Raw genomic sequence first — 57,671 nt, forward strand, 5'->3', positions numbered from 1 at the left:
ATATTAACGCAGGAATCAATATTAAAAATGAAGCCATAAGACTTCTAACCGTTGGAATGACGGGGATCGCCTAATCAAAAACCAACCGTTAGGTTGGTGTTCTTAGGAATCTCCCACTTCAAACAGACCGTAAGGCGGTTAAGTGGTGAGTAGTTCAATTCTTATTTAATAATATGCTCGTTCACGGACAGTACTGGCAGATCCAATGTGAGTCTAGACATAGCTTCCTCTTTCTCACGACTAGTAATATGCGTGTAAACCGTAGTAGTCTGAATGGAGGAATGTCCAAGTAGTTCCTGTACTGTACGCAAATCGGCCCCTTTACGAAGCAACATGGTTGCGAAAGAATGGCGTAACTTATGGCTAGAATACGGTATTCGATGCATTGGTAATACATCATTTTGAAAGCGATCAAACGTATCCGATGCCGCTTGTTGAATTGCCCGAATGGACAATCTTTTTCCTTTTTGCGAAATGAACATGGCCGTCTCTTTACTACGTTTGGGCTCAAGTCGTTCTTCTAGCGCTAATTCTAATAGGGGACAGACCGCTTCAGGAACCGGAACCGTTCGCCATTTGCGACCTTTCCCGAATACACTTAGCAAGCGCCGTTCCATGTTATAGTCTGCAATATCTAGTGTATGAACTTCCCCAACACGAAGGCCCATATAGGCCATTAATAAGAAAATCGCAAGATTACGATTACGGTACTTCCCCTCCACTGCACTGAAAAATTTCACCATCTCAGATTCATCAAGGTATACTGGCGCTCGATTCTTATCCGTCTTAGACTTTTTAATATCTAATGCTGGATTGACACCATGCAACTCTAAATCTATTAACGCTTTAAAAAAACAGGAGACTGAAGCATGCTTACGATTACGTGTTGCATCACTCACCCCTCGTTCACGAACAGATGATAAATAAGAGATAATATGAAACTTTTTTACACTCTCTAGCGACTTATCACCGAGTGAATTCAAAAACTCATGCACATCACTAAGGTATGATTTCTGTGTGTGCGCTGTGTACCCTGCATCTTTCATCCAGATTAGAAAGGCATCCAGCGCTTCTTCGTAGTCTTCGCTATAATTGTTCACGCCTTCGCCACCTCCACTTCTTTACAACAACCTATTCTACCATATAATAGCCGTGGAGGAAGTAGGCTTTTAATATAATAAGGGTATGATTTACATATATTCCATATTGTTTGATTCGCAACGTTATTAGATGGGTAAGTATTAAAGAGATTGAAATTGACTATGATATCAAAAAGGAGACGGTTATTTATGAATGAAACGAACAAGATTGTCCTTGAACCTGCTGCTCAGAAATTTGCTGATGATAATGCTAAGCCTCCATTCCTACCTGATCTTGGTCCTGAAAAAGGACGCGCTACCGTCATTGAAGTTCAATCTGGGGATATCAACAAACCAGATGCTGATATAGAAGATATTATGTTGCCCGATGGTCCAAACGGTGATATTTCAGTTCGTATTGTCCGTCCTAAAGATTCTTCGTCAATAACTTTACCGGTGATCATCTACATTCATGGTGCTGGTTGGGTATTTGGAAATGATCATACACATGACCGCTTAATCCGCGAACTGGCTACTGGTGCTCAAGCAGCAGTTGTCTTCACCAACTATAGCTTATCCCCTGAAGCTAAATATCCAACTGCTATCGAAGAAGTATACCAAGTACTGAAATGGGTTGCTGACAACGGAGAGGAGCACGGATTCGATCCGAGTCAACTAACCGTAGCTGGTGACAGCGTTGGTGGAAATATGACCGCAGCGATTACGCTGATGTGCAAGGAGCGCAGAGGTCCGAAGATTAGCAAACAATTACTCTTCTACCCTGTCACCGATGCATCCTTTGATACGGACTCCTATCATCAATTCGCTGAAGGTTACTTCCTTCAACGCGACGGTATGAAATGGTTCTGGGAGCAATACACGGGGGATCCTAACGATCGCGAACAGATTACAGCGTCTCCACTTCGAGCAACGATTGAACAGCTACGGGATCTCCCCGAAGCTCTGATTATTACAGGTGAAGCTGATGTGCTGCGCGATGAGGGCGAAGCATATGCCAATAAGCTACGTGAGGCAGGAGTCACCGTTACAGCAGTTCGCTTTCAGGGCATTATTCATGATTTCGTCATGTTGAATGCTCTCGCAGATACTAATGCCAAAAAAGCCGCAATTAAATTAGCGACAACGTGGATTAAAGAAGGATTCTAATTGTTTAAGTCCTAATCACAAACGGACACCAATACTTCATCGGTGTCCGTTTGTGATTAGTTTATAAATCCATCCAAAGCGATAGTAGGTTTCATATCTGCTTGCCAGGCTCCTTTACTGTAACCGCCGTTATAACTTGGAGTAGCCTGAGGTTCCCAATAGAATACACCTAGTCCCTTACCTCCAGAGATGTTCCGAATCTTCGTCTTGATATCAGTAATAAAGCTCTTGGCCGCAGTAGGTTGATTATAATCCATACCTATCTCCGTTATCATAATTGGCTTATTATATCTAGATATCATATTATTAGCATTACTTATCGTTTGTGTCACCTTAGTAGACCAGTCTGTACTCGATGGGTACAAAGACATTCCAATAATATCAAAATTGGCCCCATTACTAATCAGACCACCGATATTCCATACGAAAACGTCATTATCATAACCATTAGCAAGATGGACAATGGTCTGCGTGCTACTACTAATTGATTTCACTGCATTATGACCGGTATTGACAAGCCAAGCATAATTTTTCATGCTAAGAGATGCCTTCCCATCATTCCATAACATCCCATTGTTAGTTTCATTTCCAATCTGTACCCAGTCTGGAGTGACTCCTTTACTTTTCATTGTATTCATAACATCCCTTGTGTGGTTCCATACTGCATCCATTTGCTGTTGAAAAGTATAGTTGCTCCATGAAGCAGGTTTATTCTGCTTGCCAGGGTCTGCCCATGAATCACTGTAGTGTAAAGTCAACATCACACTAAGTCCAGCATTTTTAGCACGTAGAGCAAGATCCGCTGCCCTGTCCTTATTCATGTAACCATTGCCATAATCGTTAGAAGGATTAACGAATACTCTAATTCGAACAGAGTTCATTTGATAATCTTGCTTCAGAATTTGTAGAATATCCCGAGTAGCCCCCGTCTTATCTTTCCATTTGTAACCTTGAGCTTCCATCGCTGCCACCCAACTAATATCTGCCCCCTTAGCAAAAGATGGTGCCGCTTCGACTTTCTCAGGATTCAAGAAGTATGCCGAGACAACTACAGAAAAACTAAGTACGATCACGAGCGAGAAGCTAATCACTTTTTTAAACATCTCATTGACCTCCTTTTTTAATAGTAGTAAATGTAATCGGAAAGACACTGTAGGAAGTAAATAATTGTATGCGTTTTCATTATATATTTATTAATTGAGCACTTATAGGATATATTTGCAATATTTATGCAGTTTTTAAATCTATTACACTTACCAAGAACCCACTATCCTTATATAAAACGCCCCACAATTGAAACAGCGTATAATTTAAGTTATACGCTGTTTTTTATGAGCTTTTTTGTGCCTTTTTATGTGTTAATTCATATACTTCGTGACAAACTAAATGATATTGTTGATAATGATGTAGTGGCCATTTTCATAACACATATTCACACAAATTTGCACTTTACACAGGAGGTTTATTCTTTGACAGGATCCAAGGCTCAATCATCAGCTAGCGCATCTGCTTCAACGACGGTATACCCTATACTGTTCGCGATTAGTATCGTTCATTTATTAAATGACACGATGCAGTCAACGGTATCTGCTCTTTTTCCAATATTGAAAGATTCCATGGATCTCAGCTTTAGTCAGATTGGTCTGATCGCATTCGCCATGAATATTACAGCATCCTTATTGCAACCTTTAATTGGAATGTATGCAGATATTCGACCACGACCATACATATTGCCGTTTGGTGTCTGCTTTACTTTGTTTGGAATTATCATGCTAGCCATAGCGCCAAGTTTTGCTATAGTGTTGTTCGCTGTCATTTCCATGGGGATAGGGTCAGCCATATTTCACCCAGAATCCTCACGGGTTGCATACTTAGCTAGCGGGGGCAAACGGGGTTTCTCACAATCCTTATTCCAGGTTGGTGGGAACATAGGAAGTTCCCTTGGACCGATCATGACAGCACTGATTTTTGTAAAGATTGGCCAATTCGGTGTCATCTGGTTCACGATCGCCGCACTTACTGCCATTGCAATTCAGTTCAAAGTAGCCCAATGGTATGGTAAACAAATGTTGCATGTCACACCTGTTAAGAAAAAAATAGCTACCAACGTTCGTCGTACTGGGCTTAGTCGTAATCAGGTCATCGGAACGATCGTTATCTTAGTATTTCTTGTATTCTCCAAGAATGTGTATATGTCCAGTATCACTTCTTTCTATACATTCTTCTTGATGGAAACTCATGGGGTCACTATACAGCATGCACAATACTTTTTATTCGCTTTCCTCGGGGCGGCAGCCCTTGGTACATTTCTAGGTGGTCCCTTGTCTGACAGATATGGACGGAGAAATATTATCTGGCTCTCTATTCTAGGTACAGCCCCCTTCTCGATTCTAATGCCACATGTATCGTTGGCATGGGCAGCTGTCCTAAGTATATTTGCTGGTTTTATTCTTTCATCAGCATTCTCAATCATCGTCGTGTATGCGCAAGAATTAGTCCCTGGCAAGATTGGTCTCATATCGGGATTATTCTTCGGACTAGCTTTCGGTTTGGGCGGACTAGGCTCCGCGGTTATGGGGAATATTGCAGATCATACAAGCATCCCCTTCATCATGAATCTTTCCTCATATTTACCGTTACTCGGCATGTTGGCCATCTTGTTACCTAAAGATAAAGATATTGCCTCAGAGTATTGACACGATACAAAGAACCGGCTGTGACGTCCCTTACAAGGATGCGCAGCCGGTTTTTCTTGGTCCATTCTGCTTCATATACAAAGTGTTAGTTTACATAATATTAGTTATGTAAACTAATATTAATTTTAATCATATTTATTTAATTGCTTTCATTGGAATTCATCAATTTGTAAGGGCATATTTTCCCTTCACTGAAAGCTTTCAAGTGGTATTGTATACAAATTAATGACACTACCATCCTTTGCACTATATTCAAATAACTCAAGCGTAAGAGTTCCATTCAAAGGTAACTTTTCCTCAGGAATATGAATATCCAGTGCGAAAGCGGACCACTCTGGAGCACCCATGTCCAAGGTTAGAAAATCCTCCACTAAATAATAATGACCGTCTGAAACGGCATAATTCATCGTTGCTTCAAACACACGACCCTCACCGGTTATCGTATACTTACCCTTTAAGCCAGTAGCCTTAATATTTCGAAAAGCCTTATTTTCTACAGATCTTTCAGCAATCACTTCAATCTTCTCCGCTGTTCCTTGCATCGGAAATGATTCTGCCACAGGTCCATTAACCCAATATTGAACCTTTTGCCCTACCTTTAAGGTAGACGCTTGAGATGTTGTAAGCCATATGGCATTCCCTTGATAACTCCTGGAAATGTCATTCCACGATTTGTCGAAGTCCTCTGTGTTCACTTGATCCAATACCAATACGCTATGATCTGCCACTTCAAATATAAATCCTTCTTCCATTTGTGAAATCATGTCTTCCCCAATCGGTACAGATCCTTCAATCGGTTTAGTTTCTCCAGTAGAAGTACACCCAGTGACGACTACGACTAAGATTAACATCAACAATGATTTGAGTTGTTTCATGGTATAACCCCTTCTTTCTATAAATTCATACTGCTCATATCCTATGACGATAATGAACAGGGATATGTTTCAACCGATTACATCATTAGAATCATGCCGATAACAAACATGTAATTGAGAGTCTCAATAATTCCATTAAAGATATTTCCGCACAGTATTGATACAATACTAAAAACCGATCGTTACGTCCCTAATTAGGACGACGCAACCGGTTTTTCGAAAAATATAGATGATAACATATTTCGATAGCACTTCCTAGGAAGATTCAAAAAAATACTATACTAAGTTCTTTTGAGTGTATAGTATTTTTCCTGATTTTAATATTTCCTCCAAAAATCCACTCTGATCCTTATCTTCTTGTATCAAGATCGGTTCAATTCGATCATCAATATTTCTTCTTAACTTATAAAGTTTGGCACTAGTTGTTAAAAAGTCATTGTCAACGCTATCTACAATAACAGCGAAATGTATATCGCTAGTACTATTTGCCATTCCCGTGACTTGTGACCCATAAAGAACAACTTTCTTTGCATTCACGTGTGATAGTATTGATTGTTGTGTAAATTATAACATATGTTTGGCTTAGGACGATAAGGATCTATACATTGATTATCCACCATTTTCACTAAATATACTGAAGGTTAGGATTATATCCTTCCAAAAATTACAATTTCATGAACGCAATATACTCTAGACACTCCGCTGTCTTTTTGCCCAATTCTAAGTTAATCCATACACGACCTGCATCGCGGTTACAGGTTCCCCACACACAATAGTTCAACCTGCGTTTACTCAAGCCATTGGAACATGCAGAATCTAGTAGCGTAGGGTACGGAATTGTTCTGAAGAAGCGATAGCCTTCGCCTACAAGCTTTCCGCAGGAAAGCTACTTCGGAAGCATATGCTTTGCCATCGGATTTCTACCGCTATATGCGGTATATAATTAGGAAATCTGAGGGCACAGCGATCGTAAGTGCAATCCGTCACCGTAGCGGTTACCCTGCATAACGTTTTGTAAGTACCCATTGTAATATAAGCCTTTATTATACAACAAACCCAACGCCTATGTGGCATTGGGTTCTCTTTACAGAATTTTTTTTCGTTTTGCAGTGCTCTCTATTAAGGAGGTACTTTTAACCAAGAAAAAGTGATCTATAACTACTGTAATAACCATAATGCTGGCGTGTTAGTTGGCTCCCATCCTTCCAGAGAAGTATGGTTTTGTCTACAAGAGTATGTTGCTCCTCCGTAAGTTACCAATTGACCTGTTGTATAATTAGTATTAGCTACCCAAGGATTAGCACCGTTCTGATTGGTAGTCGTTGTTGATTGAATAGATGTACTACTAGATATATTGCCAGCGCCGTCTGTGGCACTAACTGTAAATGTATATGTTGTACCTGCAGATAGACCAGAGATTGTGGCCGTTGTACTTGTTACAGTCACACTATTCGATCCATTGCTTACTGTATAACCTGTAACTCCCACATTGTCCGTGGAAGCCGTCCAGCTTAGACTAACGCTAGAAGATGTGTTCCCTGTAACCTGTAAATTTGTTGGTACAGTAGGAGCGGTCGTATCCCCGCTGGAAATATCCGTAGTTATCGTTACCGAGTTGCTCGCTCCAGATTCGTTACCTGAGTTATCAATAGCTTTTACGGTAAACGTGTAAGACGTGTTTGCATTCAGCCCACTAACTGTTGCGCTTGTTCCCGTAACAGATGTAGATAGTGTTGACCCGCGGTACACATTATATCCTGTTACTCCAACATTATCTGTGGATGCTGACCATTTTAATGATACACTATTCGTTGTTTTACCTAAAGATGCTAAGTTTGTCGGAATTGAAGGGGCTTCTGTATCACCACCTACACAGTTCTCAATAAATCTCCATACACCCCAGTCGCCGCTTTGGTCAGGTTGATCACCTTGGGTCCACCATTGGGCCTCATAAACTTTTCCATTAAATGAAGCGCGTTGACCTATGCTATATACTGTTCCTGATTCCCATGCAGGAGCTGAACATGTGCTGATATTTCCATTTGTAGTTGCTTGGATACTAGTACCCGTAGATACATTGCCTGCTACATCTTTAGCCGTTACTGTAAACGTGTATGCAGTATTGGCGTTTAAACCTAGGATCGTTGCAGTTGTACCCGTGACATTCACACTATTAGAGCCTTGTGTTACTGTGTAGCCACTTACACCTACGTTATCGGTAGATGCTGTCCAACTCAGGTTTATGCTTGATGTTGTCTTCCCTGTAACTAGCAGATTTGTTGGAGCGCTTGGAGCGGAGGTATCGCCGGTAGATCCGGTTGTTGTAACCGTAAGAGCATTACTTGCACCCGATTGGTTTCCAGCTGCATCTCTAGCCTTTACGGTAAACGAATAGGCTGTGTTCGCAGCCAATCCGCTTATCGTAGTGGATGTTCCAGTTACGCTTACAGAAGTACCACCATATGAAACAATATATCCCGTCACACCCACATTATCTGAAGATGCACTCCATGATAGGTTTACACTATTTGAGGTTTTGGATGGCGTACTCAGATTACCAGGTACTGTTGGTGCTTGTGAGTCGTTGTTAATTGTGCCTTGTAAATCCGTTGCTAATTTATTTAATAATAGTTTATTGCGGTCTCCGCTGAACTCCCAGAACATAGCGCCAGCTAAGTTGTTAGATTTAATATAATAAATTTTGTGATCAAAGGATTCTACATCATCATAAGTGATGAAGTTCCCATTTGATGGATTAAATAAATAAGGTACCTTCGATACATTGTTCCAATGACGTGTATATCCATTTTTATTAATATAATTATTCTGGAGATCAGTAAAGTCAAAAACACCATTTTCCCATGTACCTAAATTTGAATTACTACAATTTTGATATTGACCATTGTTAGTATTAGTACACCCACTCCACCCGCGTCCATAAAATGGAGTTCCCATAACTATTTTGTTAGCAGGTACACCTGCATTAAGATGACCTTGTACCCCTCCATCAGCATGGAAGTTCTCCGCGCCGGGTACACCCGCCGCTATTGCTGCTGGATCCATGTAAAGTGGTGAATTGTGTCCACTTTTACTATTAAATCCACCGTTGAAGTCGTAAGTCATGATATTAATCCAATCAAGGATATTGGCGATATTAGCTAACTCATTGTTATCAACATAAGCAGGACTTGCACCTGATGCAATCGTTAGCAAGTATTGTTTACCATCAGCAATCTCAGCTGCATTAAGCTTATCCCGAACGGCCTGTAATAGCAGAACATGATTTTGTTTGTCTGCAGCGCGGTAGCTATTCCCCGTTAAGCCGTTTGCTACTGGGTATTCCCAGTCCAGATCAACGCCATCAAACTGATATTTACGGATAAAATCTACAGCGGAGTTCGCAAAGGCTTCACGTGTCGTTGCACTTGCTGCTACGTCAGAGAAGCGATTTGACCAAGACCATCCACCAATAGAAATAATAGTCTTCAGATGTGGATTGGCTTGTTTCAAATCAATTAATTGTCCCAAGTTTCCTTTAATGGGGTCATCCCAAGCATCTCCTGCTTGGCTCTTCTGTGCATCAATCCATGGATCACCTAGTACAATCGTTCCATTTGGAACATTAATAGTTCCAACCTCATCCTGGCAAGACCATGTTACTGGATTTGGACCCGTTGGATCAGGATTACCGTGTATACCGTTCCAGCATATGTCAGCAAATGCATAATTAATATGAGTCACTTTTGAAGCGTCGATATCACTAACCAAATAATTACGGGCATATGCCCCCCAAGCTGGATAGTAGCCTACTATTTTATACTCTTCTGCGGCTTGAACCTTTTCACTAGAATTCAATAATTGAAACATTGAAAAGAGTAATGTAAAAAATATAATCAAAACAACTGATTTTTGATATGATCTCTTATTCATTGTCATTTCTTAAATCCTCCTCTTAGTACAAGATTTGAAAACGCTTTCAAATCGGTAAATCAATTATTACACCATACCTCCTTTTTAAATGTTCTATTTCATTCTTGCATGACATGGAAATTTAAAGTAAACCCCCTTTCACGACAAGAAGAGAAATCAAATAGGGACGGGCATGTGAATGAATCTCATAAGAAAGGAAACTTAATAACGTTAGAGCTGAATTTGAACGAAGTGTGACTTACATCTTTATTGTCTATAAAACTACGACAAAGGAAAAGGGATAACATTTTATTATAGGGGATAAATTTCTCTAATATTTAACAGAAGTGTTATTTTCATTTCAATCATATGATGTATATATCTATCCTGATGGTTCAACAATATATCGAGAACACATTTAACTTGTATTATTAAATGGGAGGACCTATAGTTCCCAAGGACTCTATGAAATACATAACGTAATATATATTATGTTAACTAAATCGTAACAATCTGATCAATTCAGCCATTTTTATGATTTTAAATCATAAACTTTACACAGAATTTACACAGACTTTACATTTCTTCTCCGAGTTAATAGTAGAATGAAATAGTACAAACTAAAATTCAACAAGGTATGGTGGGAACATGATAAATTTAGAAGAAAAAACGACAATAAATCGTACACTGCCATCAGGATATCTAAACCGTGATTTGAGTTGGATTGAATTCAACCACCGTGTACTTCAAGAAGCACAAGATCCCAATAACCTTCTCCTTGAGAGAGCGCGCTTTCTTGCTATTGTGTCCAGCAATTTAGATGAATTCATGAGTGTTCGTGTAGCAGGTATTCAAGATCAGCTTAGAGCTGGATATTCTAAAAAGGATTTTACCGGTTACACTCCTTCTGGACTCTATAAACGGCTATTAAAAAAAGTAGCTAAAATCATTACTGATCAATATCGCACATTCCGTGATATTTCCAGGCAGTTAAATAAAGAGGGTATCTACTTCTCTAATTATGAAGATTTGAATATTGCACAGAGCCAAGCGATGGAACATTATTTTCAAGATATTATCTTCCCTGTTCTTACTCCTATGGCGGTAGATCAGAGCAGACCTTTCCCCTTAGTACATAGTCAATTTGTATATTTGTCTGTCGTCCTTACGAAAGAAGATGACATTGAAGAAGAGCCCTATTTTGCTATTTTACAAATTCCATCTAATCTTGCTCGTTGTATTCCGCTACCTCACCGTTCCAATAGCAAGAAACGCCAGTTCATATTTATTGAAGAGCTAATTAAACACCATATTCACACCTTGTTCAGCGGGTATATCCCTATCGCAGTTCATGAATTCCGCATTACTCGTAATTCTGATCTGAGCATCAACGAAGATGGTGCTGAAGATCTATTGGAAGAGATTGAGAAGGAATTACGTAAAAGAAGATGGGGCTCTCCAGTATGCTTAGAGGTTGAAAAAGGAATACACCCCTTCGCGCTAAGCCAGTTGCAAAATGAATTTGAAATTACAGATTCTATTTTTGAAATAGACGGACCTCTTGACCTTCATTTTCTGATGGATTTCGCAGGATCTTTGAAAGGTTATTCCCATTTGAGTCATCATCCCATTGAACCTGTATATCCGATGGAATTTGATGAGAATGATGATTTCTTCGAGGTGTTAAGAGAACGTGATGTCCTTGTATATCACCCTTATGAGTCTTTCGAGGCGGTTACTGATTTCATTACCCAAGCTGCTGAAGATGATCATGTGATGGCGATTAAGATGACATTATATCGCGTAAGTGGAAATTCTCCGCTGATACAAGCGTTAGCAACGGCTGCTGCATCAGGTAAACAGGTGACTGTTGTCGTGGAATTGAAGGCTAGATTTGATGAGGAACGTAATATCGCCTGGGCTCGCAAGCTTGAGAAAGCAGGATGTCATGTCGTATATGGATTAATTGGTCTAAAAACACATGCCAAAATCACCTTGATCGTCCGCCAAGAAGGTCTTGAGTTGCAGCGTTACGTTCACGTAGGAACAGGTAATTACAATGATAGCACTGCCAAAATATATACTGATTTAAGCCTATTTACATCCAATCACAATATTGGCTTAGACGCATCAGAGCTATTCAATCAAATGACCGGTTATTCAACGAACTATGATTGGGATGCCATTACAGTTGCACCAACCAATATGAGCAGCACCCTCTTCGACCTTATTCGTAGGGAAGCTGAACATGCTGCTGCCGGCAGACCCGCAAGAATCATCGCCAAAATGAATTCCTTATCCAATCAAGATATGATTGACGAGTTATACGCTGCTTCAACCGCAGGAGTTCAGATTGATCTCATCATAAGAGGTGTATGCTGTCTTCGTCCTGGTGTTCCAGGTCTAAGTGAGAATATCACCGTGCGTAGTATCGTTGACCGCTTTCTAGAGCATTCGCGCATCTATTATTTTGAAAATGGGGGTACTTCCGAAGTATGGATCTCTAGTGCAGATTGGATGACTCGTAATTTAACTAGACGCATTGAACTGATGTGTCCCGTGTATGACCCTCACATTCAAGATCTAGTGTACACAATATTGAATTTATCACTTGAGGATAATATTAAAGCTAGATTCCTGCAATCCAATGGTAATTATGAGTTTGCCAACGACAACAAGGCTCCATTTAGGAGCCAGGTTGAAGCTTTGATTGTTAAGAAGTGGAAGGGAAATCAACTTTTATTTTTAGATCCCATGCTCCATTAAATACCTTGATTGCATTATCCATCTCATCCTGTTCAACATAGGTTTCGACATCGCTATGAACGGTAAGATGTAGTATTCCATTTCGAATCACAGTGGAGATGTCCATAACAGCCTGTGTTTCACTTTGGTCAAGTGCGATACAAAGTTGTACAAGCGATCCTAACTTATGAATCCACTCTTCGTCGGAATGCAGCAAAATGTCCTTATGATCTGCGGACAATTTCTGCTTCCGGCTTTTTGTATTATAGGAGGATATTAAAGCACAAAGTATAATCTCTCGATGAGTAAGTCCACGAATAGTCGAATTCATGATCCAGTAACGTGTATGCTGATTGTATTGATAATAATTGATATGCCCACCAATACGGTATAACATGATAGAAGCATATAGTAGCTTCTTATGTTCCTTAGAATCCCCCTCCCCATGTAAGGATTCATACAAACGATTGGACAATTTAAGGAGATGTTCTAAATGAGCCGAAGAAATTTCAGTTTCAAAAGATAGCAGTCGATGAATGCTGAATTCCAATGTACTCGGTTTAACCGGATGAACGGGATCTAATAGTTCATGCAGCAGACCCTCACGGAGCCCTTCCCCACTAATAAGACATTGTGTAGACTGAATATAGTGATAGATCGTGTGAAAAATAATGAGCCCCGACACAATGATATCTGCACGACTTTTGGATAGTCCATTGACATGTTTACGTTTCTCCAAGGATAGATGAGGAAGTGTATCATATAATCGATTTACGGTGTCCGTTTCCAAGGCATAATGATGTGAAGTTGGCATCGAGTAATGACAGTGCTTCTGATCTATTTTACCAAGGGACCGTAGCGTTCCACCTAGACCAAACAGTGGCAAGTGTGGTCTTGACTGCAACCAATCATGTTCTTGAAGCTGATCCAGCACGTATGTACGAAGATTCTGTATCCGTTCTTCATTCCAATTCCCATGGTCTCCGAACATGACATTCGTGTTAACCGCACCGAAAGGTAAAGAGATGCTAGTCTGGTAACTACGGTTCTCAAACAGTGTAATCTCTGTACTTCCTCCGCCGATATCTATAACGAAACCATCCTTCGTGTCAAAAGAATTAATGACTCCTAGGAAACCGAAATACGCCTCTTCTTTTCCGGTAATAAGTTGAATATCTATAGCAGATTTCCGTGATAAGTATTCTATAATCTCGTCAGAGTTGCTAGCATTGCGAATTGCTGCCGTCGCACCCGCGCGGATTCTATCCACCCCGAATGTAGTGCATACTTGTTTGAATTGTTTGAGAATAGGGACAATCGTATTCATCTCTTTCTCTTCAATTCGCCCCTGCTCATTCAATTTCTCACTCAAGCGAGCAGATTGTTTACATTCTTTAATAACTTTGTACCCTCCATCGGTCGTTGTATCATAAATGACCAAACGGATGGAGTTAGAACCAATATCTACGATACCAATACGATTTCGATTATCTCTCATCTCTACACACCTCTGCTTGCTGATTGGACAACAAATGATTGATGTCTATGTTAATAATATACCCATAATAAGTGCTTGGCAAAAATTTGTGTGAAAAACCGCTGCGATGACGGATTGTCCTTATATTAAAAAACTTATTATAGTATCGTTTACAAATTCGTGTTTTTCCAATGTTAAAGCATGACCTGCACCATGCACAACACATGTCTGTATATTAGGAATTAATTGTTTCGCTTTAGATAACATCCTTTCGTAATCATAGATTACCTCCTGATCACCAACCAACAGTAAAACTTCCATAGAAAGACTTTGCAACTCGTGATCTTTAAATACAGATGGCATTACACGCATCTGAGGGACACAATTCATTCCGGATATTATAAACTGACGAATGAGCATTTCCGCCTGAACGTCTGGTTGATAGGTTCGGCTCAGGAACCACGATAATTCCTTACGAATACGAGATTCTTTAGGTAGTAAGATCGCAGGGTATACCTTCAACAAGAATTTGGGGGTGATTTTTTGAATACCAGCGGCCGGTGCTAATAAAATCATTTTCTGCACTTTCTCAGGGGAATGAAGGGCGAAATTTAATGTTAGCCAACCACCCATAGAGTGCCCCATAAATATCGCTGATTGAAGTTGAAGTTCCGTGAGCATATCTGAAACCCATTGTGCCGCATCTTCCCGTGTTTTTAGAACAGATGTCATCGTACTTTTCCCTAAGTCACCTATTGTATCAACGGCATACACCCTGAAATATTTAGATAAGATCTCAATATTCGGATACCACATTGTCGCACTGAACGTCATTCCGTGAAATAGAAACAAGGCAGGTGCCTCAATTGACCCTGTTGCAATGATGTGTGTCTCACCGAAACGTGTAGATAACATGAATTCCTCAAATGGGACAGTCCATAGACTCATTGTCTCATCGTATGCCTGATAGAACTGTTCTCTATTACCTTTTGTACGAAAAATAGAATAGCTTCGCTCCATATATCATTCACCTCTCATATTTATTCATTTCGAATAAAAGTATCTGATAGCCTTTCCTTATCGGAACAATCGAAACATAGTAAGGTTTTGTCTTCCAATACTATGCCGTTCAGAAATCCATCATTACAGTAAATTTTACCTGTACATTCTTTACAGTGGCCAACGAGTTCTTGCATACATATTGCCCCTCCCCAAGTTGTAATCGGTGTGTTACATGCCATTGAGAGACAAACATTTACTTCCTCTTTACGTAGTCACCTGATGGGAGAAGTCTTTCAGAATGTGTTGGACTTTGGTCTTATGGTCTTTCCCGGCAATGAACACGATATCTCCCGCTGTAGCTAATTCAAGGGCTCTAGTTATTGCTTGTTTCTGATCCACTATCAACCCGTCGATATTATTGTATTCAATGAATGAATGTTCCGTCGTTACGATAACAACATCACTGTGCTTAGTGGCAATATCATGCATCTGAGAAAGTGTAGTATCATCCCCCTCTTCTTCACAACTAAACACGGTGATTATTCTCTGATCGCCAAGCTCGAGTAAAGTAAACAGAGCATTCTCTAACGTATCAGGTGAATGAGCATAATCTACAATGACAAGAAAGTCCTGATCACCTTCCATAATCTCCATTCTCCCAGTAACATTAGTGAATTCAGACAATGCTTGTTGTATGACTTGAAGCGGGATTTGTTCAGCCAGGGCAGCTGCAATAGCGGCAAGAGCATTATAGACATTAAATGCGCCAACCATTCTACATTCGATAGTGGTCGTTCCCGCAAAAGAAACAAGTTTGAACGTAATTCCTGTTGTCGTTAATTGAATGTCCTCTGCCATCACGTCCGCTGGATGATGAATACCGTATGTAATGACTTGTGCTGAAGTTAGACTCTGAAATACTTCGGATGCTGGATCATCCGCGTTGAGAATAGCAAATTTGTGTTTGGCTGGCTCAGGTAAGAAAGAATTACCCATTCTCGCGAAAAGAGTCCCTTTTGCCATCAGATAGTTGTCCATCGTTCCATGATAATCAAGATGATCGCCAGTCAAATTCGTAAAGACAGCTGTTCGAAAATCACATCCCATCACACGACCCATATGTAATCCCTGAGAAGTTACCTCCATCACACAATAGTCTGTCAAACATTCCTTCATCTTTGATAAATTCGACTGTAGCTTGTGTGGATCTTGTGTATTGATGTTACTTTTACGGATTGTGTTGCCGATTTTCGTCCCAATATTGCCCATCAGTCCTGTCCGAAAATTAGCATGAGCCAAGATCGATTCAATCATGTGACTAGTCGTTGTCTTTCCATTGGTCCCTGTCACACCTATTAACTTCAGATGATGACTTGGATAACCGTAGAAATGTGTAGACAGCACTGCCAATGCAAATCGAGCATTCGGTACTTTTATAGTAGGGACACTGGCAAAGACATCCCTTTCAACAATTAGAGCTACTGCTCCCGCTTCAATGGCATCATCAATATATTGGTGACGATCCTCTTGAAGCCCCGGAATACCTGAGATACATACGAATAAATCACCCTGCCTCACTTCCCGTGAATTCATATTGATACCCGTTATTTCGACGTCCAACTCACCTTGAGTTGTAACAATAGTTAACTGCTTAACAAGTTCTTGTAGTTTCAAGCAAGTGACCTCCAATTTCTATATGAACTTCTTCTTATATATGTATTCTCTAAAAAGTTATATTCCCCCTGTATCCTCATATATTTAAACTCCGTTAGTTGAACAAGGAAATCAACCCAAGTCTCTAACGGAGTATCATTGTATAACTATTATATTGCTGTTAGTGCTTCATATTTGAGCATCATCGATTGTCGAATGGCACTTCTTCTCATCAGGTCACGTTGGACAGCAGCCGGCATATTATAGAATTCATCTACTTGAGCTAAGGCTAGCAATGTCATCTTCGTAGCATCCATCGCAAGATCCTCGTCTTGCAAAATATAATACGCCAATTGGTAACCATATGTCTCCAATCTTCTCAATGCTTCTATCGTTCTATTAAAGTAATCCGTTGATTGCATATTGATTACCTCACAATATATATTATGGCTTTGAATTCATCCTTTCATGGGATTAATAATTCCCACTATTCAGTAATCTTCATATATAACAATTGTACATCCCTCATATGCTCCTTACTTTCCGATGTTCCACTATCAAAGACAACTTCACCTTTGTATACAATGTCTCCATTCAGTGCTTCCACAACGGCAGTCACGGGAATATCGTTTTTGTAGAATAGAATATAAATTCTGTCATTCTTCAGTATTCCTTTTCCTATTTTATCAGCACCGAGTTGCTGGGCTGTTAAGGTGACACCTTCATTTGCTGCTTTGCCTGTCTCTAGGTTATAATTTGATGTTGTGATCATGTCGGGTTCATAACTCAGAATTGAAAGAATGCTGCCATTTAAACGATATGATACGTCAACAGCCATTCCTGCTGCCTTCAGTATATAAGACAGATCTGTTAGTACCCCTGTCTTATACGTATAGGAGTATAAATGCTCGCCTACAACTTCCCGATAACGTTCTCCCTCTATTGTTGTTCGTTTCTCCTCACTAACTTTAAATAAGGTATAATCACTGGAAGCAGAATAGGTAGCATTCGTAATTATATTATGATGCAGTTCAACATTATCTTTAGAAGTAATTCCAAAGTCCAGAATCTCCTTGTTGATTAATACTCCATTGTTCATATCCACAACATAATCATGATATTGTAGCTCATCAATAACCCCGTTCCCTTCCTCAAGCACTTTTGGACGCTGGTATGTCAATATATGAATCTGATCTCCAATCAACTGCACATCTGCCACATCGCTGTAAGAATAGCCCGTTTGTTCATCTACGATCGTTTCATAATGACTAACCTTATCCGTCGTCTGATTAAGAAGTTCTATACTTAGTACAATCCCCGACTTATCATCATCAGCGTTATCGACATTAGCTTCCGCATAAATAATCCATTCCTCATCCTTGTACAGGCTATCAGCGTACCATTTGCCACGCATAAAGGAACGATGATCTTTGGTGATCTGACGAATATCAGGCTCTTGAGTCATCACTGATCGTTCGGGATTCGAGAATTTTTTACGATAAATAGAGTGTCTGCTCTGATAATCGCTACCATCAGTTGTAACGTTTAAGACTCTAGATCCTCTTCCGCCTATTCTTCCGCCTATATAAGAGCCACTCAGCTGAATTTTTTCTCCCTCGGTAACATCACCCTCAATGGTCGAAAGCTTATACTCCGGTAGATGATCCGCAGCACCGAATACATAATACGTACTCATTCCAACAACGATAAACACACTTAATAGAATAGATAACCAATAACGTCTCATCATGCTCCCCCTTACACTGTTATCTTTTTAGATAGAAGTCGACTTGCAAGCCATATCGACATAGCTATTACCCCTAAACACGTGACTATCTCGATTATTAAAATTTCGTTGGGATACAGGTACCCATGCTCATTATGCAGTCCCATACCGATCAAAGGGAATAGAATAGCCCAACAACAAATGGCTAAATAAAGAATGGCGTACACAATGCCTACACGGCGATAACTTCTTTCGATTAGAATAGCTGTACAAATAGCCAGTACTGCTATCGTTCCCAATCCGTAAGTGATCAGAAACTGATCGAAGTTCCCAGGTATAAGCAGCGCCAGTGCTTTATTCGCATTAATAGTATCCAAGAAGTGGGAAGGCTCTCTCATATCCGATGGTACGATAAGATTGAATGCCAACTTTTCTATTGGGAGTAACGTGAGCTGAAAGGCAATAAGTCCAAATACGAACATAAGAATCGCCGTAATTTTTGCGAAATAAATGTGGAGTCTAGCTGTTGGTATCATCAGCAATCGATATATAAATGTATTTCTACCGAACCAATCGCGGTACCAAATAAGAAATATATAAATAGCTAGCACCGCAATACTGAGCAGTATCGGAATGGAAAAAAGCAATTGTGTACTAGAGATCATATCGGCAAAAGTATTGTTACCCAACATCAATGAACTCCCATACTGCTTAATCATTGCCTCTCTATGGGATAGTTCATTCAAACTCCACCAGATCACGGCTCCAAATTGGAATAATACGGTTAGCCCCATTAGTCCTGCCAGTATGAATTTGAAGCGATTGATCTCCATATTTACGAGCTTTAAATATCTGTTCATCGCTGATACACCTCCCTCATGACGTCAACGACGGACTTCCCTTCATCGCTACGCATTTGTTCACAATTGAAATCCCTAGCGATGACTCCATCCTCCATCAGTACAGCTTTATCGATCAAATGCTCCATCTCTCCGATCTCATGCGTAGTCAGAAGTACGCCTCGATCTTCGATCAAATGGCTAGAGAATACATCCACAATCAAACCGCGACTGAACATATCAATTCCAGAAAAAGGTTCATCCATTAACACGTATTCTGTATCCTGTGCAAGACCAAGCATGAGATTAAATTTAGCTGCTGTTCCCTTAGAAAGGTTACCAATTCTCTCTCTCCGATCCAAACCGAAAAACTTCATAAGCTCTTCAGCCCGTTCCGTATTCCAGGTCTCATAGAAGTCCTCCATGAACTGAAGCGCCTCAGCCAGCTTCATTCCAAGAGGCATCGTTAGATGATCGGGAATGAATGCCACCTTCTCATACATGCTCTGGTTCATAGGCTGACCGTCGATTCGAATTGTACCTGATTTAAGAGGTGTCAGGCCCATGATTGCTTTCAGAATGGTTGACTTTCCAGCCCCATTGTTACCAATAAGACAAGTAATCTGTCCCTTCTCAGCCGTAAAGGTAACGCCATTAAGTACTTGGCGACCACGATAACGCTTTTGAATATTAACAATCTCAATCATGTCCGTCACCTTCGATCTGTTCTGAATTCTCTACTCTTGTTCCTTCAACATATTTCTGTTTGATGATATCCAACAACTCTTCTACCGGAACGTTAATCTTGCGGACAGATGCCACAAAAGCATCGACAGCATCACTAATTAATTCGGACCGGATCATTCGTAGCACATGTTCATCACCTGTAATTCGGCTTGGTGAATTTCCTTCAGTTACAATCAACTGCTGTTCCTCCATTTCTTTATACGCCTTCTGCGCCGTGTTAGGGTTAATCTTCAGCATTGCTCCTAATTCCCTCCGCGAAGGAATAATCTGCCCAGCCTCCAGTCGACCGGTTGCAAGTTGTTCTTTGAAATGACGTACGACTTGCAAATACACCGGGTCTCGACCATTGAAAGCGACTTCCGTCCAGCCTTCATTTGTTTTCATGCAGCTACCTCTCATTCTTTTTTCAGTGTGTGTACTGAGTGGTTCATACACTTTAGATGTATTATCCGCATAATACAGTTGGTTGTCAATAGCCGGCTTCATATTTATCTCACAATCAAAAACACCACCCCCGCCTATTAGGCAAAGAGCAGTGTTTATTTGTCATCGTGTCCTCTATTATTCTTGAACTACTAATTTCAATGGTGCAGCAATCAGACTTTCTACGGTCTTGCCCTCTAGAACATCTTTGGCTGCTTGAACGGATAGTTCCCCAATTAATTCAGGTTGTTGAGCAACGGTTGCTGTTAAATTACCGGCTTGGATTGATTTCAAAGCATCTTCATTGCCATCAAAGCCTATAACGGGAATCTTCTTACCTGAACTTTGAATCGCTTCAATTGCTCCAAGTGCCATTTCGTCATTATGAGCGAATACGGCTTGAACATCACGATTTCCTTGCAGTAAGTTCTCCATTACCGTTAATCCCTTAGTACGGTCAAAGTCAGCAGATTGCTTCGCAATGACGTCCAGCTGAGTATCAGCCACTTCATGGAATCCTTTACCGCGTTCACGGGTGGCTGACGCTCCTGGTGAACCTTCCAATTCAATCACCTTGGCCCCTTTACCGAGTTGTTCGATAATGTACTCTGCCGCCATTGTTCCCCCTTTGGCATTGTCTGAAGCCACAAGTGCTTGAATATCTCCTTTATCAGAAGATCGGTCCAAGGCAATGACAGGAATATCTAAACTGTTAGCTGTCTGAACCACCGTAGAGATCGCAGATGAATCCACTGGATTAATTAATAGGGCATTCACTCCTTGTTGCATTAAATCCTCTACGTCATTACTTTGTTTGGCAGAATCATTTTGTGCATCGATCACGATAACTTTCCATCCTTGCTTATTGGCCTCAGTCATAACGCCATCTTTTAATGATACAAAGAAAGGGTTATTCAACGTTGAAATCGATAGTCCGATTTTTATATTGTCCAAATTGCTACTCTTGTTCGACTTGGCCCACTCTGGCGGTTCCAATGAACATCCTGTCATCAATATTAACAGCATAGAAATAATGATTAATGTACCCTTTTTCATATTAGAATCCCCCCTCTTATGCCGTCTTCTTACGGTCTAATAATACTGCAATCGCAATGACAATCCCTTTGACTACCATTTGGTAGAAAGAGGATACTCCGAGCAAGTTCAATCCATTGTTCAATATACCGATAATAAGCGCACCAATCAGAGTACCTACAATCCGTCCGCGCCCACCTGTTAAGCTCGTGCCCCCTAATACAACAGCTGCAATGGCATCTAGCTCATAAGACGTACCTGCGGTCGGTTGCGCCGAATTCAGTCTAGAAGTTAGGATCGCGCCTGCTAACGCGGATAACATCCCAATTAATGAATAGATCATAATTTTGATGCGATCGACTTTGATACCAGAAATAATGGATGCTTTCTCATTTCCACCTATCGCATACGTTTTGCGACCAAATGGTGTTTTGTGTAAGACGACCCACAAGACAATGAAGACAACAATCATCGTAATTGCTGGAACAGGAATACCTAGAAAGTAACCACGACCAAATAATTGGAACATCATGCTGTCACCAAGACCGGTGATTGGATTACCATTCGTATATACAAGCGTTAATCCACGAAAAATAGTCATGGTCGCTAATGTTGCGATAAATGGAGCCATTCTACCTTTTGTAATCATAAGTCCGTTGACCATCCCCATCACGCCACCTAGCAAACAACCAACAACAATAGCTAAGATTGGATCTAGTCCCGAGAGCATAAGATTGGCCATTAAAGCACTGGATAGTGCGAGAATTGAACCGACGGATAAATCAATGCCTCCTGTCAAAATAACAAAGGTCATTCCGAAAGCAATCAGCGCATTAATGGCGACCTGTCTAAGTAGGTTCAGAATATTAAGCGGTTCTAAAAAGCTTGGGTTTAACGCAGTTACGATAATAATCAGGATGATTAGTCCTAGTAATGGACCTAGTTTCTGTGTGATTTGTCCGATTTGAAATCCTTTTTTTATACTTCCATCATTAGTGGTCATCTCTATTGCCCCCCTGTAGCTAGCGTCATAATATTCTCTTGTGTTGCTTCCTGTTTCGTAAGTTCGCCACTGATTTCACCTTCATGAACGACCAATATTCGGTCACTCATCCCTAGCACTTCCGGTAACTCTGATGAGACCATAATAATGGCAACACCACGTTCCGTTAATTCGTTCATGAGTTGATATATTTCCCGTTTAGCGCCAACATCAACCCCACGTGTAGGTTCATCTAAGATGAGGACACTTAAACCAATGCCAATCCATTTCGCAATAACCACTTTCTGTTGATTTCCTCCAGATAGGTTACGTACTAACGTTGCAGAAGACTGTGTTTTAATCTGCAAACGCTGAATGAGAATATCTACGAATTCTTGTTCTTTCTTTTCATTGATCAATCCTTTGGGCGCAAAACTGTATAGATTCGTAAGTACCATATTTTCTCGAATGGAGAAATCAAGAACTAATCCTTCGTCTTTGCGGTCTTCCGTCACAAATCCTATGCCTGCTTTCATTGCATCATCAGGGTTGCGGATCGTAACCTTCTCTCCACGAATCCAGATCTCACCTTGATCTAATCTATCTAATCCGAATAACGTTCTCATCATTTCGGTACGTCCCGAGCCCATTAATCCTGAGAAACCAATAATTTCACCAGATCGTAACGAGAAATTCACGTCTTTGAATTGCCCCTTCTTTGAAGCATTTTTGATCTCGAGCACGATTCCTCCGGGATTAAATGTCCGCTCAGGGAAACGGTCTGTTAATTCTCGACCAACCATCTTTTTGACCACTTCATCAAAATTGGTATCGGGAATTGCCGTCGTATCTACGGTTTGGCCATCACGCATAATCGTAATTCGATCGCAGATTGCGAAAATCTCTTCCATTCGATGTGATATATAGACGATGGAGACCCCTTCTTTCTTCAGGGAGGCAATAACATCAAACAGTTTCTGTATTTCTCTCTCTGTTAAGGCAGCAGTGGGCTCGTCCATAACGATCACTTTAGCGTCGGTCATCAAAGCTTTGGCAATCTCGATCATTTGTTTCTCACCTACTGAACATTCCCCAGCATCACGGTTCAATGGAATCGTCACAGAAAGTTTACGGAACTGCTCATTTGCCAGCTCCTTCATTTCATTCGTGTTCAATAGACCCCATTTCGTTGTCCGTTCCTTCCCTATGAATAAATTGTCTAGGACGGTCATGTCTGACCAGACATTTAACTCTTGATGGATAAAGGCGATTCCACTTCGTTCCGCCTCTTTGGGATTGGCAAAGTACGTTTCTTGACCATCTATTACAATCGTTCCTTGATCTCGCTGATGGAGTCCGATCAGTATATTCATAAGAGTAGACTTCCCCGCACCATTCTCACCCATAAGAGCGTGAACTTCACCATCTTGAAGATCGAAATCCACACCCGTCAGTACACGGTTCGCACCGAAGGCCTTATGGATACCTTTCATTGTAATGTGCATAATCGTAGATCCCCCTCTTTAACCGAAAAAGACACCGGCTTGTAAAATGCAGTTAGCATAAGGTTTAGCCTCGCCTGTGCGAATGATAACCTTGGCCTTCTGAGTGAGCAGCTTGAATTGTTCATGTGAACACTTCTCTATAGGTATTTCCATAAATTTGTGATTTAAGTACTCTGATGTTTCTTGGTTAGCTGTAGCTAACTCTTCAGCTATAACCACCTTTTCAATAACCATATCTTCTACAATCATATCAACGACAGCTTGAAAGCTGGGAACACCTAGTGTAAGTGCCAAATCAATCTTAGGAACACCTGCTGGAATAGGAAGTCCTACATCTGCAATAACGATGGTATCCGTATGCCCTAAGTCAGCAAGTATTTTGGAAATATGGCTGTTCAATACCCCGTGTCTCTTCATAATCTAAAGGCTCTCCTCTACTTCTGCTCGAGTTGGCATACCGCCTTGAGCACCAAATTTGGTGACTGATAACGAAGCTGCTCGGTTAGCAAATCTCACACTATGTTGCAATGATTTCCCTTCAGCCAGAGCAACCGCAAATGCAGCATTAAAAGTATCTCCTGCACCCGTTGTATCTATAACTTCTACTTTATAACTCGGAACTACGACTTCTTGATCTCCGTCGTAATAACGTACGCCTTGACTACCTTCTGTAATGAATAGCTTATTTGGATATTTTCTTAAAGCTTCAGCCGTACTCATACCAGCAAACAAAACCGTACATTCATGTTCGTTTGGAGTCAAATACGTAGCATTCTCTATTATTGTTTCAGTGATTGGACGTGCTGGCGCCGGATTAAGCAATAATGGAACATTAAATTTATGGCAAATCTCACTCACATAAGTTACCGTCTCTTCAGGTATCTCTTGCTGTATAAGCACCATGTCAGAACTACGAATAGTATCTAATGCTTGTTCAATGAAATCCGGAGTGACTTGATCATTAGCCCCTTTCACTACGATAATGCTGTTATCGCCTTCCGCTAATATAATATGGGCTGTACCTGTCTCCATACCTGTAACCGGTTTCAGATGCTCGACATGAATGTTGTTGCTTTGAAAATTATTCATAATTGCTTCTCCGTAATGATCATCTCCGATTCGACCGATCATCGTCACTTCAGCTCCTAAACGAGCCGCTGCAACAGCTTGATTCGCTCCTTTACCTCCCGGAACGGTTGTGAACTTTTCTCCAAGAACGGTCTCTCCCGCATTAGGGCGCTTAGATGAAGTTACCACTAAATCCATTGCACAACTGCCAATCACACAAATCTTAGCCATCATAATCAACCTTTCTTTTTGTCTTATAGTTATCCTTATCTTGTACAACTAACTTAATAAGTAACCCAACTTCTTTACATCTCGTGTCATATGTCAGCTGGCGAATGTCATTCAGCTCTTATCTGCCTGTTCATTGTTGTTCCTGAATAATAACCGATAACTAAATGCTTGAATCTTGTTCAATCTTGTTTGAACTGAATGTAGAAACAGGTTATGTAACCGGTTACACATATTATCTAATTAAAATATCATATATTCTTTTAAATTACAACTGCATATACTAAAAAAAAAGTAATACTCACACTAACTGATTTAACCATGGACACTACCTATGGTCCCTGATAAAATAGAACAAGTTAAAGAACGGGGGCACCATCGTGGATTATGTTATTTTAGATATTGAATTCAACGGCCGCAAATTTGCAAGCGACCTACCTATGGAGGTAATCGAGATCGGAGCTGTCCGATTAGACTCGCAATTACAACATATGGATGAATTCTCAGCATTAATCAAACCGGTTTATTTCTCAAAGCTAAACTCATTTATTAAGAAAAAAACAGGAATTCCGCAGGAAGATATAGATCAAGCTGCCGGATTCGTAAAAGTCATTAGTGATTTCATTAGCTGGTTAAATCAAAGTGAGTCTTATCTCCTTTTCACTTGGGGTGGCGAAGATTTAAAAAGAATTATATATGATACGCGGATGCATAAGCTTGATGATGCCTACTGGATGGCAGCCGACTATTTTGATTTATTGAAGGGTTTCACACGCTATAAAAATGTTACAAATGATGTTAGTGTCGAAGGCGCTCTGAATGATCTTAATATTATTCCCTCTGGCTCTGCTCATCGGGCATTAGATGACGCAAGAATGACGTCTGAGGTATTCCGAGCTATATTCGATAAGTTAGACTTCGCACATATACAACAATTTAAAGATGTTTACTCCAATGCGAAAGAACGTAGAATGGTGAAGAATGCGATTCGTTCGATGACACTTCAGAAGATCCCTCTCACTTGGGAGAATCTCCATGAACGTTACCTTAAAGAAAAGGTGGCTCTTGAGGATCCAAGAAAGATCTCTGAGTTACAACAATATTTCACCACAGAATTAACGAAAGAAAAGCAGCCAGTTGCTATATCTTCGAAATAAATAGAAAAATCACTATGGAGTACGCTCCATAGTGATTTTTTTACATCCATTTATCAATATTACAATCATTCATCAATATTACAATATAACCTGATCCTCTAAGTTCCTCCATAAGTGATGTGCTTCTCGAGCGACATGTTCTAATAAATCTGGCGGTGATGTTGTCACTGCAGCACATTGTTTAATTAAATCATCTAATTCCAATTTGAATGCTTCAAGGGCTTTTGTTTCTTTAATGACCATTTTATTAAATTGATTCAGAACTGGCAGTACCTCTTTACGTGGATGACGAATCATCGTTCTGAGTGCATTGGCCTGGAGAAATAGATTCTCAAATTTCTTGGTCATGGCTCTGACTTGATCATGTAATTCATAATTCGATGTATCTAAATAATGGCTTATGAAGCTAAGGTGATCGGCCATTTGTCTCAACCAAAAGTAATTCTCATGTATCGTTGCGTCAGCTGGTGAAACGCGATTACCCGATTGCAACAATTTAAAGACTGACACCGTCTCTTCCGCTTCGCGAATCATGTGATCAAGAAGTGCCTGTGGCGTTGATATGATGACTTCACATCGTAAAGCTTTATCCAACGTATGTGTGAGTAAACATTGAAATTCATGTGTTGCATGCTGTGCTTCATGAATTAATTTGCCAGGATCTTCTGTTTTTAATCTCGTCCGTTCATATATTGCTCCCAATTTGTGAATCATATGCTGGTTAGCACGAGCAAGTTCCATTTCATGATGGCTAATTTCTCTGTCAAAGAATCGACCATGATCATAATTGTTCTCCACCCAAAATCCTATAATCCCATAAATATCCCTTTCATAATGATCAGTATAGGGCATAGTCCCACCTCCTCGTTCATAAAATTGAAGCATCTATCCCTATGAGTATGCAGAACATTTGTTACCTATACTACTTATATATCTAGAATCATGTAATTCCGGATATAATCGGAAAACGTATCATTTAATAATTAATAAGCACTGCAAGCTCGTCATTAAGAGCTTGCAGTGCTTATTTCAATCCAATTTCAGCTTACATAGTTAATTACCGTAAACCGTACATTTTGTAAATAATGATCGCTGCCTCTGCTCGTGTTGATTGGCTTAGAGGATTCAGTTGTAATTTCGCATCACCTGTAACTATTCCCGCTTTCACCAACTCAGCAACCTCACTCACTGCATACGCAGAAACTTGGGTCCGATCAGTGAATCCATTCAATTCACTAACAGTTGCTTCGCCTTCTCCCCGTACTCCAGCAGCTTGAAGCGCTTTGGCCGTAATCACAAACATATCTTGTCGTGATATATTTTCTGTCGGATAGAACTTTCCGTCAGCCTTACCGCTTACGATACCAAGCTTCTTGGCAATCCCAACTTCATTGGAATAGTATGCTGTTGTCTTCACATCTGAGAAGTTCGCATCAACAGATGCTGAGAGTCCTAGAGCTTTGACAATCATAATGATGAAATCTGCTCGTGTAACATTCTGACTTGGTGAGAATGTCGTTGGTGTTGTTCCCTGAATAACACCTTTAGATGCCAATACTTCAATTTCACTTTTCGCCCATGCAACCTTAGCTAGGTCATTGAATGACTTCTGCACATAAGCGACAGCAAAATGACTGAAATGGGTCGTAATGAATGTTACCTTTCCGGTTTTCGCATCATATTTACCGTTCGGTACAGCAATTACCTTTCCTGAACTATCGACATACCAGATCGTAATATGACCTGAATTTTTAAGTTCCTCAGCAGTAGGCTGATATGGAATCGATACTTGAACAGAAGCATCCGAATTGTTGAATTCCACTTGCTTACCATCGGCCGTTGTGATGCTTAACTCGATCACAGGTCGGTTACCAATGGAGTTTCGAACGTCTGCAGGTAATGTAGCGGGATCTACCTTCGTCATCTTCAACGTGATTGTCCGTGAATCACCCAAACGAACACCGCTTAACATATTACCAGTCAACACAATATCGGCTAATTCCGTAGAAACGGCAATCTGCTGCAACTTTCCAGTCGTAGATATTGAAGCCACAGGCAGTGCCAGTTCATAGCTTGTAACTCCTGCTACCTTCGATATTTCAATTTGCACTTGCTTCACACCATCAGCATCTGCCTTCGCTTGAGCTAATGCGTCGTTTAATTGCATCTGATTCACTGCACTTTGTGCAATATTTCCTTTTAAAGTCGTCGACGCTTTAATCAGTGTACTAAGTTTATTATTCGTCGTACCACTCGTAGTTGTACCTGAGGTGTTGGATCCAGTACCACCAGTTTCATTGTTACCGGGTCCGTCCTCTCCAGATTCATCGTCATCTGAACCATCATCTGGATCTTGTGTCGTGATGCGCTTCAAGAAATCTCCTAAGATAATCTGACCACTAGCATTTCTTGCGTAAGGAACAACCGGTACTAGACTTACAAAATCCGCATCCGTAAGTACTACTCCTGATTGGTTAACGGATTCCTTACCATTGAACATAAAGTTCTTATCTGAGTTCAAAGTTGTTGGATAAGTATCCTTAGCCGTGAAATCTTTCTGGTATGATACAAATCCGTCAATTGTAAAATCAGTCGGAATATTTACATACGTCGTGAAGTTCATGTTACTTCTTGCATTATTAAATGCGATATTATCTTTCGCGATAACACCTGGATTACTATTACTAGAAAAACCGTAAGCGCCATTGCCGAAAGCGATGCTATTACGGATAATATGAGGGACGTGGATCCCTTCGCCTCCAAGTTTAAAGCCATTTTTGTCGCCAGCACCTATAGTGCCATTCGATAAAAAGCCATTATTATAGGCGATGCTATCTTCAATAATTACTGCGCCAATCGCACCTGAACCTGACTTCGTGTATAAATCCCAACCATCGTCAATGTTGTTATGAGCAATACATCCTCTGAAGATATTTCCTTCACCAGATGTAAGCTTTGCTGCGAATCCGTCCGCATTATTATCAGATGGGTCACGGTTATCATGTGATGTGCTGTTCAAAATAAGATTGTAAGCCGGCCAATGAGCTTTATCATTCTCAGTAATGTCTGTACGGCTAATTTGTAGTCCTGTGTCACCATTCTCATAGAAATTACTGCTCTCAATGATGTTGTAGCTTCCGCCTACCGTAAAGCCTTTCGTATTTCCTGCTGTACGTGTGAAGTCGATGCCTTTCACATGCCAGTAGCTTGCTCCAAGAACGACCCCTTCGGATTTCTTATCGAAATCAATGATCGGCTGTGCACCCGGGGCTGCTATCAGTGATTTCATTGCCCCTGCCTTACCGTCATTGTATTTCTTGATGTGGACCTTTGAATTGCGTACGTATCTGCCATCAAGCATGATGATCTTCTGACCCGGTGCGATAAATTGGATCGCTGTATCCAAGTCAAGAGGACTGTTCTCCTTACCTGAACCATCCCTTGTACCCGTTGGGGATACATAGATATCTCCAAGATAGGACTTCGTTGTTACTGTGAAGTTACGCACTATTTTATCGTATGAAGTTAATAACTGGGTGTCGTTAGGTAAATATGTGATACTGAAGTTTGTTTGACCATTTGCGATAAGCGAAGCGGGTATTGTAACTAGTTCTCCCGATTCGATTACTTGATCCTGTGCGATGACCCTTTGCCCTTCTTTTACTGTAATCGTACCATCGACATTTGCTTTGACCATTAATTCGTAATCTGTCTCAGACGTCTTGTCGAGCGATAGAATCTCAAATCCAGGAGTAACGGCCTGCGGAGGTGGTTCAATTCTCGGTGGATCGGTCTGTGTTGCGGTTACAGTGAAATGAATATTACTGACTTCAATCGTTGCCAGCCGAGCTGCATAGAATCCAACATATATTTTGGAATCTTGCACGTTTAGAATATCTGGGGTAAATAATATCGCTTCTGTCCCATTATTTAATTTCCCCGTGTAGCCACTATTGGTTTTCGCAAGCGTTAGCCTATAAGGCTGAGCTGGATACGTATTGCTAGACGCAGGTCTTATATTTTCTATCATTCTCGCTTGAATACCTTGGCTCCCTGCACCATCCGGTGTTGTCACACCTGTTCTAACGAATAATTGCGTACCGTTCGCATTCGTTGTTGATCCGCTAAATCCACCTATGGCTGCTATATTTGAAGCGAATACACTGGAATCACCAGCTGTTCCGATCGCATCTCTAGCCATTATTCCGAAAGACTCCTGGCCATCATGCGGATTCTTCGCATATTCAATGACTTTAATATCAGCAGATAATACAAAGTTATCTTCAGAGGCATCGATCTCTGTATAGTAGTAAGAGATTCCATCATGATCCCCCGTAACTTTTCCTGCACTACCGGCAAGCGCTTCAAGCTTAACCGATGTATCCGTGTTAATCGTCACTTTATTGTTGTCCCTTACAGAGACATGTAAGTCGATTGGTTGTAGGTTCGTATCCGTTGGAACAATATGAATCTCATAAACTCCTGGTTTTGTGTTGTCATAGTGAGTTGTTGAGTCAACGGTATATTCCCCTGCTGGTAAAAGAACTTTATCTCCATTATCATATACCTGAGATATTTCTAACCCCGTATTATCGAAATCTTCGAGAACATAATAAAGAGTTTTTGGATATTGTGTAACCTCAATCCCAACGAGAGATTTTACTTTCACAGTAACAGTAAAGACAGCCGTCTTCCCTTTATGCGTAATTGTAAGTGATTTGGAGCCAGCAGTCGCAGAATCAAGTGGCGAAACAGTGTACTCGCCTTTCATTAGTCTAACTTCCGTATTGTCATCATATTTGGCATAAACGACCAAACCGTTCAGATTAAGATCGTCACCAATAAAGTAAGTCTCTTTTTCTGGTTTCTGCTTAATGAGCAATTCAGAAATGGCGGCGCTCTTCACTTCAATGTTAAAAGTTGTAGTTGCGCCCGGCGTTTCTGTTGATATAACATCCATCGTTATCGTTCCTGGACTATCGAACACATAAGCAGATGTGATCTCCATACCGGAAATGGAGAACGTGTATAGATCATTCGTTAATTCTTTTAACATATAACCATTGTTATAGTTCGCTTCAACAACAAAACCTTCCGGATCAAAGTAATCACCTACATAATAATCCGTCTTAGCCGGGAAGTATTTGATCATTAAATCTGTAACTTCTAAAGCGATAATATCTAGATCAATCGTCTTCGTTATTCCGTTAAAATGTATAGTAACTTGATTCGTTCCCGAAATGCTACTATCAAAACCTGAATCGATATAGTCTAGCTTTGTTAGAACTTCTTCATTCCCACCAGCGTATACTGCGGTTACACTCATCCCATTTAGATCCAATTCCTCCCCTACTAAATAGGTTGTTTTCATGGAAGAGGTATCTATTCTTAAATCAGAAGGGGCTCTAGTATCCACTTTGAGTTGGATATTACTGAAGGTAATATCAGCGTCTCTCGATACATAAATACCTGCGTAGATTTGTTCGCTCAACAAGGTATCTGCTGTTATAACTTCACTCTCATTATTCACCGTTAATACATACGTATTACCTGATTTTTTAATTTTCAAATCATATGCTTCACCCTGAGTTGGTACGGTTATACCATTAAAAGGCTTTAGTTTACTAATTGAAGACCCAGATAGCAACTGATAAAACCCTTTTATTACAGTATCTAAAGCACCTACGGCAATATAATTTGAAGCATGCTTTTCTGTAGTAGCATTTACGCCAATATCATCTTTAAGCATTAAACCAAATGACTTTTGGTTCGGATTATTGATGCTACTGTCACTATTAAAACTATTCACTTCAGCTTTTGCGACAAATTCAAAGTTAGTATTCGCCGGGACCCCCTTATAGTAAAAAGACATTCCTTCATCCTTACTAGCAATTTTACCGCCTGTAGCAGTCAGTCTTACAGAACCATCTGGGTTTATGATTGGATCAGGTGTCTTACCTCCACCTGTATTAGACCCAAATGCACTAAAATCCCAGGCCCCTATATCCACTGGTGTTTCAATGTTTAAATTCACATTACTAAATGTAACTGTAGTATTCCTTGCTGTAAAAAGCCCTGCATATTGAACACTTCCCAAATAATTCTCTAACACTTTTATTTCGTTACCAACCTTTAAAGTGTAGTTATTTCCTGCTTTCTTAATACTTAAATCATATACATGGTTTGGGCCAGGAGCTTCGATCGGGTTATCGAAAGTGAGTTTCCCTTGTGCACCACCCAGTCTAGTGAATCCTTTTAAATCTTGATCAAGCGCTCCCACTGCCACATAGTCTCCTACTCCATACACCGCCCCATGGACGTTCATAAATACTTCATCTCGAAGCATAATACCAAAAGCGACTTGGTTGTTAGATGACCACGCATCAACCGAAGCGGTTGCCGTTAATTCGAAATCTGCATCAACAGGAATGTCTTTGTAATAATAAGCTATCCCATCCGTGCTTCCTGATATCTTACCTCTGTCACCAGCACTTTTGAGTGTTACCGTCCCATCCTGATTTTCCTTAATTCCAAAATTGGCTGATGTGATCTTGTCTTGTCCCCCAACATCGCCAAACACACTACCTTGCCAATCACTGGTAATGTCAATCATTCCTACAGGCGGCTCTGCAGCAACCACCGGAATAGATATCGCAGGTATTAACAAGACGAACGACATCACACACGCTAACAATCGTTTTACTTTTCCCATTAACAAAATCCTCCTCTCGTTACCATAAGTAATTGTCATCTGACCACATTAATTAAAGCGCTTACAAACGATAAACTCCATAATCATTTGCTCAGGTGATCGTTTAAGTGATGCCCTTACCAACATTCTGAGATATAAGTGTTGTAATGACACTCGTAATCATGTAGATTTGTCTTTTTCGAATAGATACCACGATATGATGCATATGTGAGTATGATCTAGATTAATTTGAGTTTACTGTTGTGAATTATTCATATGGTGAAATTATCATATATTAATCAAAAAAAGGCCCCCTCTACTGTTATAGCTAGGAGAGTTCCAAAGACGGTTTGATTCACCTATTTTATCTCTTTATTGCCTACGATACACGATCGTTTCATCAATTACGGTCATTTCGATACAATCTTCTAACAACTTATTTGGTTTATGCAGAAAAGGATCCATATTCAATATCGTAAAATCTGCATAATATCCTTCTTTGATGACTCCCTGATTTTGCTCATGACCACTCGCATAAGCGCTTCCTGTCGTGTACAAGGAAATGGCTTCGAACAAGCTCAGACGCTCCTCTGGTTGGTATACTGTTTGTGTTGAATCTTCGGGATTAACCCTCGTTATAGCAGCATAAATACCAAGGAGTGGTGAAACCTTTTCAATGGGGGCATCTGATCCCCCTGCACAATGAAGTCCATTCACAAGCATTGTTTTCCAAGCATATAAATATAGGTTAGACTCCAAGCCCACCCGCTCCATAACCCACGGGAAATCAGAGACGACAAAAGTAGGTTGAATATCAATCACAACCGGTAATCTCTTCATCCGTTCCATTGAGTCCTGACTTAGCACTTGTCCATGGATTAATCTATCTCTTGTTCCATTAATCGTAGGATGGCGTTCAAGGACTTCCAACACTTTGTCCGCAGCAAGGTCTCCGATCGCATGCACTGCAATAGGTAATCCGAATAAACGTGCTTTGCGAACCAATTGATTAAGCTCCTCATCCGTATGTATAGCGATTCCGTTAGTATTGGGATCATCTGCATACATACTGCTCAACAGGGCTGTCCTCCCTCCTAATGCACCATCTGCAAAAATTTTCATAGATCCAAACTCCAAGAATGCCGATTGTATAAGCAATGTTGGCTCTGCACTCTTCCAATCATCCACTACCAGATGATGGACTAGTAAATGCGCTCTGAACATCATATCTTGTCCATGAATAACGTTCTGAAATGCGCGCAACGTATTGGAGCAACTTCCATAATAGCTTAAATCTTCCGTATGCCCACCAACCAGTCCCTGACGCCAAGCATGTTGAATACCTAACATCAAAGCTTCTTCAAGATAAGCAACCGTTACTTCTGGTATTACATTAAGAATAACATCCTGTGCTGTATCTTTATAAATTCCTTCATGCTTTTCAACTTTTAATCTAACTGTGGCATCTTCATCTGGACTCATCTGCATCTCATTCATCTGAGCTGCCCGTATAGCTAACGAATTCGCTACTAATACATGTCGACAAATTCGTCTTAAGATCACTGGATGATTAGGTGAGATCCCATCCAATAACTCTCTTGTAATAGTGTCAACATTCAACCACCTATTCTCGTTCCATCCCTCAGCGATAATCCATGACCCTATTGGCATGATTTCAACACGATCCGCAACAGCCCGCAGTACTTCCTCTCTGCTATTCAACCTAGAAAGATCCAGCTTGAGAAAGGTCTCACCATACCCAATCAGATGCATATGGCTATCTACAAATCCGGGAAACATCGTAGCTCCCTGCAGATCAATCCATTCATCGATGTGTCCTTCCAAACTCTCTTCTATGTATTCTTTACTACCCGTAGTGACTATAGTACCCTGCTCGGTATACACAGCTTCTACGGTATGCCCTTCGTATTCCATCGTATAGATGGTTCCATTCCACCAGCATTTCCCCATGATGATCTCCTTATCTGCTTATGACTTGAAATACTGGCTTACATTTCCGCTGTCTGCAAGTACCCTCTCGACGTAGTCTTCACCCGTGTAGTCACCGATTACCTTCTGCCAGAATTTCTGAGCTGGCCTATTATTTCTGAGCTGCGTGACTTTCCACTTCCCTTTATATTGTTGAAAAAGCTCTTTCGCTGCCCAACTTCCTAGACCACTACGACGATACTTCTTCATAATAAAAAACTCAGTCATATAATAATCAGCCTCTAATGAATGATCTAGTCGTTCCACCAAAGCGAATCCTGCAGGCTTATTATAAGTAGATATCAATATTGCAAATCTTCCTTCTTCCTCTTCCCAAAATGTATCCAAATCTGGATACATTTCGAACTTCCCTGTCTCCTCAAGCTCGATATCCAAAAACTCTGTGAAATCATATAAATAAAATTGCATTAAATGATGAATAACGTCTTTATGTTCAATCGGAACCCATTCAAGCTTCATTTCCATAAATTCACCCCATCGCATCTTATCTGAACCTACTATATAACGTTGTCCTGCAACTTCGCAATTATACTCTTACATTTACTCTTCCATGCCATCTCTAAGACTTCTATCCATACCTATGGTAAAATAACAGTTAGACTCTATTAATTAAGGAGGTGCATCCGTGAATATACAAAAAGATATTGATCGCAAACGGCTCGATGAAAAGGTTCTCGGCATGCCCTGGTTCGTGCAACAATTCATCGATTATAAATTACCTGATCTCTCTCCATCTACGCTGCTAGAGTACATACGGGATTACGAAACTTTCTTTAACTGGTTACGTGGCGAATTACTCTCTGAAGCCGACCATAACTCAAAAGTGACCTTAACCGAACTGGAAATGCTTCGTATGGAAAACGTTGTGAGTTATAGGCTCTATCTCACGACCCGTAGGGAGGGTGCCAATTCCAAAGTAACCATCTCTCGTAAGTTATCATCCCTGCGTTCATTATTTCATTATTTAAGCCAGATCGCTGAGGATGAGGACTTCTATCCCTTATTAAAACGTAATATTATGGCCAAAGTAGAAGTCAAACGTATACACAAACCGAAGGATACGGCTGCTAAGTTAAAAGGAAAAATCCTTGAAGAAGAAGAGTTACTGGAATTTATAGGTTATATTCTTGTAGGCTACGGGATTGATGTCGCTGATAACAAACAAGCGCTCTACTCCTATGAGCTTAACAAAGAACGTGATGCTTGTATCGCTAGCCTTATTCTGAACTCAGGACTCCGTGTATCAGAGATCATTAATTTGAATACGGATGACCTAGACTTCAACAATAAACTAATATACATATTCCGCAAAGGGCATAATGACGAAACATTCAAAACGCCAGTCTATTTCCGTGAACAAGCGCAGGATGATTTGGCATTATACCTTAGTCTAAGGCAGACTCGTTATCATGCACCGAAGAAAGAGAAGGCCCTTTTTCTCACCATCCCAAATGGTCAAAAAGATGGAAAGCGAATGACCAAGCGTGCTGTTCAGGCTATGATCATTAAATACGCTACTAGATTCGGCAAGCCCTTCCTGACGGTGCACAAACTGCGACATTCCTTCGCAACCGATTACTATCTTCAGAATGATATTTACAAGACGAAGGAACAGTTGGGGCATGCCTCTACAGAGACGACAGAAGTATATGCCCATCTAACAGATAAAACGATGTCCGAAGCGATTGAACGACGTGTGGAGTCGACTTAAGTACCCTATTGAAAGTGCAAGCAATGCTCTTTGAAAGAAGGTTGCTATAGAAAAGGATTGGGGGGTACGAATGATGACAAGAAAGAACGAGTATATAATAGCAACGGCAATTATCCTAATGTATTCTTTAATAGGTCACTTACTTAATATTGATATCTTAAAAATTATGACTATTCGAAAAGATGAATTTAGTATTAGTATTGCAGGAATTTTTATATGTATCATCACAATTATTTTACTACGTTATATTGTTCGAAAATTTAAAAATACTAATTAACGACTCTCTATATCGGAGCCGCTTTTTCTAATTTAAGTGTTGTTTAGGTACTTACTTCCGTCGGCCTTCCGTTCTCCATCCATAATTCACCAGGAATACATCTGAAAATCCCTAAAGAAACTTATTCTTTCTACCATGTAAATAAGGGCGGCTTCTCATTCAAATGTGAATGGGAAGCCGCCTTTATCAAAGAAATATATGAACTACCTTCGACCTCTTCTGCTAATTTTACCCGAACCTATTCTTGTTTTCGGCTTACTAATCGATTTCTTATTCTTAGAAGAACCAAAAATACTAGATCCACTGCCACTATCGCTTCCCTTACTAATGCTTCCCCTACTTGGGGTGCTGCCTCGGTTGAATATAGTGTCGTCAGATCGTTTGCTACTAGATGAATTGCTAGTATTTCCACGTCGCGTGATGAGCCCTTTTTTCTCCACGGTGAGTGGAGGTGTCATTTTCTTATCACTGGTCGTTGGTTTAGAATAGCTTCCCTGATTCGGTTTGTATACGTCCTTACTAGAATATCCACGATAAGTACCACTTCGCCCTAATGAATCGAACATGTTACCTATAATACTTGCAGCGATGTATCCCTCAAGGAAGCTCGAGTCATAATTCTTCTGGACATATTCCTTTGAGTCAACTTCAATCAGCGTATCCTCAGAGTTATCTGGATCCTGTTGTAAATGGTACCATTCATCATTATAAACAAGGAACATTCGCTCCGAATCTTCTGCCGAAATCTGATCCGGCTGACGATCCTCAGATAGTTCAGCAGCAACGTCAGGTACACTCTGACCTTCTGCCCGATATACATAAGATGTGGCATTGCCATCTTTATTTACGGATTCAAGCGGATACGACTTCATCGTTGTCCCTAAATCGCCCCAGCCACCCGCACCACAACCGCTCAATAGAGATACTAATAAACCAAGAACGATCAAACACTTTATTGAAAGAACTGAATGTTTCTTCACTTGATCCACTCCTAGCTTGCCCGAATGATCTTTACATCTGCCGGTATCACACTTTCGCCTTCATACATCATGAAGCGTCCATTTTGCCATTCAATCCGCAGCAGTTGATTATCATCAGATTGATATTGCCACACATGTTGCTCCCCACCTTGCATGAATGGTGCTTTCCCAGTTACAAGTACATTCCCGTCGTACTCCTCCTCCAAATGATAGGCTACATCATCCAAATCGACGATGCTCGGAACCTCATTTGGATTGTCCAACCTTCCATCAATCGGCTTATACAACGCATACTGGATATTTTCCCGTTCCTCAATATGAAAATAAGCGATATCCTGACCATCTTGCAACGTAAGTACAACCGCGTTCCGACTACGATTATGGACTCTTCCCACCACTTCGTACGTAACTAGCGATACTTCACATATATCACCTGGTGCAAGCCCCAACACATTCTTCTCTCGTATTGGCGGTTCCGGCTTAGCAAATAGATTCCCTACTCTTTTCCAAATACTCATATTCTGCGACCCCTTATCGACGTTAGTTCAACTTACAGACAAGCTGTAATGATTAGAGCTCCTACAATATGCAATGATCCAGCAAATAGTCCATAACCTAATTTACCTTGTTGTGTTCCTAGATCAAGATCCAGCTTAGCCCATCCTCTAAGTAATATACGGACAATACTTTCCAGAATGAGTAGTACAACAAAGGATATAATTGAAACAACGATCGCTTCAAGTAATACATTGGAGGTAGATATAGATACGGAAAGAATGTAACCCTGTGCGACAAGCTTCAGAATCATCCGGGTCGTTACCGCCATATTTCCCGCTTTAACTTCTTCGAAATCCTTATACTTTGTAAATAATGAGTCCACATATAGCAGAATGAACAGTAATACCGAACCTACACCTGTCCAGACCAACACTCTTAATACATATTCAAAATCCATGACCTCTTCAACCCCATTCGGCAATAAATTTCACATTATTCTCATATCAAAACGAAGGAGTTATGATCACATATTAGCTCCTTCGCTTGTCATATTACATATGGTAACTATTTATACTTATTACTGATGACTTTTTGAACTTCTTCTACTATTCTTGTTTCCCGAATTGTTTCATAAGTGCTGCAAGTTCATCTTCAACCGCTTGGTCTTTATTTAAACTTGCAAACTCATCGTCCAAAGATTTCTCGCTAGAAGTCATTTCGTTACTTGCTTCAGCTTGCGCTTCCATGTGTAACATCTTATCTTCCATACGTTTGAGTCCACTTGCCGCAGAATCCGTACTGAAGCCTGTCATAGCCTTGTTAATCTCCGTTTGTGCCTTGGCAGCATTGTAACGCGCTACTAATGTTTCTCTTTTATTCTTCATTAACGTTAATTGCTTACGCATTTCTTCAAGCTTGCTACGTAGATTATCAGCAGATGCTTTATTCTGATCATAGTTCACTTTATATTCGTTCTTCTTCAACTCCGCTGCATTCTTCTCTTCCAAAGCGCGACGGGCAAGATCAATATTCTGCGCTTGTGCAGCTGTCTGAGCTTGTAGTGTACGTTTATTCACTAACGCATCTTGTTCTTCATAGAGTTGTTTGAATTTCTTCTCGATAGCAATCTGTGCTGCTACAGCTTTCTCAGCATCTTCAAGATCTTCATGCATATCTCTAATATACTGATCCGTCATTTTGATAGGGTCTTCCGCTTTATCGATCAAGCTGTTAATATTGGACATCGTTACATCACGTAATCTTTTGAACATGGACATAAAATTCATTCCTCCCAGGAGTATGTTTTTTCTTCATACTAAGGTGTACGTGATAAAGACATAGAACGTTTCATTTTATTCAAATAATTATCCATTCTTTCATTCACGATGGCTACGATCGACTGAATCTCTACTTTCGTAAGTTGATCATAATGTATACCTGCGGCCACGGTGACTGTCCTATCTAGCACTTCTACAGCTTTACGCGCTAGATCCTCACTAATCGTATACTCCTTATGTCCTGGTATATTCGACGTTTGTACCTCAATTCCATCGGAAGTTCGATAAGCCGTGGATACAGCGCCAATGTGAGCAGCCCCACCTGTGATGATCAGCATCATATCCCGTCCCACTGGAACTTCAATGATTTGGATGTCATCTGGATTAAACTCAATCATATACATCCGCCTTTCGAAAGAAATATGAATCTATTATCTATTCTATAAGATTCCGCGGATTTCGTCCAAAGACTTAATATTCTCTTCCAGCATAAATTGCTCCAAACCCTCAACCAAATCCTGACCTGCACGCAAGTTCATGAAGTTATACGTACCCACCTGCACCACAGCAGCCCCTGCCATAATAAATTCAATGATGTCCGTCGCAGACACAATGCCACCCATTCCCATAATAGGTATCTTCACATGCTGAGCGACTTGGTGTACCATACGTAATGCAATTGGTTTAATCGCAGGACCAGACAGCCCAGCATAAGAGTTACGAAAAACACTTGAACGACGACGCACATCGATCTTCATCCCGGAAATCGTATTAATGAGAGATAGGGCATCTGCCCCTTCGTTCTCACACATCAGAGCCATTTCCACCAAATTCTCCGCACCTGGAGACAACTTGACCGTCAATGGTAAGCTAGTTGCCCGCCTTACTTGTCGAACGACTTCCTGCGCTGCCACCGTCTTTACTCCATAGGCTATTCCGCCTTCTTTTACATTAGGACATGAAATATTCAATTCGATCATATCTACGGCTACTCGACCTAGCGCTTGTCTTCTATTGTGATCTTCTTGGATCAGAATGGCACCCTGTATGTAGTCATCTAAACAATTACCGCCTAGATTAGCAATTCTGACGGTATCCAGTGTCTCCCAATAGGCGCATTCATGCTCTAGGAAATAGGGTACGCCTGGATTCTCAAGCCCAACACTATTTAACATCCCTGAGGGCGTCTCAAATACACGAAGCCCTTCATTACCCGCTTTAGGATGTAATGTGAGACCTTTCCCACTAATGCCACCGATCTTAGATAGATCATATAACTTACCGTACTCTCTGCCGAATCCGAAAGTTCCTGAAGCCATCACAATTGGATTTTTAAAAGGAATTCCAGCAACTTCACATGTTAAATTAATCATGTAGACATACCTCCTCTGCAGCAAACACAGGTCCATCTGTACATGCCTTTTTACGGCCATCTTTGCACGACACACTACACACTAGACATGCCCCAATGCCACATGCCATTCGGTTCTCTAGTGAAATATAGACATCTGCTGAACATTGTGATTGCTGTTGTTTCGACTGAACAGCTTTCATCATGCCATGCGGCCCACACGATAGTATCGCATCATATTGATGGAAATCGATGTCTTCAACAATGTATCCGCCAACATTCGTATACAATTTTCCTGCTACAGTATTAAAGTGATCTAATAAGTATGACTCTTTGCTAAAACCGAGATAGATGTCCGCATTCGGGATCTGTTGTGCACAATAATAGAGCGGTGCGATTCCAATCCCACCACCAACAAGTGCGACTCTCCCTTTTACCTCGGGAAACCCATTACCATAAGGCCCTTCAAGAGATAAAGAATCTCCCGGTCGAAGTCCAGCAAGTAGTGCCGTTCCCTCCCCGACCACCTGATACAGGAATTCTATCCCTCCATCCGTTCTATTAAATATACTAATCGGTCGAGAGAGTAACGGATAATTCCCCCATGCTCGCAACATATAAAATTGACCCATCTTACCTTCATAATGCCCCTCTACGTTCATCAGATACACTTGTTCAGATACCTGTTCATTGGTTATCACTTTCCCCATCCACAAACGCCTCCTATGTACCAAAATCCATTCATAATTAATACTACATTATAATTAAGTGACTTTTTTCACTAACTTCTCTAAGAATAATATTAACACATTCAGGACATAACAACATAGTTGAATTCCTCACATATTAAATAGTTCGGAGGTTGTACATATGTTCAGAAAAATTACTTTAATCATTTTGTTCTTTCTTGTCATAGCCGGAAGCCTCTCTATCATTTCACCACATGATATTCAGGCAGCGTTATCTTCCACAGAAAGTGCAATAGCAAGCTCAAGCCCCATGTCGGAACCTGTAGTACATTCACAGAATGATCATTCTTCTTCGAAAAATTCAAAAGAACAACAGCAAAAGAATTCTTCAGCTACATTATCTGAACTATATCGGAAATTTCCTGAAACGATGAAAACTAGAGGCCCGAGGGAAAAAAGACTCGCTCTTACCTTCGATGATGTTCCAGATCCTCGATTCACACCCGTTGTGCTAGATATATTAGCTAAATATCATGTAAAGGCTACTTTTTTTGTTGTTGGCAAACGCGCAAAAGATCATCCTGACATTGTAAGAAGAATTCAGCGTGAGGGGCATGCCATAGGTAACCATTCCTATGATCATCCCCAATTCACCAAGATCTCCTTGGAACATTTTCAAAGTCAGATTAACACAACCGAGCAAATTCTTAACGAATTAATTCACTATAAGCCAAGGCTGATCCGTCCTCCTTATGGGGAAATTACTGAAGAGCAACTGAAATGGGCTAAGAAGCAAGGCTATAAAATTATTAACTGGAATGTAGATTCTCTAGATTGGAAAGGAATTGGTAAAGACGAAGTGAAGAAGAATATTCTGTCCCAGGTCGGACCGGGTTCCATCATTCTCCAACATGCAGGCGGGGGCATCGGATCAGATCTAACAGGAACGATAGAAGCCCTTCCTGAAATTATTTTGAACCTGCGAAAGAAAGGATACTCCTTCGTAACCGTTCCCGAATTACTTCAGATAAGTGTCGAGAAGATTCCGGTCCCTAAATAACGATAAAGAAGGGTAGTTCCATAAGCCATTATCATTGGCCTATAGGACTACCCTTTAAGAGGTTGTTCAAAAAGTCATCTTTTGAACACGCACTTTACGATTCTATTCCATATTTCACTTAGTTTATGAAATACAACTCAATCTGTTGATATCCAAATACTCTTACACTTTGTTGGCTTCCCGGAATGAATATATCTATTCGATTGCCCTTTATTGCCGAGCCTGCATCCGTTGCCGTTGCAACAAATGCATCCTTGGGAAGACCATCATGACTATGTCCAGTCACTAATACTTTTGTCCCCATTGGTATAACCTTGGGGTCTACAGCGATGGTGCCTAGTTTGAGTGGATTACCGAAGTAATCAACGGCTCCCCATTTACCATTCTCACTAGCAGCAGCAGAATAGGCTGACGCTTTGACATTTAAAGTTTTGCTATAATTAAATGTTTTGCCCCATGCTTTCACCACTTTTTGATCTTCTGTGACATTTAGAATCGAAGCAGTTGAATTTACAGATGTAGCTGACACTGTCTTCTTAGCCGTTGGTATCGTTAATTTTATTCCTGGATAGATATTGTTTTCTTTCTTATTGGCATTGGCATTGATCAATTCTTTCAGATCCACACCATACTGTTGGGATAGTTTGAAGTACGTATCGCCCTTTTTCGTTACATGAACAGCTTCTGCATGAACAGGTGCACCCTGTACCACCATAGCAATTCCTATTACTGCTGCAAACATTTTAATTGTTTTAAATTTAATATTCATTGTGTTTGTGCTCCTCCTTGTATGAAAGCCTGCAAAGTTTCGGCTCAACTAATATATCACAACTTTGTAACCTTTAAATATGTAATGTTTCCCAAGTGACACTATGAACATGATTATGACGCCTTTTATCGTAAAAAAACACGGAGGTAACAATGACTTTTTCGTCATCTTTTCCTCCGTGCTGCTCTATATATCAATTCGTTTTTTTAGGCTATTTCATTGCTACAACACTTTACTAAGGAATTCTTTCGTACGAATATTCTTCGGGTTATTAAATACCTCTTCAGGTGAACCCTCTTCCATAATACGACCTTCATCTATGAATAGAATACGATCACCCACCTCACGGGCAAACCCCATTTCATGCGTAACGATGACCATCGTCATGCCTTGCACAGCCAATTTCTTCATAACTTCCAGCACCTCTCCTACCATTTCAGGATCGAGCGCTGAAGTAGGCTCATCGAATAACATAACATGTGGCTGCATCGCTAACGCACGAGCAATAGCAACACGTTGCTTCTGTCCTCCCGATAATTGATTCGGATAGACATCCTTTTTATCAGATAGTCCTACAGTTTGCAATAGATTATTCGCGATGTAATCCGCTTCTTTTGCCGACTTCATCTGAACGGTAAGTGGAGCTAACATAATGTTCTGACCGACGGTTTTATGAGGAAACAGATTGAAGTTTTGGAACACCATCCCCATTTTCTCACGTGTAGCATTGATGTCATGATTGGAAGATGTTATCGATTTACCTTGAAATAATATTTCTCCAGAGGTTGGCTGTTCAAGCAGGTTGAGACAACGTAGAAATGTACTCTTGCCTGAACCCGAAGGACCAATCACTACGACAACCTCACCCTTAGATATCTCTACATCAATTCCTTTAAGAATGTCTAATTCCCCGTATGATTTATGAAGATCTTTAACGATGATCACTAGCACTCAACCTCCTTTCTACAACTCCCAGTACCTTGGACAATGCAAACGTCATACAGAAATAAATAACCGCTGCAATAATAAATGGACTTAGTCCTTGATACGTAATATTCTTCACAACACCAGCCTGATACATAATATCAGCCATTCCGATGATGGAGATAATCGACGATTCTTTAATAATCGTAATAAATTCATTACCAATTGCCGGTAGAACAGCCTTAAATGCTTGCGGTAATATAATATGGCGCATCGCTGTGCTTCTTTTCATCCCTAACGAGCGTGCTGCCTCCATTTGTCCACGGTCTACGCCCTGAATACCTGCTCTGAATATTTCCGCAAGATATGCTGAACTATTAATCGATAACGTTATAATACCGGATTGCAGTGGCGAGAAATTAACACCAAATGTTAAGGCTATGCCGTAATGCATAATCATAAGCTGTACAAGCATTGGTGTGCCTCGTAACACTTCAACATAAGCTGAACCTAGCCACTTCAACAACCCTATATTTGTCATACGTAGTAACGAGATGAACAGACCGATAATGAAGCCAAATAATACACCTAGTGCTGACAGCAAGAGCGTATATCCGATCCCTTGTACATAATAACTTCTGTATTTCCAAGCAATATTAAATATATTCCCTGATACCTGCTTATCAGCCGCTAGAAGACTCGCTTCTTTAACCAATCGATCGATATCACCATTACTCTTCAATCGCTCCAATGTCTCATTGATCGATTGCAGTAGCTCAACATTACCTTTCTGAATTCCAATGGCTGCCAAGGAATCAGCATTTTCTGGCACAGCAGCAGCAAGAACAATCTCCGAATCAAAATACGCCTGAGCGACTGTATCTTCCATAATGATGGCGTTGATTCGTTTCGTCCGTAACTGTAAAATAAGATCCGGTATTTTTTCCAATGAAGTCAGATGAGCATTAGGAATATCCATTCCGATTTCTTCTTGAATCGAACCTTTTTGCACCCCTATCTTCTCATTCTCAAGTTCTTTCATCGTCGGGAATCGCTCTTGATCTTCCGCTCTCACCACGACAACTTGTTGTGCCAAATAATAATCATTCGAGAAGTCAATACTTTGACGACGTTCTTCCGAAGGCGTTAAACCCGAAATAACAAAATCCACTCTCCCACTTTGCAACGCAGATAGTAGACTATCAAAGCCCATGTCTTCAATGACAAGTTCAGCCCCAAGATCTTTAGCGATTTCCTTCGCAATTTCGATATCGAAACCAACAATTTGGTCTTTTCCGTCTATCGTCTTATGAAATTCATAAGGTGGAAACTCGGCACTTGTTCCAAGAACTAGTTTTTTGGTGGTCTTCGTAGTTTCTTGTTCTGCACTTACGATTTCTGTCGTCTGCAAACCCATAACTAACAGGATGATAGCACTGAGTAGAATCGCAATGATTCGATTATATTTCTTCAACTTCCTGTCCTCTCCTTACCATTAATAAATATGACAGATCGTTAATCCGTCACAATAAAGTATTTTACAACTGAACAATCATAAGTGAAAATGTATTATTATGCAATGACATTCATTAAATCGTTAAAATAATAACTAAGCTAAATACTGTTACTAGTGCTTGGCAAACATTAGTCTAGGATGTCGCTACGTTGACGGATTATCCTTACGATCGCTGTTGCCCTCCGATTTCTTGATTTTATACCGCTTAGCGGTTGAAATCCGATGGCAAAGCATATGCTTCCGAAGTAGCTTTCCTGCGGAAAGCTTGTAGGCGAACGCTATCGCTTCTTCAGGACAATTCCGTCACCTGCGCTGCTTCATACTTCCTACTCCATCCAACCTATTCTCTCTTATTATGGCTCAAGATTATTCAACCAAATAGGGCGATTCCAATTGAACAGTCAAGCTCTGACTTTTAGGTTAAGCCGATAAATAATCACTTTGATAATGGTTTAATACTTGCTTAGTAATAACAAAAGTCACTCTGAAGAGGAGTGACTTTTGTTATTAAAATTACATATGTAATGATTTTTCTAATCCATTCGCATTTGGAGTAGCTATTCTTTTTTCCCACATTTATCCTCAAATAATTCTCTATGTTCAGCCTCATACCAACCTCTAAAACAATCTGTATTATCATCAAGTCTTCTACATCGGCATTTGTTACGTCAACCAGCACCTCCAAGTATTGATATACTTGATTATAGCTATGCCCATTTATTACATTTAATATCTTGAAATTTACGGATATTGAAGTAACCCATTATTAATAGCTTATTTGTACCAAAATCATCTTGCAAAATGTACGAAATGCGCTTCACCCATGGTATGAGGCAGTAGATGAAACCTCAGAATAGAACAAAAGAAGGGATTTGGCATGAAGCGAAAAGCTTGCGGTCCGCCTTTAAATCCGCATTCCCTTCCCACCCTCAATAGTCACTTCCGCATCACGTTTAGACCCTCGTAAATATTCATATACTCACGCGCTGAGACGTCCCAGCTATAATCGCCATGGGATGCATTCTTCATTATCCGTCCCCAAGGTTCTGGCTGATGATAGAACGACACGGCACGGCGAATCGTATGCATCATATCATGCGCATTATATGCACTGAAAGTAAATCCATTTCCTTCTCCCGTAAACTCGTTATAGGCATGAACGGTGTCATTCAAACCTCCTGTCTCACGAACCACAGGGATGCTACCATACCGTAGAGCCAAAAGTTGACTAATTCCACAAGGTTCAAACTTGGATGGCATAAGGAATAGATCACTAGCGGCATAACACTTACGTGATAACCCTTCGTTAAAGGTAATCAGTGCTGAACATTTAAGGGGATATCGCTGAGCGGCTTCCTTGAACCAACGTTCGTAATAAGGATCACCCGTACCCATCATTACCAACTGAATATCGTCATAATACAACATTTCATCTAGAATTCTTATGACTAACTCTAGCCCCTTAGAGTCCACTAGCCGAGTGACCATAGCAATCAGAGGTACCTTAGGTGCTATGGGCAGACCTAATTCCCGCTGAAGTTCAATTTTATTCTCTCTCTTCAAATCAAAGTTCAACTGATAGTTAGTGTGAATGTTGGGATCATTAGCTGGATTATAACTCTGCGTGTCAATCCCATTTACGATCCCTGTCAATTTACCCCCTAATGAAGTTAGCAACCCTTCTAGTCCATATCCGTATTGGGAGGTCTGAATTTCCTTCGCATACGTAGGGCTAACAGTTGTCACATGATCAGAGAATTGAATACCTGCTTTCATAAAGCTAGCTTGTCCGAAATACTCAACACCAAGATAGTACTGATTATCCAACTCTAATAGCTCCCCCAACATTTCATATGGGAATATCCCTTGGTACAGTAAATTATGAATAGTAAACACAGTACGCATATGTGAGTAAAAAGGATCATGTCGATACTGAGCTTGAAGTAACAATGGGATCATCGCTGTGTGCCAGTCATGACAATGTAAGACATCTGCTTGGTAATCGATCTCACGAATCACCTCAAGAACGGCCCGATTGAAAAAGGAAAAGCGCTCTCCATCATCCGTATATCCATATACATTATCTCGTCCAAAATAATATTCATTATCAATAAAATAAATTGGAATACCATCCTGAATCATGACTTCAATCCCGCAATACTGATTTCTCCAACCCATCTGCACGACGATTTCACTCACAGGTATCATGCTATCACGGTATTTTTGATGGATTCCCCGGTATTTGGGTACAATAACAGCAACCTCTACCCCTTGTTGATGGAGTGCCTTAGGAAGAGAGCCAATGACGTCTGCCAATCCCCCTGTTTTGATAAAGGGTACCGCTTCCGCTGCAGCGAATAACACTTTCACAATTCATCTCTCCTTCTAACTTCTCTTTTATAAATAAGCATACTGAGCGACGGAATCGTAATGGTAAAACTCTGTTTCTGATGATGCCAAGGAACATTCTTTGTCTTCACCCAATATTCAATCTCTTCGCCTTCTCCTCCGAACTCGGTTTCGTCACTATTAAATACACACTTATATACCCCTTTTTTCAAAACACCTATGCGATATTCTCGTCTTACAATAGGTTGAAAGTTAATGAGAATGATGAGCTCATCACCTGTTTTCTTTCCTTTTCGTATATACGAAAGCACACTCTGTGATGAATCGTCTGCACTAATCCACTGATGTCCCTCCATCACATGATCCAGCTCCCAAAGTGCTTTTTCATTTAGATAGAAATGGTTCAATGCCTTCGTATAAGACTGGGTTTGACGATGTTTATCGTACGCCAACAACAACCAATCTAATTGTTCTTGATCTCTCCATTCGATAAATTGTCCGAATTCACCGCCCATGAAGAGTAGTTTCTTTCCTGGTTGAGTCATTTGATATCCAAGCAAACAGCGTAGCCCAGCAAATTTCTCCTCATAGCTCCCAGGCATTTTATTCAAAAGCGACTTCTTGCCATGAACAACTTCATCATGTGATAGGGGTAAAGCGAAATTCTCTGCATATGCATAACAAATGGGAAATGTAAGCAAATGATGTTTGGAAGGTCTATCCCAGTAAGGTTGTTCTATGTATTCCAGCGTATCGTTCATCCAACCCATATTCCACTTGTAATTGAATCCTAATCCTTGGAGATCCACGGGGGAAGTAACACCCGGCCATGCACTAGATTCTTCCGCCATCATTAATGCATGGGGGTGGTAACGAAAGATCGTCGTGTTCAGCTGCTTCAAGAAAGCGATCGCTTCCAAGTTCTCCACTCCACCAGCCTCATTCAATTGATGTTGCTCTACTTGTTTATCGAAATCAAGTCGGATCATACTCGTGACTGCATCTACGCGAAGCCCGTCAATGTGAAACATATCTAGCCAGAATAAGGCATTTGAAATAAGGAATGATATGACCTCTGGCTTCCCGTAATCAAAGGATAATGTCCCCCAACCCAGTTTCTCAGCTTTAAAGGAATCTTCATATTCGAAACATGGCGTGCCATCAAACATCCGTAAACCATGGGCATCTTTAGCGAAATGAGCCGGTACCCAATCCATAATGACACCAAGTCCTGCTTGATGGCATTCATCAACTAAAAACATAAATTCATGTGGAGTCCCAAAACGACTACTTACTGCAAAAAATCCTGTTCCTTGATATCCCCATGATAAATCGTAAGGATGTTCGCTCAAAGGCATAAATTCAATATGCGTATATCCCATTTCTTTCACATACGGAATGAGTAAGTCGACCATTTCGGAGTAAGAATATAATGTACCATCCTCCTTCTGTCTCCAAGTGCCTAAATGAACTTCATATATGTTAAGTGGTTTTTGAAAAGGTTGTCCTAATTGTTGACACCATGCGGAGTCATTCCATTGGTATCCATCCAACGAAGACACTACAGATGCTGTAGCTGGTCTAACTTCTGCTTGAAATGCATAAGGATCTGCTTTGAGGAAACTTTCTCCTTCTGGACCCGTGATTTGATATTTGTATAATGTTCCAACAGTTACATCTGAGAAAAAGCGACTCCATAATCCGGTTTTGGGCATCTTATGTAATAAATGATTTAAGCCATTCCAACCATTCATATCTAACGCTAATCCCACGTGAGTTGCGCGTGGTGCCCATACGGTAAATCGGACACCATGAAGTCCATTTTCTATGGTTGGGTGTGCACCAAGGAAACGGTAACTATGGTTGGATGTTCCTTCATGAAACAAAAAACTATTTTGGTCTGAAATCAATTCCAGCGTACTGTTCTGATCCATCAACTTATCACCTTCTTATTCAATTATAGTCATCATTACCCCTAGCCTATTCCAATCAGAGTGAAAATATGAATGATATTTAATTATTATCCTTGTAATATTTCATGATTATTTCAATATACTCCTTTCATGTGGGATTAAAGAGCTTTACGTATTACTACATTGCACAACAATTAGGAGGGAACAACTTGATTAGAAAAGAATGTATTGCTATGTTACTTGCGGGTGGAGAAGGTCGCAGATTAGCACCTTTTACAGCGGAGATGGCCAAACCAGCAGTGCCATTTGGCGGTCATTATCGTATTATTGATTTTCCTCTTAGTAACTGCGTTAACTCCGGAATTAAAACAGTTGGTGTTCTGACCCAGTACGAGGCAAACTCATTACATGATCATATTGGCATTGGTGAACCTTGGGGATTACACAACAACGAAGGCGGCGGCGTTTCACTTCTGCCATCTTATAGAACGGGGACTGATTATTCAGGTACAGCAGATGCTATTTACAAAAATATCGATTATATCGATCGTTACAATCCTGAACATGTGCTCATTCTGTCCGGAGATCATATTTATCACATGGATTATAACGAAATGTTACTGCAACACAAGAGTAAGAATGCACAAGTCACCATTTCTGCTATGGAAGTTCCTTGGAAGGAAGCTAGTCGTTTCGGTATTTTAGGCATAGATAGCGATATGCAGATCAATACTTTTAAAGAAAAACCAGCACAACCTGACAGTAATTTAGCCTCTATGGGAATTTATATTTTCAAATGGGAATACTTAAAACAACTATTAATCGACGATGCTTCTAAACTGACTTCTTCTCATGACTTTGGAAAGGACATCATTCCAACGATGTTATCCAAACAAGATCTCCTATTCGCCTATAAATTTGATGGATACTGGAGAGATGTAGGCACGATTGATAGCCTTTGGGAAGCGCATATGGATCTATTGGATGATAATGTTGATTGGGAACTACATAAGAGCAACTGGCCTATGTACAGTCGTCCCTGGCACACAAAGATAAGTCCCCCGAAGAATAAATCCGGGAAAATTTCAAACTGCATGATGTCTGACGCTTGTACTTTAGATGGAAGTGCTGAAAAATCAGTCGTTTTTGGCGGGGTTGAGATCGGTAAGAATTCAGAAGTTAGAGATAGCGTCATTATGCCCAACGTTAAAATCGGGCGTAATGTTACTATAGAATATGCAATTATTGGCGAAGGAGCCGTTATAAAGGATGGTTCTGTTATTCAAGGTTCTGCAAACCATTTGTTTGTCGTTGGACCTCGGGAGATCATATTTCAAAAGTCGATTGTACCCACATTACGAACACAACCTGTCCGTTTGCTTAAGGAAGCATATGAGAACTCTGCGCTTCTTCGTGCTGAATTGTTATAATTCAAACATGATGATCTTTTAATAAATACAAGTAAGAGCGAATTCCTCTATTGTGAGGATTTCGCTCTTACTTGTTGTCCTTGAGTTCCATCATATTCAATCTAAACAGATTCAGCCACTAATGGTAACATAACCCTAACGGTGGTACCCTCTCCCAGGGCACTAAAGATTTCCAGCGTTCCTTGATGTTGTTCCACAAGTTGTTGGGATATCGCAAGCCCCAAGCCGGTTCCTCCATTTAAAGGATTCACTTGGAAGAAGCGATCTCGCACTCTGTTAAGATGTTCTTCACTAATGCCCAAACCGTTATCTTGAACATCCACTTCCACTTGCCCAGGATAACAATTTAATACAATACGGATATCGCTATTTTCTTCTGAGAATTTAATAGCATTGTCAACGAGGTTCAAGAAGACCTGTTTGAGACGGTTACCATCTGCGAATACGATCGGGTTCTCATCCGATTCTAGAACAAGCTTAATAACCTTCTTCTCCGCTTTTGTCCACATATTCAACATAATTTCCTGAAGTAACTCTTTGAGAACAACTTCCCCAACGACAAGCTTCATCTCATTTTGCTGAAGTTTGGAGAAGTCCAATATTTCTTCAACTAAGCCAATTAGCCGTTCCGTCTCTTTAGAAATAATCTGCATGCCGATCTCAGTCTCTTCAGGGTCATATCCTCCTGAAGTGACAGTCTCACTCCATCCCTTAATGCTCGTTAGGGGTGTTCTTAACTCATGAGAAATGGAGGAGATGAAATCATCTTTGATCTGATTACCCCTAATAATTTCTTCAGCCATATGATTAAGTGTGCTTGCCAATTCACCCAATTCATATTTGTAATCGCCTTTTACTCGGACCTTATACTTCCCCTTGGCCATTTGTGCTGACACCGCAGTAATGTTATTCAGAGGCCTAACGATTGAGTTCGCAAGTCCTAAACTGAATGCAAGTACGACAGCTAATACTGACATCCCAATTCCGACCGATAGCATAGTTACATTCAATAACTTATCATTTAAGGTTTTTAATGACGTGGTATACCGCAGAACAAAAGTATCTTCTCCACCAATTTGTATCAGTTTACTCACGGACATGACATCTTCATTCGTTGAAGGTTGACGCCCTATCCATCTACCTATATTTCCTGAAATAGCTTGAGGGATATCACTCGTCGTTATCGTTGTATCTGGATTAAATTCGGTTGTATTGATAAGTACCTTGCCCTTTGTATCCAAAATTTGAAGTTCGGTATAGTCCAACTTAAAGTTGGCTAGCATGTCTGATAATAAATCAATGTTATCTTCCTCATAGAGCAGAAACTTCTGATAGAATCTTTCTGAATTTCTTACAGAGCTAGATATATGGCTGTACACACTATCATAGTAATACGTTCTTATTGCTAACAGAAAGATGACTTCCACAAGAAGTAGTGCCGTGAACACTACAATGAAATAGTGTAAGACGATCTGTCTGCGTATACCTTTCTTAGTCATTGGACATAGCCCTTCCATTTATAACCATGTCCCCATACGGTTTGTAGATATTCTGGTTCTGAAGGGTTTTCTTCAATCTTTTGACGTAATCGACGAATGTTCACATCCACAATCTTCGGATCTCCCATATATTCTCTTCCCCACACATGATCTAACAATACATCCCTACTTAGTGGAGTCGTTTCTTTCTCTAGGAAAAATTGAATCAGTGAAAATTCAGTTGGTGTTAGTTCAATAACGATACCGTTCTTCTTGAATTGTTTCGAAATTAAGTCCAACGCGAAAGGTCCCGAGTTAAAACTAACTTTTGCTGAATTCTGCCGATGAACACTTACACGTCTCAATAATGATTGAATACGAGCAATAAGCTCTGTTGGACTAAATGGTTTGCTGATATGGTCGTCAGCACCTACAGATAGTGCATACACTTTATCTTGCTCCTGCACTTTGGCTGTTAAGAAGATGATCCCAATCCGTTCATTTGTCTCTCTAATTCTTCTACACACTTCGAATCCATCAATCCCAGGAACCATAACATCTAGAAGTGCAATATCGATATCTGGTATCGTTGTTAATTTGTCAATCGCTTCATAACCATCTGCGGCTTCAACAACTTCGAACCCATTCCGCTTTAAATTAATGACGATAAAACTACGAATAGATTCTTCATCCTCCAAAATTAACACTTTACTCATTCGCGGCTTCCTTTCCTTTCGATTGGAGCTACATCCGTCTCCACTTTTTTATTTTTATTTAGCTCGAGATCTATGTCATAACTTTTATATGCAATCACTTTATCGCTAGCACGAACCAATAACTCCCATGTGCTATGGTCATTGTTCCACTCTTGTTGCGTAAAGAATTTGATCTCAGCTACCGTCTTATCTGTATCTAACATCTTAAATCTTAAATACTCATCTTTATTAGATTCGTTATCAATCGTAATGTTGTGATGCCATTCTGGCGAGAAGAAATTCAGCATAAATCTATTCTTATGATCATGATATTGCTGTCTAACAAAACTCATTCCTTCTTCTCCATCCCATTGATAGTAAGAGAAGAACCAAGGTATCTCTTCAAAGCTATAGTGTTCCCACCCTATGGGCGTCTCTAAGACACCAACCTCAATAATACCATCAGAATTGACGTCTTCACTGTAAATCTGGATATCTTTATACGTCTGATCCATATTGAGAACAGGAATTAACTTATTCTCCTCCATGACAATAACTTCAGTATAGAAATACCCCGCGCCTGATCCACTCGCCGCATCTAATATGATCCCTTTCTTATCTGTGAACACATTTCCTGCGACAACCTTGTAATAATTATTAAGCAATGGTTCCATTTCTAATTTATCTATCTCAACAAAATCGTCAGCAGCATATTGATAAACTGTCATTCGAGCATACTCATTTCGTTTCAACGATACGATCGTAAGGTCATTCAGACCATCTTCATTCAGGTCATCGATGACGAAGTGGGTATATGAAAAGTCATGCACTTTATCAAGAATACCAGCATTATAACTATATATAACGAGCCCACTCTGCTGCTCCTCTTCACCTCTTGAGAATCCAGCAACAATATCGATACTACCATCATTCGTTATGTCCAGAAATTGCAATGATTCAAGTACTTTACCTTCACCATCAAACGTTACTTGTTGGACCCAAGTTCCATTCTGATCCTCAAAAATAGAACCATGTAACGGAACTGCTGGATCGTTCGTCTGATAGAATACAACAACTTCCTTTTTACCATCATTATTCAGATCAACGAAACGTATAAGACTTGTATTATCATTCTTACGAGCACGAATCAAATCCGCCCCAAAGGGAAGTTGAGTTGTAATGAAAGAACGCAACGACTCATTCTCTGCAGAAATCTGTGGTGTCTTCATCAGAGAAACCGGATCACTTATAATGCTGCAACCTCCAAGAATAAAAAGGGTCAAGCAAGCAGCACACGCTCGAATTAAGCTTGATTTGTACACCCACATCACTCTTTTCTATATTGACACTCATTGATTTATATCATGTTCTTCTCTTGCTGTGTGAGACGACGACCTTTAACGTCAAACATTATTTTACCTTTAGAAAGACCAATAATTCTGCTTCCATATCTCTCCGCAAGTTCAAGGGGAATCACAGTTAATACCGTCACTCTCTCTTCTTTGCACAACGTTCTTAACTGTTCAAGCACGCTTTCAACCGATTTGGGATCTAGTCCGACGACGGGCTCATCTGCAAGTATAACCTTCGCTCCATGTACAAGAGCGCGTGCAATAGCAACCCGTTGACGCTCACCACCGCTTAATTGCCCCATCTTTAAATGAGCCTTCTCCAGAAGACCCACGTTCTCGATAACGTCCATTGCACCCATATAGTCATCTGAACGAACCATACCTGTCAACATACGCCACCATGGTGTCTGATTAGATTGACCAATGAGTACATTTTTTAGAGCTGTACGTTTCGGACTAAACTGCGGGCTTTGTTCTAAGTATGCCCATTCTTTTTTGAATTTCATTTTGCCAACTATCCCGAGACTAAGCACATCAACCCCATCTACATCGAAAGTTCCTTGATCCCATTTCATATCTAACGACAGGCAGCGAAGCAACATACTTTTCCCGCTACCACTAGCGCCCACTATCGTAATCAATTCCCCTTTATGGAATTGGATATTCACATCATGAAGAACAACATCTTTTTGTGCCCCAACAAATTTACTCAGACGTCCTATAGTAATCATCAATATGACACTCCTCTTAGTCCTTTCCTATTAGTGTATTGGAAAAGACGATAGATTTCCATGCGAACAAACATTCTATAGCTATTACTATTTCGACGGACGATACCGAAACCCTGCTATTCCAAACAATAAACAAGCTGACTTAGCAGTACAAGCACCAGCCCACTAACAATTAATTTCTTAAAGCCTAAAGCTCCTAGTACCTTTTCTGCCACGATCATCATCCCAAAGGATCCTATATACAGTGCGGCTGAATTCAAACCGTTCATCATTTCTGATACGCCCATCTGGTCTAATAGAATGGCTAACAACGGAAGAAGCCTCCCTTGCGTTATTCCTGTGACTACAATGACAGCGATGAGTATGAGATAATGAGAACGTGTTACTTGGTGATGCGTAAGTTTAGTCATGTTAGTATCGATCGACACGCTGCTGCCTCCCTTAAACTATTCCACATTATAGTGGACAATAACGATCTGAACAAGCGATAATAAAAGAAGTGTACGAAATGATGGAAAGGTATGAATGACATGGATTATAAAGTAAATGTTGATGTATCATCGATCTATGAACTCATGGCAAGTTTTATGGTATATACTTCAAAAAAGTGGACTGACAACATGGATATTGGTCCTGATTGGATTCACCAGGTAGATAATCAACTTTCAGCAAACGTACGTACCGCATTAACTCCGGTTTCTTCTTGGCCATTCTCTGATTTTGATGTGTTGTATATCTGGATCATCCATAGACAAACAGGTGACAATGTTGATCCTTTTCTTGAACAAATACATCATTGTAGTGCCGAATCCCTATTCAATATAGCGAATCCATATCTGCCTACCTTGTCTATTGACGATATAAGACGGATACGTGATAACTATGTACCTTTGTTAAAACTATGGTATCTTCACTATTTCAAAGACATTGAACACGAGATTAAACCTCTTCTCGAAGAAGATGCTTTGGAAAAGAAAACTCTATTGACCAAAATGGATCCCGAGAATTTAATTGAATACGCTTCCGGTGGTCTCATAGTTGAGGATATGCAGGATTTAGAAACGATTGTGCTCTTCCCTACAGTTCATAATCGTCCTATTAATACGTTTTGTTTCTATACGAATATGCTACTTATTCAATATCCTGTAGATGTACCTGAAGATAATGAAGAAGAGCCACCTATGTGTCTTACTCGTATGACCCATGCCCTTGCTGATCACAATCGACTTCGTTTACTTCGATATGTCGCAGATCAACCCAAGTCGCTTGCTGATATGCACCGTGACCTGAAGCAACCTATGGAGTCACTGATGCACCATCTCATGATTCTACGAGTTGCCGGGTTCCTACGTATTCATCTCAGCGATCGCAACAACGACAAATTCAGTATCCGTCCCGATGGTGTAGCAGAACTTCGAATGTTCTTAGAATCATATATCCAGCTTTAGGAGTGAAATTTATTGAATACGCGTCAACAAATTCTATTTGATCTGGATGATACACTCATTCATTGCAACAAATATTTCGGAGTTATTCTCGATCAATTCCTTGAGTTAACACATAACTGGTTCAGTGATTATGAACTAACAACCGAAGATATTCTACAGAAGCAAATTCAGATTGATATCGCTTCGGTGCAGGACGTTGGATTTAAAAG

47 protein-coding genes and 1 pseudogene (1 of these 48 running past the window's edge) are annotated in these 57,671 nt (G+C 40.4%); 9 read left to right on the forward strand and 39 right to left on the reverse strand.

Annotated elements, in window-relative coordinates; genetic code table 11:
* Positions 1 to 161 precede the first annotated feature (161 nt).
* The gene (locus AC1TO8_RS18360) at positions 162 to 1,100 is read right to left on the reverse strand and encodes a tyrosine-type recombinase/integrase (protein WP_482057080.1); all 939 of its coding nucleotides are present in this window, start codon (positions 1,098 to 1,100) and stop codon (positions 162 to 164) included.
* Between the two features lie 189 nt (positions 1,101 to 1,289).
* On the opposite strand from AC1TO8_RS18360, the gene AC1TO8_RS18365 reads away from it, so the two are divergent.
* Complete coding sequence (locus AC1TO8_RS18365) at positions 1,290 to 2,246, forward strand: alpha/beta hydrolase (RefSeq protein ID WP_482057081.1); 957 nt, start codon at positions 1,290 to 1,292, stop codon at positions 2,244 to 2,246.
* Between the two features lie 56 nt (positions 2,247 to 2,302).
* Here the strand turns inward: AC1TO8_RS18365 and AC1TO8_RS18370 are convergent, their stop codons facing one another.
* The gene (locus tag AC1TO8_RS18370; RefSeq protein ID WP_482057082.1) at positions 2,303 to 3,349 is read right to left on the reverse strand and encodes a glycoside hydrolase family 53 protein; all 1,047 of its coding nucleotides are present in this window, start codon (positions 3,347 to 3,349) and stop codon (positions 2,303 to 2,305) included.
* A gap of 366 nt (positions 3,350 to 3,715) precedes the next feature.
* Here AC1TO8_RS18370 and AC1TO8_RS18375 point away from each other — a divergent pair, with 366 nt between their 5' ends.
* Positions 3,716 to 4,942: an MFS transporter gene (locus AC1TO8_RS18375; protein WP_482057083.1), complete on the forward strand. Its 1,227-nt coding sequence runs from the start codon at positions 3,716 to 3,718 to the stop codon at positions 4,940 to 4,942.
* A 188-nt stretch (positions 4,943 to 5,130) separates the two neighbouring features.
* Here AC1TO8_RS18375 and AC1TO8_RS18380 read toward each other — a convergent pair whose 3' ends face one another.
* The 3 genes from AC1TO8_RS18380 to AC1TO8_RS18390 all read right to left on the reverse strand — a co-directional run bounded on the left by AC1TO8_RS18380 (position 5,131) and on the right by AC1TO8_RS18390 (position 9,753).
* Positions 5,131 to 5,817: a DUF3221 domain-containing protein gene (locus tag AC1TO8_RS18380; RefSeq protein ID WP_482057084.1), complete on the reverse strand. Its 687-nt coding sequence runs from the start codon at positions 5,815 to 5,817 to the stop codon at positions 5,131 to 5,133.
* A 276-nt stretch (positions 5,818 to 6,093) separates the two neighbouring features.
* On the reverse strand, positions 6,094 to 6,354 hold the full coding sequence (locus AC1TO8_RS18385) for a nucleotidyltransferase domain-containing protein (protein ID WP_482057085.1): 261 nt from the start codon (positions 6,352 to 6,354) through the stop codon (positions 6,094 to 6,096).
* 621 nt (positions 6,355 to 6,975) lie between these two features.
* Entirely contained in the window at positions 6,976 to 9,753 is a 2,778-nt protein-coding gene (locus tag AC1TO8_RS18390; RefSeq protein WP_482057086.1) for a glycosyl hydrolase family 18 protein, read from the reverse strand.
* Positions 9,754 to 10,374: 621 nt separating this feature from the next.
* On the opposite strand from AC1TO8_RS18390, the gene ppk1 reads away from it, so the two are divergent.
* Positions 10,375 to 12,492 (forward strand): polyphosphate kinase 1, encoded by a 2,118-nt coding sequence (gene ppk1, locus AC1TO8_RS18395; RefSeq protein WP_482057087.1) that lies wholly within the window; start codon positions 10,375 to 10,377, stop codon positions 12,490 to 12,492.
* Here the strand turns inward: ppk1 and AC1TO8_RS18400 are convergent.
* From AC1TO8_RS18400 to rbsK, 13 genes are all read right to left on the reverse strand, one after another.
* Positions 12,440 to 13,969, reverse strand: a complete 1,530-nt coding sequence (locus AC1TO8_RS18400) for a Ppx/GppA phosphatase family protein (protein WP_482057088.1) — start codon at positions 13,967 to 13,969, stop codon at positions 12,440 to 12,442. The genes ppk1 and AC1TO8_RS18400 overlap by 53 nt on opposite strands.
* Before the next feature lie 120 nt (positions 13,970 to 14,089).
* Positions 14,090 to 14,968, reverse strand: coding sequence for an alpha/beta fold hydrolase (locus AC1TO8_RS18405; protein WP_482057089.1), 879 nt, complete (start codon positions 14,966 to 14,968; stop codon positions 14,090 to 14,092).
* Positions 14,969 to 15,214: 246 nt separating this feature from the next.
* Positions 15,215 to 16,624, reverse strand: coding sequence for a UDP-N-acetylmuramoyl-L-alanyl-D-glutamate--2,6-diaminopimelate ligase (locus AC1TO8_RS18410; protein WP_482057090.1), 1,410 nt, complete (start codon positions 16,622 to 16,624; stop codon positions 15,215 to 15,217).
* Positions 16,625 to 16,773: 149 nt separating this feature from the next.
* Positions 16,774 to 17,025 carry a hypothetical protein gene (locus AC1TO8_RS18415; RefSeq protein WP_482057091.1) on the reverse strand — a complete coding sequence of 84 codons (252 nt, stop codon included), beginning with the start codon at positions 17,023 to 17,025 and terminating at the stop codon, positions 16,774 to 16,776.
* Positions 17,026 to 17,090: 65 nt separating this feature from the next.
* On the reverse strand, positions 17,091 to 18,353 hold the full coding sequence (locus AC1TO8_RS18420) for a hypothetical protein (RefSeq protein ID WP_482057092.1): 1,263 nt from the start codon (positions 18,351 to 18,353) through the stop codon (positions 17,091 to 17,093).
* Between the two features lie 8 nt (positions 18,354 to 18,361).
* Positions 18,362 to 19,189: a hypothetical protein gene (locus tag AC1TO8_RS18425; protein WP_482057093.1), complete on the reverse strand. Its 828-nt coding sequence runs from the start codon at positions 19,187 to 19,189 to the stop codon at positions 18,362 to 18,364.
* The gene (locus AC1TO8_RS18430; RefSeq protein ID WP_482057094.1) at positions 19,186 to 19,875 is read right to left on the reverse strand and encodes an ABC transporter ATP-binding protein; all 690 of its coding nucleotides are present in this window, start codon (positions 19,873 to 19,875) and stop codon (positions 19,186 to 19,188) included. The genes AC1TO8_RS18425 and AC1TO8_RS18430 overlap by 4 nt, the downstream gene beginning before the upstream one ends.
* Entirely contained in the window at positions 19,868 to 20,299 is a 432-nt protein-coding gene (locus AC1TO8_RS18435; protein WP_482057095.1) for a GntR family transcriptional regulator, read from the reverse strand. Before AC1TO8_RS18435 ends, AC1TO8_RS18430 begins: the two co-directional genes overlap by 8 nt.
* 177 nt (positions 20,300 to 20,476) lie before the next feature.
* Positions 20,477 to 21,394, reverse strand: a complete 918-nt coding sequence (rbsB, locus tag AC1TO8_RS18440) for a ribose ABC transporter substrate-binding protein RbsB (RefSeq protein WP_482057096.1) — start codon at positions 21,392 to 21,394, stop codon at positions 20,477 to 20,479.
* Positions 21,395 to 21,410: 16 nt separating this feature from the next.
* On the reverse strand, positions 21,411 to 22,376 hold the full coding sequence (gene rbsC / locus AC1TO8_RS18445; RefSeq protein WP_482057097.1) for a ribose ABC transporter permease RbsC: 966 nt from the start codon (positions 22,374 to 22,376) through the stop codon (positions 21,411 to 21,413).
* A gap of 2 nt (positions 22,377 to 22,378) precedes the next feature.
* A complete protein-coding gene (locus AC1TO8_RS18450) occupies positions 22,379 to 23,860 on the reverse strand; it encodes a sugar ABC transporter ATP-binding protein (RefSeq protein WP_482057098.1) in 1,482 nt (493 codons plus the stop codon).
* A gap of 18 nt (positions 23,861 to 23,878) precedes the next feature.
* Positions 23,879 to 24,277 carry a D-ribose pyranase gene (gene rbsD, locus AC1TO8_RS18455; RefSeq protein WP_482057099.1) on the reverse strand — a complete coding sequence of 133 codons (399 nt, stop codon included), beginning with the start codon at positions 24,275 to 24,277 and terminating at the stop codon, positions 23,879 to 23,881.
* Positions 24,278 to 24,280: 3 nt separating this feature from the next.
* Positions 24,281 to 25,159: a ribokinase gene (gene rbsK, locus AC1TO8_RS18460; RefSeq protein ID WP_482057199.1), complete on the reverse strand. Its 879-nt coding sequence runs from the start codon at positions 25,157 to 25,159 to the stop codon at positions 24,281 to 24,283.
* A gap of 377 nt (positions 25,160 to 25,536) precedes the next feature.
* On the opposite strand from rbsK, the gene AC1TO8_RS18465 reads away from it, so the two are divergent.
* Positions 25,537 to 26,313: a 3'-5' exonuclease gene (locus tag AC1TO8_RS18465; RefSeq protein ID WP_482057100.1), complete on the forward strand. Its 777-nt coding sequence runs from the start codon at positions 25,537 to 25,539 to the stop codon at positions 26,311 to 26,313.
* Between the two features lie 78 nt (positions 26,314 to 26,391).
* Here AC1TO8_RS18465 and AC1TO8_RS18470 read toward each other — a convergent pair whose 3' ends face one another.
* The 4 genes from AC1TO8_RS18470 to AC1TO8_RS18485 form a co-directional block, all read right to left on the reverse strand.
* Entirely contained in the window at positions 26,392 to 27,165 is a 774-nt protein-coding gene (locus AC1TO8_RS18470) for a DUF2935 domain-containing protein (RefSeq protein ID WP_482057101.1), read from the reverse strand.
* Between the two features lie 205 nt (positions 27,166 to 27,370).
* Positions 27,371 to 33,025 carry a bacterial Ig-like domain-containing protein gene (locus tag AC1TO8_RS18475; RefSeq protein ID WP_482057102.1) on the reverse strand — a complete coding sequence of 1,885 codons (5,655 nt, stop codon included), beginning with the start codon at positions 33,023 to 33,025 and terminating at the stop codon, positions 27,371 to 27,373.
* Between the two features lie 351 nt (positions 33,026 to 33,376).
* A complete protein-coding gene (locus AC1TO8_RS18480) occupies positions 33,377 to 34,975 on the reverse strand; it encodes an amidohydrolase (protein ID WP_482057103.1) in 1,599 nt (532 codons plus the stop codon).
* Between the two features lie 18 nt (positions 34,976 to 34,993).
* Positions 34,994 to 35,479: a GNAT family N-acetyltransferase gene (locus tag AC1TO8_RS18485; protein WP_482057104.1), complete on the reverse strand. Its 486-nt coding sequence runs from the start codon at positions 35,477 to 35,479 to the stop codon at positions 34,994 to 34,996.
* 160 nt (positions 35,480 to 35,639) lie between these two features.
* On the opposite strand from AC1TO8_RS18485, the gene xerS reads away from it, so the two are divergent.
* Positions 35,640 to 36,725, forward strand: a complete 1,086-nt coding sequence (gene xerS / locus AC1TO8_RS18490; RefSeq protein WP_482057105.1) for a tyrosine recombinase XerS — start codon at positions 35,640 to 35,642, stop codon at positions 36,723 to 36,725.
* Between the two features lie 480 nt (positions 36,726 to 37,205).
* On the opposite strand, the gene AC1TO8_RS18495 is transcribed toward xerS, so the two are convergent.
* The 7 genes from AC1TO8_RS18495 to AC1TO8_RS18525 form a co-directional block, all read right to left on the reverse strand.
* Complete coding sequence (locus tag AC1TO8_RS18495) at positions 37,206 to 37,982, reverse strand: DUF4247 domain-containing protein (protein WP_482057106.1); 777 nt, start codon at positions 37,980 to 37,982, stop codon at positions 37,206 to 37,208.
* 11 nt (positions 37,983 to 37,993) lie between these two features.
* Positions 37,994 to 38,500, reverse strand: coding sequence for a DUF4178 domain-containing protein (locus AC1TO8_RS18500; RefSeq protein ID WP_482057107.1), 507 nt, complete (start codon positions 38,498 to 38,500; stop codon positions 37,994 to 37,996).
* Positions 38,501 to 38,532: 32 nt separating this feature from the next.
* Positions 38,533 to 38,937, reverse strand: coding sequence for a DUF350 domain-containing protein (locus AC1TO8_RS18505; RefSeq protein ID WP_482057108.1), 405 nt, complete (start codon positions 38,935 to 38,937; stop codon positions 38,533 to 38,535).
* A gap of 148 nt (positions 38,938 to 39,085) precedes the next feature.
* Entirely contained in the window at positions 39,086 to 39,757 is a 672-nt protein-coding gene (locus AC1TO8_RS18510) for a PspA/IM30 family protein (protein WP_482057109.1), read from the reverse strand.
* A gap of 38 nt (positions 39,758 to 39,795) precedes the next feature.
* Positions 39,796 to 40,155 carry a prenylated flavin chaperone LpdD gene (gene lpdD, locus AC1TO8_RS18515; RefSeq protein WP_482057110.1) on the reverse strand — a complete coding sequence of 120 codons (360 nt, stop codon included), beginning with the start codon at positions 40,153 to 40,155 and terminating at the stop codon, positions 39,796 to 39,798.
* A gap of 42 nt (positions 40,156 to 40,197) precedes the next feature.
* Complete coding sequence (locus AC1TO8_RS18520) at positions 40,198 to 41,130, reverse strand: dihydroorotate dehydrogenase (protein ID WP_482057111.1); 933 nt, start codon at positions 41,128 to 41,130, stop codon at positions 40,198 to 40,200.
* Entirely contained in the window at positions 41,123 to 41,818 is a 696-nt protein-coding gene (locus tag AC1TO8_RS18525) for a dihydroorotate dehydrogenase electron transfer subunit (RefSeq protein WP_482057112.1), read from the reverse strand. The genes AC1TO8_RS18520 and AC1TO8_RS18525 overlap by 8 nt, the downstream gene beginning before the upstream one ends.
* A gap of 160 nt (positions 41,819 to 41,978) precedes the next feature.
* Between AC1TO8_RS18525 and AC1TO8_RS18530 the strand changes: the two genes are divergently transcribed.
* Entirely contained in the window at positions 41,979 to 42,857 is an 879-nt protein-coding gene (locus AC1TO8_RS18530) for a polysaccharide deacetylase family protein (protein ID WP_482057113.1), read from the forward strand.
* Between the two features lie 118 nt (positions 42,858 to 42,975).
* Here AC1TO8_RS18530 and AC1TO8_RS18535 read toward each other — a convergent pair whose 3' ends face one another.
* The 5 genes from AC1TO8_RS18535 to glgB all read right to left on the reverse strand — a co-directional run bounded on the left by AC1TO8_RS18535 (position 42,976) and on the right by glgB (position 50,352).
* On the reverse strand, positions 42,976 to 43,626 hold the full coding sequence (locus AC1TO8_RS18535; RefSeq protein WP_482057114.1) for a 3D domain-containing protein: 651 nt from the start codon (positions 43,624 to 43,626) through the stop codon (positions 42,976 to 42,978).
* Positions 43,627 to 43,848: 222 nt separating this feature from the next.
* Positions 43,849 to 44,571 (reverse strand): amino acid ABC transporter ATP-binding protein, encoded by a 723-nt coding sequence (locus tag AC1TO8_RS18540; RefSeq protein ID WP_482057115.1) that lies wholly within the window; start codon positions 44,569 to 44,571, stop codon positions 43,849 to 43,851.
* Complete coding sequence (locus tag AC1TO8_RS18545) at positions 44,558 to 46,024, reverse strand: ABC transporter substrate-binding protein/permease (RefSeq protein ID WP_482057116.1); 1,467 nt, start codon at positions 46,022 to 46,024, stop codon at positions 44,558 to 44,560. Before AC1TO8_RS18545 ends, AC1TO8_RS18540 begins: the two co-directional genes overlap by 14 nt.
* A 978-nt stretch (positions 46,025 to 47,002) precedes the next feature.
* Entirely contained in the window at positions 47,003 to 48,436 is a 1,434-nt protein-coding gene (gene glgA, locus AC1TO8_RS18550) for a glycogen synthase GlgA (protein ID WP_482057117.1), read from the reverse strand.
* Positions 48,433 to 50,352: a 1,4-alpha-glucan branching protein GlgB gene (gene glgB, locus AC1TO8_RS18555; RefSeq protein ID WP_482057118.1), complete on the reverse strand. Its 1,920-nt coding sequence runs from the start codon at positions 50,350 to 50,352 to the stop codon at positions 48,433 to 48,435. Before glgB ends, glgA begins: the two co-directional genes overlap by 4 nt.
* A gap of 185 nt (positions 50,353 to 50,537) precedes the next feature.
* Here glgB and AC1TO8_RS18560 point away from each other — a divergent pair, with 185 nt between their 5' ends.
* Positions 50,538 to 51,758 (forward strand): glucose-1-phosphate adenylyltransferase, encoded by a 1,221-nt coding sequence (locus tag AC1TO8_RS18560; protein WP_482057119.1) that lies wholly within the window; start codon positions 50,538 to 50,540, stop codon positions 51,756 to 51,758.
* A gap of 101 nt (positions 51,759 to 51,859) precedes the next feature.
* Here AC1TO8_RS18560 and AC1TO8_RS18565 read toward each other — a convergent pair whose 3' ends face one another.
* The 5 genes and pseudogenes from AC1TO8_RS18565 to AC1TO8_RS18585 form a co-directional block, all read right to left on the reverse strand.
* Positions 51,860 to 53,257: a sensor histidine kinase gene (locus tag AC1TO8_RS18565; protein WP_482057120.1), complete on the reverse strand. Its 1,398-nt coding sequence runs from the start codon at positions 53,255 to 53,257 to the stop codon at positions 51,860 to 51,862.
* Positions 53,254 to 53,952 carry a response regulator transcription factor gene (locus tag AC1TO8_RS18570; RefSeq protein WP_482057121.1) on the reverse strand — a complete coding sequence of 233 codons (699 nt, stop codon included), beginning with the start codon at positions 53,950 to 53,952 and terminating at the stop codon, positions 53,254 to 53,256. Before AC1TO8_RS18570 ends, AC1TO8_RS18565 begins: the two co-directional genes overlap by 4 nt.
* The gene (locus tag AC1TO8_RS18575) at positions 53,949 to 55,160 is read right to left on the reverse strand and encodes an FG-GAP repeat domain-containing protein (protein WP_482057122.1); all 1,212 of its coding nucleotides are present in this window, start codon (positions 55,158 to 55,160) and stop codon (positions 53,949 to 53,951) included. Before AC1TO8_RS18575 ends, AC1TO8_RS18570 begins: the two co-directional genes overlap by 4 nt.
* A gap of 128 nt (positions 55,161 to 55,288) precedes the next feature.
* On the reverse strand, positions 55,289 to 56,014 hold the full coding sequence (locus AC1TO8_RS18580) for a phosphonate ABC transporter ATP-binding protein (RefSeq protein ID WP_482057123.1): 726 nt from the start codon (positions 56,012 to 56,014) through the stop codon (positions 55,289 to 55,291).
* A gap of 122 nt (positions 56,015 to 56,136) precedes the next feature.
* Positions 56,137 to 56,424, reverse strand: a pseudogene (locus AC1TO8_RS18585) (MFS transporter); the annotation flags it as partial.
* A gap of 120 nt (positions 56,425 to 56,544) precedes the next feature.
* Between AC1TO8_RS18585 and AC1TO8_RS18590 the strand changes: the two are divergent.
* A complete protein-coding gene (locus tag AC1TO8_RS18590; protein WP_482057124.1) occupies positions 56,545 to 57,462 on the forward strand; it encodes an ArsR/SmtB family transcription factor in 918 nt (305 codons plus the stop codon).
* Between the two features lie 12 nt (positions 57,463 to 57,474).
* Positions 57,475 to 57,671: the beginning of an HAD family hydrolase gene (locus AC1TO8_RS18595; protein WP_482057125.1), read on the forward strand. It continues 565 nt past the right edge of the window; 197 of the gene's 762 nt are visible here — the first part of the coding sequence; its start codon is at positions 57,475 to 57,477; its stop codon lies off the right edge, out of view.

It is taken from the genome of Paenibacillus sp. Y859, assembly GCF_056786405.1.

Excerpts from the sequence above, each read along its gene's own strand:
- AC1TO8_RS18380 (WP_482057084.1), bottom strand. The coding sequence starts at position 5,817 with ATGAAACAACTCAAATCATTGTTGATGTTAATCTTAGTCGTAGTCGTC.
- AC1TO8_RS18485 (WP_482057104.1), bottom strand. The coding sequence starts at position 35,479 with ATGGAAATGAAGCTTGAATGGGTTCCGATTGAACATAAAGACGTTATT.
- AC1TO8_RS18570 (WP_482057121.1), bottom strand. The coding sequence starts at position 53,952 with ATGAGTAAAGTGTTAATTTTGGAGGATGAAGAATCTATTCGTAGTTTT.
- lpdD (WP_482057110.1), bottom strand. The coding sequence starts at position 40,155 with ATGATTGAGTTTAATCCAGATGACATCCAAATCATTGAAGTTCCAGTG.
- AC1TO8_RS18475 (WP_482057102.1), bottom strand. The coding sequence starts at position 33,025 with ATGGGAAAAGTAAAACGATTGTTAGCGTGTGTGATGTCGTTCGTCTTG.
- AC1TO8_RS18425 (WP_482057093.1), bottom strand. The coding sequence starts at position 19,189 with ATGAACAGATATTTAAAGCTCGTAAATATGGAGATCAATCGCTTCAAA.
- AC1TO8_RS18480 (WP_482057103.1), bottom strand. The coding sequence starts at position 34,975 with ATGGGGAAATGCTGGTGGAATGGAACCATCTATACGATGGAATACGAA.
- rbsD (WP_482057099.1), bottom strand. The coding sequence starts at position 24,277 with ATGAAGAGACACGGGGTATTGAACAGCCATATTTCCAAAATACTTGCT.
- AC1TO8_RS18505 (WP_482057108.1), bottom strand. The coding sequence starts at position 38,937 with ATGGATTTTGAATATGTATTAAGAGTGTTGGTCTGGACAGGTGTAGGT.
- AC1TO8_RS18510 (WP_482057109.1), bottom strand. The coding sequence starts at position 39,757 with ATGTCCATGTTCAAAAGATTACGTGATGTAACGATGTCCAATATTAAC.
- rbsK (WP_482057199.1), bottom strand. The coding sequence starts at position 25,159 with ATGGCTAAGATTTGTGTGATTGGCAGTTGTGCAATGGATTTAGTGGTA.
- AC1TO8_RS18590 (WP_482057124.1), top strand. The coding sequence starts at position 56,545 with ATGGATTATAAAGTAAATGTTGATGTATCATCGATCTATGAACTCATG.
- AC1TO8_RS18565 (WP_482057120.1), bottom strand. The coding sequence starts at position 53,257 with ATGACTAAGAAAGGTATACGCAGACAGATCGTCTTACACTATTTCATT.
- rbsB (WP_482057096.1), bottom strand. The coding sequence starts at position 21,394 with ATGAAAAAGGGTACATTAATCATTATTTCTATGCTGTTAATATTGATG.
- rbsC (WP_482057097.1), bottom strand. The coding sequence starts at position 22,376 with ATGACCACTAATGATGGAAGTATAAAAAAAGGATTTCAAATCGGACAA.
- AC1TO8_RS18580 (WP_482057123.1), bottom strand. The coding sequence starts at position 56,014 with ATGATTACTATAGGACGTCTGAGTAAATTTGTTGGGGCACAAAAAGAT.
- AC1TO8_RS18400 (WP_482057088.1), bottom strand. The coding sequence starts at position 13,969 with ATGAGAGATAATCGAAATCGTATTGGTATCGTAGATATTGGTTCTAAC.
- AC1TO8_RS18575 (WP_482057122.1), bottom strand. The coding sequence starts at position 55,160 with ATGAAGACACCACAGATTTCTGCAGAGAATGAGTCGTTGCGTTCTTTC.
- AC1TO8_RS18435 (WP_482057095.1), bottom strand. The coding sequence starts at position 20,299 with ATGAAAACAAATGAAGGCTGGACGGAAGTCGCTTTCAATGGTCGAGAC.
- AC1TO8_RS18525 (WP_482057112.1), bottom strand. The coding sequence starts at position 41,818 with ATGGGGAAAGTGATAACCAATGAACAGGTATCTGAACAAGTGTATCTG.
- AC1TO8_RS18415 (WP_482057091.1), bottom strand. The coding sequence starts at position 17,025 with ATGCAATCAACGGATTACTTTAATAGAACGATAGAAGCATTGAGAAGA.
- AC1TO8_RS18535 (WP_482057114.1), bottom strand. The coding sequence starts at position 43,626 with ATGAATATTAAATTTAAAACAATTAAAATGTTTGCAGCAGTAATAGGA.
- AC1TO8_RS18420 (WP_482057092.1), bottom strand. The coding sequence starts at position 18,353 with ATGATGAGACGTTATTGGTTATCTATTCTATTAAGTGTGTTTATCGTT.
- AC1TO8_RS18530 (WP_482057113.1), top strand. The coding sequence starts at position 41,979 with ATGTTCAGAAAAATTACTTTAATCATTTTGTTCTTTCTTGTCATAGCC.
- ppk1 (WP_482057087.1), top strand. The coding sequence starts at position 10,375 with ATGATAAATTTAGAAGAAAAAACGACAATAAATCGTACACTGCCATCA.
- AC1TO8_RS18430 (WP_482057094.1), bottom strand. The coding sequence starts at position 19,875 with ATGATTGAGATTGTTAATATTCAAAAGCGTTATCGTGGTCGCCAAGTA.
- AC1TO8_RS18405 (WP_482057089.1), bottom strand. The coding sequence starts at position 14,968 with ATGGAGCGAAGCTATTCTATTTTTCGTACAAAAGGTAATAGAGAACAG.
- AC1TO8_RS18500 (WP_482057107.1), bottom strand. The coding sequence starts at position 38,500 with ATGAGTATTTGGAAAAGAGTAGGGAATCTATTTGCTAAGCCGGAACCG.
- AC1TO8_RS18365 (WP_482057081.1), top strand. The coding sequence starts at position 1,290 with ATGAATGAAACGAACAAGATTGTCCTTGAACCTGCTGCTCAGAAATTT.
- AC1TO8_RS18370 (WP_482057082.1), bottom strand. The coding sequence starts at position 3,349 with ATGTTTAAAAAAGTGATTAGCTTCTCGCTCGTGATCGTACTTAGTTTT.
- AC1TO8_RS18390 (WP_482057086.1), bottom strand. The coding sequence starts at position 9,753 with ATGACAATGAATAAGAGATCATATCAAAAATCAGTTGTTTTGATTATA.
- AC1TO8_RS18470 (WP_482057101.1), bottom strand. The coding sequence starts at position 27,165 with ATGCCCTATACTGATCATTATGAAAGGGATATTTATGGGATTATAGGA.
- AC1TO8_RS18450 (WP_482057098.1), bottom strand. The coding sequence starts at position 23,860 with ATGCACATTACAATGAAAGGTATCCATAAGGCCTTCGGTGCGAACCGT.
- AC1TO8_RS18520 (WP_482057111.1), bottom strand. The coding sequence starts at position 41,130 with ATGATTAATTTAACATGTGAAGTTGCTGGAATTCCTTTTAAAAATCCA.